55 protein-coding genes (1 of these 55 only partly in view) are annotated in these 57,671 nt (G+C 58.2%); 23 read left to right on the plus strand and 32 right to left on the minus strand.

Annotation, left to right across the window (positions count from 1 at the left end):
* From dnaE to rpsB, 16 genes are all read right to left on the minus strand, one after another.
* Positions 1-1,209 carry the 5' portion of a DNA polymerase III subunit alpha gene (gene dnaE / locus CL546_RS05890; RefSeq protein ID WP_290493615.1) on the minus strand. Its footprint begins 2,292 nt before the window's first position, so 1,209 of the gene's 3,501 nt are visible here — the first part of the coding sequence; it begins with the start codon at positions 1,207-1,209; its stop codon lies off the left edge, out of view.
* The gene (rnhB, locus tag CL546_RS05895) at positions 1,206-1,868 is read right to left on the minus strand and encodes a ribonuclease HII (RefSeq protein ID WP_290493616.1); all 663 of its coding nucleotides are present in this window, start codon (positions 1,866-1,868) and stop codon (positions 1,206-1,208) included. The genes dnaE and rnhB overlap by 4 nt, the downstream gene beginning before the upstream one ends.
* Positions 1,868-3,019 (minus strand): lipid-A-disaccharide synthase, encoded by a 1,152-nt coding sequence (gene lpxB, locus CL546_RS05900; protein ID WP_290493618.1) that lies wholly within the window; start codon positions 3,017-3,019, stop codon positions 1,868-1,870. The genes rnhB and lpxB overlap by 1 nt, the downstream gene beginning before the upstream one ends.
* Position 3,020: 1 nt before the next feature.
* The gene (lpxA, locus tag CL546_RS05905) at positions 3,021-3,788 is read right to left on the minus strand and encodes an acyl-ACP--UDP-N-acetylglucosamine O-acyltransferase (protein ID WP_290493620.1); all 768 of its coding nucleotides are present in this window, start codon (positions 3,786-3,788) and stop codon (positions 3,021-3,023) included.
* Positions 3,789-3,860: 72 nt separating this feature from the next.
* A complete protein-coding gene (gene fabZ, locus CL546_RS05910; RefSeq protein WP_290493621.1) occupies positions 3,861-4,301 on the minus strand; it encodes a 3-hydroxyacyl-ACP dehydratase FabZ in 441 nt (146 codons plus the stop codon).
* A 36-nt stretch (positions 4,302-4,337) separates the two neighbouring features.
* Positions 4,338-5,348 (minus strand): UDP-3-O-(3-hydroxymyristoyl)glucosamine N-acyltransferase, encoded by a 1,011-nt coding sequence (gene lpxD / locus CL546_RS05915; RefSeq protein WP_290493623.1) that lies wholly within the window; start codon positions 5,346-5,348, stop codon positions 4,338-4,340.
* On the minus strand, positions 5,348-5,845 hold the full coding sequence (locus CL546_RS05920; protein WP_290493624.1) for an OmpH/Skp family outer membrane protein: 498 nt from the start codon (positions 5,843-5,845) through the stop codon (positions 5,348-5,350). Before CL546_RS05920 ends, lpxD begins: the two co-directional genes overlap by 1 nt.
* Positions 5,846-5,855: 10 nt before the next feature.
* Positions 5,856-8,219, minus strand: coding sequence for an outer membrane protein assembly factor BamA (bamA, locus tag CL546_RS05925; RefSeq protein WP_290493626.1), 2,364 nt, complete (start codon positions 8,217-8,219; stop codon positions 5,856-5,858).
* On the minus strand, positions 8,216-9,523 hold the full coding sequence (gene rseP / locus CL546_RS05930; protein WP_290493627.1) for an RIP metalloprotease RseP: 1,308 nt from the start codon (positions 9,521-9,523) through the stop codon (positions 8,216-8,218). The genes bamA and rseP overlap by 4 nt, the downstream gene beginning before the upstream one ends.
* Positions 9,517-10,731 carry a 1-deoxy-D-xylulose-5-phosphate reductoisomerase gene (gene ispC, locus CL546_RS05935; RefSeq protein WP_290493629.1) on the minus strand — a complete coding sequence of 405 codons (1,215 nt, stop codon included), beginning with the start codon at positions 10,729-10,731 and terminating at the stop codon, positions 9,517-9,519. Before ispC ends, rseP begins: the two co-directional genes overlap by 7 nt.
* Entirely contained in the window at positions 10,728-11,552 is an 825-nt protein-coding gene (locus tag CL546_RS05940) for a phosphatidate cytidylyltransferase (protein WP_290493631.1), read from the minus strand. Before CL546_RS05940 ends, ispC begins: the two co-directional genes overlap by 4 nt.
* The gene (gene uppS / locus CL546_RS05945; protein WP_290493632.1) at positions 11,552-12,334 is read right to left on the minus strand and encodes a polyprenyl diphosphate synthase; all 783 of its coding nucleotides are present in this window, start codon (positions 12,332-12,334) and stop codon (positions 11,552-11,554) included. The genes CL546_RS05940 and uppS overlap by 1 nt, the downstream gene beginning before the upstream one ends.
* Positions 12,335-12,411: 77 nt before the next feature.
* The gene (frr, locus tag CL546_RS05950) at positions 12,412-12,969 is read right to left on the minus strand and encodes a ribosome recycling factor (RefSeq protein WP_290493633.1); all 558 of its coding nucleotides are present in this window, start codon (positions 12,967-12,969) and stop codon (positions 12,412-12,414) included.
* Between the two features lie 37 nt (positions 12,970-13,006).
* Positions 13,007-13,744, minus strand: a complete 738-nt coding sequence (pyrH, locus tag CL546_RS05955; RefSeq protein ID WP_039925879.1) for a UMP kinase — start codon at positions 13,742-13,744, stop codon at positions 13,007-13,009.
* Between the two features lie 241 nt (positions 13,745-13,985).
* Positions 13,986-14,864, minus strand: a complete 879-nt coding sequence (gene tsf / locus CL546_RS05960; RefSeq protein ID WP_290493634.1) for a translation elongation factor Ts — start codon at positions 14,862-14,864, stop codon at positions 13,986-13,988.
* Positions 14,865-14,930: 66 nt separating this feature from the next.
* Entirely contained in the window at positions 14,931-15,689 is a 759-nt protein-coding gene (gene rpsB, locus CL546_RS05965) for a 30S ribosomal protein S2 (RefSeq protein WP_039925878.1), read from the minus strand.
* 298 nt (positions 15,690-15,987) lie between these two features.
* Between rpsB and map the strand changes: the two genes are divergently transcribed.
* The 11 genes from map to ccoM all read left to right on the plus strand — a co-directional run bounded on the left by map (position 15,988) and on the right by ccoM (position 28,894).
* Positions 15,988-16,782, plus strand: a complete 795-nt coding sequence (map, locus tag CL546_RS05970; RefSeq protein WP_290493637.1) for a type I methionyl aminopeptidase — start codon at positions 15,988-15,990, stop codon at positions 16,780-16,782.
* Entirely contained in the window at positions 16,783-19,455 is a 2,673-nt protein-coding gene (locus CL546_RS05975) for a [protein-PII] uridylyltransferase (RefSeq protein ID WP_290493639.1), read from the plus strand.
* Positions 19,456-19,459: 4 nt separating this feature from the next.
* Positions 19,460-20,641 (plus strand): succinyldiaminopimelate transaminase, encoded by a 1,182-nt coding sequence (dapC, locus tag CL546_RS05980; RefSeq protein ID WP_290493641.1) that lies wholly within the window; start codon positions 19,460-19,462, stop codon positions 20,639-20,641.
* Between the two features lie 162 nt (positions 20,642-20,803).
* The gene (locus tag CL546_RS05985) at positions 20,804-21,151 is read left to right on the plus strand and encodes an ArsC family reductase (RefSeq protein WP_290493642.1); all 348 of its coding nucleotides are present in this window, start codon (positions 20,804-20,806) and stop codon (positions 21,149-21,151) included.
* Positions 21,152-21,241: 90 nt separating this feature from the next.
* Positions 21,242-22,276, plus strand: coding sequence for a 2,3,4,5-tetrahydropyridine-2,6-dicarboxylate N-succinyltransferase (gene dapD / locus CL546_RS05990; protein WP_290493643.1), 1,035 nt, complete (start codon positions 21,242-21,244; stop codon positions 22,274-22,276).
* Positions 22,277-22,430: 154 nt separating this feature from the next.
* On the plus strand, positions 22,431-23,564 hold the full coding sequence (gene dapE, locus CL546_RS05995; RefSeq protein WP_290493644.1) for a succinyl-diaminopimelate desuccinylase: 1,134 nt from the start codon (positions 22,431-22,433) through the stop codon (positions 23,562-23,564).
* Between the two features lie 143 nt (positions 23,565-23,707).
* Positions 23,708-23,908 carry a DUF1656 domain-containing protein gene (locus tag CL546_RS06000; protein ID WP_290493646.1) on the plus strand — a complete coding sequence of 67 codons (201 nt, stop codon included), beginning with the start codon at positions 23,708-23,710 and terminating at the stop codon, positions 23,906-23,908.
* Positions 23,909-23,935: 27 nt separating this feature from the next.
* A complete protein-coding gene (locus tag CL546_RS06005; protein WP_290493648.1) occupies positions 23,936-24,814 on the plus strand; it encodes an efflux RND transporter periplasmic adaptor subunit in 879 nt (292 codons plus the stop codon).
* Positions 24,815-24,824: 10 nt separating this feature from the next.
* Positions 24,825-26,921, plus strand: a complete 2,097-nt coding sequence (locus CL546_RS06010) for an FUSC family protein (protein ID WP_290493650.1) — start codon at positions 24,825-24,827, stop codon at positions 26,919-26,921.
* 133 nt (positions 26,922-27,054) lie between these two features.
* A complete protein-coding gene (locus CL546_RS06015) occupies positions 27,055-28,656 on the plus strand; it encodes an aldehyde dehydrogenase family protein (RefSeq protein ID WP_290493651.1) in 1,602 nt (533 codons plus the stop codon).
* Between the two features lie 103 nt (positions 28,657-28,759).
* Positions 28,760-28,894, plus strand: coding sequence for a cytochrome c oxidase subunit CcoM (ccoM, locus tag CL546_RS06020; protein ID WP_290493653.1), 135 nt, complete (start codon positions 28,760-28,762; stop codon positions 28,892-28,894).
* Between the two features lie 56 nt (positions 28,895-28,950).
* Here the strand turns inward: ccoM and CL546_RS06025 are convergent, their stop codons facing one another.
* Positions 28,951-29,817 (minus strand): Dyp-type peroxidase, encoded by an 867-nt coding sequence (locus CL546_RS06025; protein WP_290493654.1) that lies wholly within the window; start codon positions 29,815-29,817, stop codon positions 28,951-28,953.
* A gap of 193 nt (positions 29,818-30,010) precedes the next feature.
* Between CL546_RS06025 and plsB the strand changes: the two genes are divergently transcribed.
* Complete coding sequence (gene plsB, locus CL546_RS06030; RefSeq protein WP_290493656.1) at positions 30,011-32,512, plus strand: glycerol-3-phosphate 1-O-acyltransferase PlsB; 2,502 nt, start codon at positions 30,011-30,013, stop codon at positions 32,510-32,512.
* Between the two features lie 110 nt (positions 32,513-32,622).
* On the opposite strand, the gene CL546_RS06035 is transcribed toward plsB, so the two are convergent.
* The 5 genes from CL546_RS06035 to CL546_RS06055 form a co-directional block, all read right to left on the minus strand.
* Positions 32,623-33,366 (minus strand): class I SAM-dependent methyltransferase, encoded by a 744-nt coding sequence (locus tag CL546_RS06035; protein WP_290493658.1) that lies wholly within the window; start codon positions 33,364-33,366, stop codon positions 32,623-32,625.
* Positions 33,363-34,160, minus strand: coding sequence for an undecaprenyl-diphosphate phosphatase (locus CL546_RS06040; protein WP_290493659.1), 798 nt, complete (start codon positions 34,158-34,160; stop codon positions 33,363-33,365). Before CL546_RS06040 ends, CL546_RS06035 begins: the two co-directional genes overlap by 4 nt.
* Positions 34,161-34,270: 110 nt before the next feature.
* Positions 34,271-34,705 carry an acyl-CoA thioesterase gene (locus CL546_RS06045; protein WP_290493661.1) on the minus strand — a complete coding sequence of 145 codons (435 nt, stop codon included), beginning with the start codon at positions 34,703-34,705 and terminating at the stop codon, positions 34,271-34,273.
* A complete protein-coding gene (gene tsaB / locus CL546_RS06050; RefSeq protein WP_290493662.1) occupies positions 34,702-35,376 on the minus strand; it encodes a tRNA (adenosine(37)-N6)-threonylcarbamoyltransferase complex dimerization subunit type 1 TsaB in 675 nt (224 codons plus the stop codon). Before tsaB ends, CL546_RS06045 begins: the two co-directional genes overlap by 4 nt.
* Positions 35,373-37,322: an ATP-dependent DNA helicase gene (locus CL546_RS06055; RefSeq protein ID WP_290493663.1), complete on the minus strand. Its 1,950-nt coding sequence runs from the start codon at positions 37,320-37,322 to the stop codon at positions 35,373-35,375. Before CL546_RS06055 ends, tsaB begins: the two co-directional genes overlap by 4 nt.
* A 128-nt stretch (positions 37,323-37,450) precedes the next feature.
* Here CL546_RS06055 and mobA point away from each other — a divergent pair, with 128 nt between their 5' ends.
* Complete coding sequence (gene mobA / locus CL546_RS06060) at positions 37,451-37,996, plus strand: molybdenum cofactor guanylyltransferase MobA (RefSeq protein WP_290493665.1); 546 nt, start codon at positions 37,451-37,453, stop codon at positions 37,994-37,996.
* A gap of 111 nt (positions 37,997-38,107) precedes the next feature.
* Here mobA and CL546_RS06065 read toward each other — a convergent pair whose 3' ends face one another.
* The 3 genes from CL546_RS06065 to CL546_RS06075 all read right to left on the minus strand — a co-directional run bounded on the left by CL546_RS06065 (position 38,108) and on the right by CL546_RS06075 (position 40,357).
* Positions 38,108-38,494 (minus strand): SCP2 sterol-binding domain-containing protein, encoded by a 387-nt coding sequence (locus CL546_RS06065; RefSeq protein ID WP_007150082.1) that lies wholly within the window; start codon positions 38,492-38,494, stop codon positions 38,108-38,110.
* A 225-nt stretch (positions 38,495-38,719) separates the two neighbouring features.
* Positions 38,720-40,006, minus strand: coding sequence for an ammonium transporter (locus CL546_RS06070; protein WP_290493668.1), 1,287 nt, complete (start codon positions 40,004-40,006; stop codon positions 38,720-38,722).
* Between the two features lie 12 nt (positions 40,007-40,018).
* Positions 40,019-40,357 (minus strand): P-II family nitrogen regulator, encoded by a 339-nt coding sequence (locus CL546_RS06075; RefSeq protein ID WP_063518540.1) that lies wholly within the window; start codon positions 40,355-40,357, stop codon positions 40,019-40,021.
* A 114-nt stretch (positions 40,358-40,471) separates the two neighbouring features.
* On the opposite strand from CL546_RS06075, the gene CL546_RS06080 reads away from it, so the two are divergent.
* On the plus strand, positions 40,472-40,663 hold the full coding sequence (locus tag CL546_RS06080; RefSeq protein ID WP_290493671.1) for a hypothetical protein: 192 nt from the start codon (positions 40,472-40,474) through the stop codon (positions 40,661-40,663).
* A gap of 52 nt (positions 40,664-40,715) precedes the next feature.
* Here the strand turns inward: CL546_RS06080 and CL546_RS06085 are convergent, their stop codons facing one another.
* The gene (locus CL546_RS06085; RefSeq protein WP_290493673.1) at positions 40,716-41,585 is read right to left on the minus strand and encodes a tetratricopeptide repeat protein; all 870 of its coding nucleotides are present in this window, start codon (positions 41,583-41,585) and stop codon (positions 40,716-40,718) included.
* Positions 41,586-41,794: 209 nt separating this feature from the next.
* On the opposite strand from CL546_RS06085, the gene CL546_RS06090 reads away from it, so the two are divergent.
* The 4 genes from CL546_RS06090 (at position 41,795) to minE (ending at position 46,449) form a co-directional block, all read left to right on the plus strand.
* Entirely contained in the window at positions 41,795-44,251 is a 2,457-nt protein-coding gene (locus CL546_RS06090) for an acyl-CoA dehydrogenase (protein WP_290493674.1), read from the plus strand.
* Between the two features lie 362 nt (positions 44,252-44,613).
* Positions 44,614-45,345 (plus strand): septum site-determining protein MinC, encoded by a 732-nt coding sequence (gene minC, locus CL546_RS06095; protein ID WP_290493675.1) that lies wholly within the window; start codon positions 44,614-44,616, stop codon positions 45,343-45,345.
* A gap of 33 nt (positions 45,346-45,378) precedes the next feature.
* Positions 45,379-46,194: a septum site-determining protein MinD gene (minD, locus tag CL546_RS06100; protein WP_290493677.1), complete on the plus strand. Its 816-nt coding sequence runs from the start codon at positions 45,379-45,381 to the stop codon at positions 46,192-46,194.
* A gap of 3 nt (positions 46,195-46,197) precedes the next feature.
* Entirely contained in the window at positions 46,198-46,449 is a 252-nt protein-coding gene (gene minE, locus CL546_RS06105; RefSeq protein WP_007150134.1) for a cell division topological specificity factor MinE, read from the plus strand.
* Positions 46,450-46,552: 103 nt separating this feature from the next.
* Here the strand turns inward: minE and CL546_RS06110 are convergent, their stop codons facing one another.
* Together CL546_RS06110 and CL546_RS06115 are read right to left on the minus strand one after the other, a co-directional pair.
* A complete protein-coding gene (locus tag CL546_RS06110) occupies positions 46,553-46,861 on the minus strand; it encodes an antibiotic biosynthesis monooxygenase family protein (RefSeq protein ID WP_290493679.1) in 309 nt (102 codons plus the stop codon).
* Positions 46,861-47,622: a M90 family metallopeptidase gene (locus tag CL546_RS06115; RefSeq protein WP_290493680.1), complete on the minus strand. Its 762-nt coding sequence runs from the start codon at positions 47,620-47,622 to the stop codon at positions 46,861-46,863. Before CL546_RS06115 ends, CL546_RS06110 begins: the two co-directional genes overlap by 1 nt.
* 140 nt (positions 47,623-47,762) lie before the next feature.
* On the opposite strand from CL546_RS06115, the gene CL546_RS06120 reads away from it, so the two are divergent.
* From CL546_RS06120 to CL546_RS06130, 3 genes are all read left to right on the plus strand, one after another.
* On the plus strand, positions 47,763-48,728 hold the full coding sequence (locus tag CL546_RS06120) for a DMT family transporter (RefSeq protein WP_290493682.1): 966 nt from the start codon (positions 47,763-47,765) through the stop codon (positions 48,726-48,728).
* An 11-nt stretch (positions 48,729-48,739) separates the two neighbouring features.
* On the plus strand, positions 48,740-49,354 hold the full coding sequence (locus CL546_RS06125; protein ID WP_290493684.1) for a hypothetical protein: 615 nt from the start codon (positions 48,740-48,742) through the stop codon (positions 49,352-49,354).
* A 171-nt stretch (positions 49,355-49,525) separates the two neighbouring features.
* Positions 49,526-50,704, plus strand: a complete 1,179-nt coding sequence (locus tag CL546_RS06130; protein WP_290493686.1) for a tetratricopeptide repeat protein — start codon at positions 49,526-49,528, stop codon at positions 50,702-50,704.
* 64 nt (positions 50,705-50,768) lie between these two features.
* On the opposite strand, the gene CL546_RS06135 is transcribed toward CL546_RS06130, so the two are convergent.
* Complete coding sequence (locus CL546_RS06135) at positions 50,769-51,035, minus strand: acyl-CoA-binding protein (protein WP_290493687.1); 267 nt, start codon at positions 51,033-51,035, stop codon at positions 50,769-50,771.
* Positions 51,036-51,172: 137 nt separating this feature from the next.
* On the opposite strand from CL546_RS06135, the gene CL546_RS06140 reads away from it, so the two are divergent.
* A complete protein-coding gene (locus CL546_RS06140) occupies positions 51,173-52,399 on the plus strand; it encodes a GAF domain-containing protein (protein ID WP_290493689.1) in 1,227 nt (408 codons plus the stop codon).
* A 16-nt stretch (positions 52,400-52,415) separates the two neighbouring features.
* Here the strand turns inward: CL546_RS06140 and CL546_RS06145 are convergent, their stop codons facing one another.
* Positions 52,416-53,060, minus strand: a complete 645-nt coding sequence (locus CL546_RS06145) for a 1-acyl-sn-glycerol-3-phosphate acyltransferase (protein ID WP_290493691.1) — start codon at positions 53,058-53,060, stop codon at positions 52,416-52,418.
* Positions 53,057-53,842 carry an acyl-CoA thioesterase gene (locus CL546_RS06150; RefSeq protein ID WP_290493692.1) on the minus strand — a complete coding sequence of 262 codons (786 nt, stop codon included), beginning with the start codon at positions 53,840-53,842 and terminating at the stop codon, positions 53,057-53,059. Before CL546_RS06150 ends, CL546_RS06145 begins: the two co-directional genes overlap by 4 nt.
* Positions 53,843-54,336: 494 nt before the next feature.
* Between CL546_RS06150 and CL546_RS06155 the strand changes: the two genes are divergently transcribed.
* Positions 54,337-56,385, plus strand: coding sequence for an LTA synthase family protein (locus CL546_RS06155; protein ID WP_290493693.1), 2,049 nt, complete (start codon positions 54,337-54,339; stop codon positions 56,383-56,385).
* A 401-nt stretch (positions 56,386-56,786) separates the two neighbouring features.
* On the opposite strand, the gene CL546_RS06160 is transcribed toward CL546_RS06155, so the two are convergent.
* On the minus strand, positions 56,787-57,569 hold the full coding sequence (locus tag CL546_RS06160) for an SDR family NAD(P)-dependent oxidoreductase (RefSeq protein ID WP_290493695.1): 783 nt from the start codon (positions 57,567-57,569) through the stop codon (positions 56,787-56,789).
* Positions 57,570-57,671: the final 102 nt, after the last annotated feature.

Here is a 57,671-nt window from a genome sequence, read left to right on the forward strand (position 1 = left end):
AAAGTCAGGCATGGAGACCCGTTCCGGGTTCAGGAAACGTTCGAACAGCAAGTCGTAACCGATGGGGTCCAGGTCAGTAATCTTCATGGCATAGGCCACCAAGGAGCCCGCACCAGACCCCCGGCCCGGGCCCACCGGCACTTCGTTGTCCTTGCCCCACTGAATAAAGTCGGCAACGATCAGAAAGTAACCGGGGAACCCCATCTGGTTGATGATATCCAGCTCGAACCGCAGCCGGTCATCGTAGTCTTTACGTTTTATCGCGTATTCAGGATCATTTTCATCCAGCAAAACCTTGAGACGCTCTTCCAGCCCGTCACGGGAGACTTTTTCAAAATACTGCTCGATGGTCATGCCGTCCGGAATCGGGAAATCCGGCAGGAAGTTTTCCCCCAGACGAATGTCCAACGTGCAGCGGCGGGCGATCTCCACCGTGTTTTCAAGCGCTTCGGGCAGGTCAGCAAACAGCTCCGCCATTTCGTCGGCGGATTTCAGATACTGCTCTTCGGAGTATTTTTTCGGACGGCGCGGGTCATCCAGGGTGTTGCCATCGTGGATACACACCCGCGACTCATGGGCCTCAAAGTCTTCCCGGCGCAGAAAACGCACATCGTTGGTTGCCACAACCGGCAGCCCCAACTGCACCGCCAAGGCAACGCTGGCATGCAGGCAATCTTCATCGCCCGGGCGTGAAGTACGCTGTACCTCGAGATAAAAACGGTCGCCATACACCGAGGCAAGCCAGCTCGCATATTGCTGGGCCAGCTCGTGCTTGTCGGCCAGCAACAGTTGCCCCACTTCGCCCTGGGAAGCCGCAGAAAGCACAATCAGGCCTTCGTTCAGCTCAGCGACCCATTCCGGTTTCACCAGCGCCCGGCCCCGATCCTGGTTGGTCTGCCAGGCGCGGCTAATCAGCAACGTCAGGTTCTGATATCCGGCTTCGTTGAGCACCAGAAACGACAGACAGGCAGGTTCGTCAATGTGTGTGCCCTGCACCCAGAGGTCGGCGCCCATCAGCGGCTTGATCCCCGCATTCATGGCGTTCTGGTAAAACTTGATCAGCGCAAACAGGTTTGAATCGTCGGTAACGGCCACCGCCGGAATTTTCTGGTTTACACAGGTCTTGGTCAGTTCCTTGACCCGTACCACGCCATCGACCAGCGAATAGTCGGTATGCAAGCGCAGGTGGACAAATTTGGGGTCACTCAAAACAGGTTCCCTTGGGCAATTGCTGCGGCGACCGGACCAAAGGAGCGTCGATGCTCGGCCAGGGCGCCATGTTGTTCCAGAGCCGCCATATGCACCGCTGTCGGGTAGCCTTTATGGCGGTCGAAGCCGTACTGGGGGTAGCGCGCATGAAGGTCATGCATTTCCCGATCCCGGGCCACTTTGGCAAGGATCGATGCAGCAGAGATGGCGGGAACCCGACCATCCCCTTTTACCACCGCCTGTGACGGGCACGGCAAGTCCGGCACCCGGTTGCCATCGATCAGCACGGCCTGAGCTGCCATCGGTAAGCCGGCCACGGCCCGCTGCATCGCCAGCATTGTCGCATGCAGGATATTCAGCTCGTCAATCTCCGCGGGCTCGGCGCGCCCCAAGGCCCAGCCCAGAGCATGAGACTTGATCTCAGCTTCCAGCGCCAACCTTTTCTTTTCACTGATTTTCTTGGAATCAGCCAAGCCGACAATGGGGTGTTGAGGGTCGAGAACAACAGCGGCTGTCACCACCGCGCCCACCAACGGCCCGCGGCCCACTTCATCCACGCCCGCCACCAGCATGCCGGGCTGCCAGGTAAACGCGGAAGGGATAAAAGGGTCCGCCAGAGCATATTCCGAAAACGGATCGCACGATTGCGATGGTGCCATCAGGCCTCCAGCAGTTGGGCTACGGCGGCGGCCGCTTTCTCGCTGGCGCCACCACGAAGCTGTTGATGGACATCCTGAAACCGGGCTTTCAGGGCCAGGGCTTGTTCCGGCTGATCGAACCAGCGGCGCACGGCGTTAACAATAGCGTCCGTGGTCAATGCCTCCTGAATCAGTTCAGGCACCATTTCCTGCCGGCACAGCAGATTCGGCAGTGATACAAATTCGCTCTTTATTAAACGGCTGACGATGGCGTAAGTCACGGCTCCGACCCGGTAGCCAACCACCATGGGTTTGGTCAGTAGCAAACCTTCCAGCGTGGCCGTACCCGATGCCATAAGCACCACATCGGCCGCCGCCATCACGGTCCGGCTCTGGCCATCGACCAGAGACACAGGCAACCCCGGTTGCGTATCCAGTAATGTCTGTATTTGCTCACGGCGTGCAGCGTTGGCGGCGGGAATCACAAACTGCAACGCAGGGTCTTGCTGGTTCAACACCACCATTGCGTCCAGAAAGGCCGGCATCAATTGACCCACTTCCCCACCACGACTTCCCGGCAGGACGGCCAGAATGCGGGCATCTTGATTCAACGATAAGTCCGCGCGCGCGCCTGCCACATCCGTATCCAGGGGGATACGGTCGGCGAGTGGGTGTCCTACAAAAGCCACCGGCACCTGATGCTGCTCGTAGAAGCGGGCTTCGAACGGCAACAGTGTCAGCATCAGATCGATACTTTTCTTGATGCCCTTGATTCGCCCCTGACGCCAGGCCCATACCGACGGGCTCACGTAATGAACGGTTTTCAGACCACGATCGTGGAGCCGGCGCGCAATGGGCAAGGTGAAATCAGGGGAATCAATACCAATGACCACATCCGGTTTCTGTTCCAGCAGAAACCGGACCAGCGATTTACGCAGACGCAGTAATTCGGGCAGATGGGAAAGCACTTCGGTGATTCCCATCACCGACAGTTTTTCCATGGGGAACAAGCTGCTGAGCCCCGCCTGGGCCATCTCCTCGCCACCGACACCGATAAAGCGCGCACCGGGATAACGGGCAGCAAGGGCCTGCATCAGGCCCGCCCCGAGGATATCCCCGGACGCCTCACCGGCGATCAACGCGACAAGCGGAGCATCCTTGCGCTTTGTCATATCAGCGGGTGATACCGCGCTCGGACGCTTTCAGAGAATCGATAAAAATTTGCAGCGCATCTGACGGCGCCATGGCTTCCAGTTCGGCCAGTGCCTGTTCCAGCGTGAGCCCTTGGCGATAGACCACCTTATAGGCCTGACGCAGGCTGCTGACCACATCCTTGGACCAGCCACGACGGAGCATGCCTTCAAAGTTCATGCTGCGCGCGCTGGCCGGATTACCGGAGACCATCACATAAGCCGGAATATCTTTCAGTACCAGCGAACAACCGGAAGTCATGGCATAGGAGCCGATCTTGCAGAACTGGTGCACACCGGTCATGCCGCCGAGAATCACGCCATTGCCCACATGCGCATGGCCCGCCACCGAGGCATTGTTGGCAAAAATACAGTCATCGCCAATCATGCAATCGTGCGCCACATGCACATAGGCCATTAGCAAGTTACGACTACCGATTTTAGTCAGGGAATTATCCTGAATGGTACCGCGATGAATGGTGACCGATTCACGGATAACATTGTCGTCGCCAATTTCCAGACGAGTCGGTTCCCCGTTGTACTTCTTGTCCTGGCAATCCTCGCCGACGGACGCGAACTGGAAAATGTGGTTATTGCGACCAATGGTTGTCGGCCCCTTGATGACCACATGGGAAGCCACCACGGTACCTGCACCGATTTTCACGTCGGGGCCAATAATGGAATACGGGCCCACCTGCACATCCTCTGCAAGCTCCGCAGCCGGATCAATAAGGGCGGTCGGATGAATCATGGACTAGTCACTTTTATTTTGATGGTGAAGGCAGGGAGTATACGCCAGCTGGTCACTGGCGTACGGGCGGGATCAGACTTTTTGCTCAGCTACGAGCATTTCTGCGCTCGCAACGGTTTTCCCGTCTACCTGCGCCTCACAGGTGAATTTCAGAATATTGCGCTTTACCACCACATACTCTGCAAACAGATGCAGAGTATCCCCCGGGATCACCCGACGTTTGAAACGCGCCTTGTCAGTCCCCACCAGCAGGTAAATATAGCCGTCAGAGGGCTTCTTTTTTTCCGTTACAAATCCCAGAATACCCGCCGCCTGCGCCATCGCTTCGATGATCAACACGCCGGGCATGATGGGTTCTTCAGGAAAATGGCCGTTGAAGAACGGCTCATTGATCGTCACGTTTTTCAACGCTTCAATCCGTTTTCCGGGTTCCAGATTCAACACCCGGTCAATCAACAAAAAAGGGTAACGATGGGGCAGGTATTCCCTGACCTCTTGGATATCCATCATCATGTGTTCCACACAGGCAAGTACCGCAAAACGCGGAAATTAGTCGCTTAAACGCTCAAGCTTGCGCACACGGCGGGCCAGATCATCCAGATTCCGAAAACGCGCCACGTTCCGACGATAGCGGGATTGGCTGTCCACAGGCAACGCAGAGCCATAGGTCCCCGGTTCCTTGATTGAGCTGGAGACCAGTGACATGGCCAGGATTTGCACCTTGTCACACACCTCGATGTGACCAGCAATACCGGCGGCTCCACCGATCAGGCAGAACGAACCGATTTTTGCTGAACCCGCGATGCCAGCTTTCCCGGCGATAGCAGTATGATCACCAATGACAACGTTGTGAGCGACCTGGATCTGATTATCCAGAATCACGCCATTGCCAATAATGGTATCGTCGATTGCACCACGGTCCACTGTGGTGCCAGCGCCGATTTCTACATCGGCACCGATGGTGACACCGCCGACCTGGTGAAGCTTGGTCCAGCCCGCGCCATTAAAGGCGAATCCGAAACCATCACCACCGATCACGCAATTGGCGTGTATGATAGTGCGCGGACCCAGTGTGACACCATGGTAAATTGTAACATTTGGCCAAATTCGGCACTGGTCACCGATATGGGAGCCTGCGCCAACTACGCTATTGGCCATGATGACAGCCCCCTCTCCCACCGTCACATTCGCTTCCACCACCGCATTTGGACCAATGGAAGCTGAATCGGCAATCCGGGCTGTCGCATCAATCACCGCAGCAGGATGCACACCCACTTGCGGTTGCGGCGCCACCTCAAAAAAGGCACTGGCCTTGGCAAAGGCAAGGTACGGGTCTTTAACGATCAGGGCCGCCACCGGGCAATATGCCCGCTGGGACTCAGGAATCAGCACCGCCCCCGCACCGGTCTGTTCCAGAAACGACCGATAGCGAGGATTGGCGAGAAAGGTAAGCTGGCTGGATGAGGCGGACTGGATCGTACCCAGACCGTCCACCACGTGGCTGGCCTCTCCGACCAGCTCCGCACCCAGCTTTTCTGCAAGCGCTCCGAGAGTCAGCATTATTTCATGCTGTTCAGTTGTTTGCCCACAGCCTCGGTAATGTCCAGGTCAGGCTTGGTGTACATCACTGCTTGGGCATTGAGCACCACATCCAGCTTTTCACGCTTGGCCACAGCTTCCATGGCAGTTTTCAGCTTCGGCTGCATTTCTTCCAGAATTTCACGCTGCGCTTCGTTGGCGCGCTTTTGCAGCTTGCGCTGCAAGCTCTGGATTTCGATCATTTTCTGCTGACCTTGGGTTTTCAGCGTGTCCTGCTGATCGGCAGACATGGTCATGGCTTCTTTCTGCAGTTTTTGCTGCAGCTTCTGCACATCATTTTGCAAGGCGTTGAGCTTTTGCTCGTCGGCAGACAGCTCATTTTCCAGTGATGACATTTTTGCCTTCACGTTATCCGACGATTGCAGTGCCGCAATCGGATCGAGAACCCCAATGTTGCCATCGGCCATCGCCAGAGCCGGAAGAAGAAGTGTCAGTGCTACCAGTGTTTTTTTCATCATTATTAAACTCCTAAAAAGTCTGTCCCAGAGAAAATTGGAATACTTCCGTGTCATCGCCAGGCTGGTCGTTCAGCGCCTTGGCGAGGTTGAAGCTAAGCGGCCCGATAGCCGTCAGCCAGGTCAGCCCGATACCGGCAGAGGTACGAATATCCTGCGGCTCGAAGTCCGCAAAAATGTCATCTCGCTCGGTTTCAAACACGTTCCCCGCATCCACGAACAGGAAGGTTCTCACGCTTCGTGACTCCGGCGCAAAGGGCGTCGGGAAAATCAGTTCCATGCTCGCTTCTGTCAGGAAGTTACCACCGATGGGATCCGGGCTTGGATCCGTGGTGCCATTGAGGAAATAGCTCAGGCCTTCAGAGCGTGGCCCCAGAGAACGGGACTCGTAGCCACGTACAGAGCCGATACCGCCTGAATAATAGTTTTCGAAAAACGGCAGCACCGTGTCGTCACCATAGCCATCACCGTAGGCCACATCAGCACGGGTGCGCAGCGTCCAGCGTTGGGTAATGGGGAAGTACTTCTGCCCGGTCCAGTTCAATTTGTAGAAACCGTAATCGGACCCCGGCACTGCCACTTCAAATCCAAGGGTGCTCGACCAGCCGCGATCAGGCAGGATGCCCCGGTTCAGGGTGCTGGTTTGCAGCGAAGCATTGGCCTTGTATTCATTGAACTTGGTGCCCTCTTCAATCAGGAAGTTGGCAATATCCACGGCCACGAAATCACCAGTGGTAATGTCGGTTTTTTCGTAGGTGGCACCGAAGCTCAGGCGGGAATATTCCGAGATGGGATAACCAAAGGTCACCGAGCCACCCAAGCGATCCGCCGCATAGGAGGCCACCGTGGTTTCATCGAAATCAATTTCAGAATAAAACAGGCTGAAGCCCCGGCTTACGCCGTCCAGGGTGTAATACGGGTTGTAATGGGAGAAGCTGTAAGAGTCACGAATGTCGGAACGGCTCAGCGCAAAGGAAACCCGGTTACCACTACCGCGCCAGTTATTCTGGGTCACGTTGGCACCGAAGATGAAACCAGAGGCATCGGAGAAACCCACATTGGCACCGATGGAGCCGGAAGGCTGTTCTTCCACCTTGTAGTTCACATCTACCAGATCATCCGCATTGGGCACGCGCGGCGTGTCCGCTTCTACCACACTGAAGTAACCCAGGCGCTGCAAGCGCTGGCGGGACAAGTCTACCAGCGAGGTATTGGCCGGCGCCTGCTCGAACTGACGCAATTCACGGCGTAGTACTTCGTCGTCGGTCTTGGCATTACCGCTGAAGTTAATCCGGCGGACATAGACCTTGCGGCCCGGGTCCACGTAGAAAGTCACATCGACGGTGTTGTCTTCATCATTGGCATTATGCTCACGGCCATTCACTTCCGCGAAAGTGTAACCTTCATTGCCGAGACGACGTTTGATCAGATCGTTCGTATAGGTCACCAGTTGCTGGCTGAACACCTGGCCTTTTTTCACGATGAGCAATGGCCGCAATTGATCTTCTTCCACAACCAAATCGCCAGCCAGATTCACCTCATTCACGGTGTACTGCTCGCCTTCGGCCACGTTCACGGTAATAAACACGCTTCGGCGATCCGGCGTCACTGACACCTGGGTCGATTCGATGGAGAAGTTGATATAACCGCGGTCCAGATAATAGGAGCGCAACCGTTCCAGGTCACCGCCCAGTTTTTCCCGGGAGTATTTGTCATCACCCTTGATGAACGACCAGAAACCGGAAGAATGCAGCTCGAAATCTTCCAGCAAGGCTTCATCGTCAAACAACTGGTTGCCAACAATGTTGATATTACGAATTCTGGCGGCTTTGCCTTCATAGATTTCGATTTTCAGGGCCACCCGGTTACGCGGCAGCGCCACCGATTCGGTCTTGATGTCTGCCCCGTATCGGCCCTGGCTGACGTACTGACGCTCCAGCTCGCCAGCAATCGCCTGCAAGGTGGAGCGCTGGAAGACTTCGCCTTCAGCCAACCCTGCTTCGGTCAGACCTTTGCGCAGATTTTCTTCATCGATGGATTTGTTGCCGGACAAGTCGATGCGCGCGATGCTTGGTCGCTCGGCAACGATCACCACCAGGTCATCACCATCACGGCCCAGCTGAACATCCTCGAAATTGCCGGTGGCAAACAGGCGCTGCACCGCATCGACCACTTGATCACGGTTAACCGTGTCACCAGCCTGAATCGGCAGGGAGGCATAGACCCGTTCCACTGGCAGACGCTGAAGCCCTTCCACGCGAATATCGTGGACCTTGAACGGTAGCTGTGTGTCCGCATTTAGCAGCGGCGCTGCCAACAGGCAAAAAACCGCTAGCAGGCCCTTCAGGGGGCTGCTCAGAATGTCCCCAAATCTCATGAAAACTGCTTCACCAAGTCGTTGTAAATGGCCAATAACATGAAGCTGACCACGAGCGTCAGCCCAACACCTTGTGCGGCCATCAAGAACCGCTCAGGTAAACTGCGACCGCGAATCATTTCAATGATTCCAAAGAAAATCCAGCCGCCGTCAAGCATTGGTACGGGAAGAAGGTTAATCACCCCCAGCGTGATGCTGAGGTAAGCAAGCAATGCCAGGAAGCTGGCAATGCCAATGGACGCACTTTCACCGGCCACCTGGGCAATGGTGATAGGGCCGCCCAGGTTATCGAGAGAGAGCTTGCCGGTCACCAGTTTCACCAGGCTCGCGCCCACCACGTTCACCTGCTCGGCAAAGCGGCTGCCCGCCGCACCGACAGCGCCCAGCACACCAAATTCCTGCTGGTAAACGCCTCCCAGTCCCACGCCGATACGGCCAAAGGACTCACCGTTTTCTGTCACTGTGGCAGGCTCCACCTGGAGCGTCTCGATGCGCGTTCCGCGGAGTACGCCGACAGTCAGGGCCTCACCCGGTGCTGCCATGATACTTTCCTGCCACTGGGACCAACTGAATACCGGCTCAGCGTTCAGGGTAAGCACCTGATCACCGCCGGACAGGCCCGCCTGCTCTGCCGGGCTGTCCACCTGGACCTCACCGATAACCACGGCCTGATTGAGCCCCAGAGCTTCCAGGGGCGGCTTGTCCAGATCTGCGGACCAGGGCGAGGTATCCAGCTCACGAACCGTAGTGCCGCCACCTGCCTGCTCTACGGTGATCGCCAGGGTATCCGGCTCGCCTAGATGCAGGATCAATTCGTTATAGAAGGCGCGCCAGCCTTTGAGCTCGGTGTTGCCCACCGCAACGATGCGGTCCCCAGGCACAAAACCTGCCTGCTCGGCGACCGAATCCGGCGTCACCGGGCCCACCACTGCCTCCAGGCCGCGTTGGCCATAGCCAAACATCAATACCCAGTAAATCAACATGGCGAGGATAAAGTTGAATACCGGGCCCGCCGCATAGGTAATCACACGCTGCCAGGCCGGTTTGGCGGAAAATTCGCCCGGCGCCCCTTCCGCCGTCTCATCTTCACGTACATCCAGCGGTTTCACGTAGCCACCCAGAGGAATCGCGCTGATCACCCACTCAGTGCCTTTCTTGTCAGTAAAACGCAAGATTTTCGGGCCAAAGCCCACAGAAAAGGTCAGAACACGGACGCCAAAGGCGCGCATGGCAAGAAAGTGGCCCCACTCGTGGAAGGCCACAATAATCACGATGGTGACAACGAATGCCAGCAGCGTCAGCATCCACGCTCCTTAATCCAGCGGCAGGCCACCTGCCGCGCCTGGCGATCAATTTCCATGACCGCATCCACATCCCGACAAGCTGGCGCATCCTGCTGTTCCAGGGTCCGCGCCACCACATCCGCAATGCCCATAAAATCGAGCTGACCGGCCAGGAAAGCCGCCACAGCCTCTTCATTGGCGGCATTGAGCACCGCCGTTGCGGTTCCCCCAGCGGCCATGGCATCACGGGCCAGGCCAAGACAGGGAAACCGTTTCAGATCAGGCAATTCAAAATCCAGCCCGGCCAGCGCCGCAAAGTCCAACCGCTTGGCCCCGGATTCCACGCGCTCGGGCCATGACAGGCCACAAGCAATGGGCGTGCGCATATCCGGCGTCCCCATCTGCGCCAGTACCGAACCATCCCGATAAGCGACCATGGAGTGAATCACACTCTGGGGGTGCACCACCACATCTACCATGGCGGGCGGCACATCGAACAACCAGCAAGCCTCGATAAACTCCAACCCTTTGTTCATCAGGGTGGCGGAGTCCACAGAAATCTTCGGCCCCATATCCCAGTTGGGATGTTTAATGGCCTGTTCCGGGGTGACCGCTTGTAACTGTTTTGCGCTGAACTCCCGGAAAGGGCCACCCGATGCGGTCAGCAACAGACGCTCTACCCCTGCATTCACCCCTTCTGCAGGCAAACACTGAAAAATGGCGTTGTGCTCGGAATCCAGCGGCAGCAGCGTGGCCCCGTGACGCTTTACCGCATCCATAAACAAGGAACCGGTTACCACCAGTGCTTCCTTGTTGGCCAGCAGAACGCGCTTGCCCGCCTCCACCGCTGCCAGAGTCGGCCGCACGCCGGCAGCGCCGACAATGCCCGCCACTACCGTATCGGCATCCGGGTGGGCAGCCAGTTCACAAAGGGATTCAGGGCCAGCCAGAACCTCTACCTGTGACCCGACCTTACCAAGATGGTTCCGGAGCGCCGTGGCGGCGGCAGGGTCCGCCATGGCGGCATAACGCGGATGTACCGTTTCGCAGAGTCGAGCCATGGCCTGCCACTGGGTACCAGCGGTAACCGCAAACACCTCGTAGCGCTCCGGATGACGCACCACCACATCCAGGGTTTGCTGACCGATGCTGCCCGTGGCACCCAGCAGCGTCAGGCGCTGCCTGCCAGTACGAGCAGCACGCAGAGAATCACTTGCAGAGGGTGTCACAAACTGCCTCCCGGCAGGGCAAACCAGTTGAACCCGGCCAGAGCGATGGGCATGGCAGCAGTCACACTGTCGATGCGGTCGAGCATGCCGCCGTGACCAGGCAGGATGGTGCCACTGTCCTTGAAGCCGCGCTCACGCTTCACCATGCTTTCAAACAGGTCGCCCAGGGCGGACGCCAGCACAGTGAACAAGGCCACCAGCATCAGCGGCCACAACTGGGCGTCCAGCAGGCCGGCAGCGTACACGCCTGCCACCACCGCCAACGCCAGAGCCACACCGCCCAACAGCCCTTCGATAGTCTTGCCCGGGCTCACCAGCGGTGCCAGCTTGTGCTTTCCAAAAGTACGGCCGGCAAAATACGCACCGGTATCCGCCGCCCACACCCACAAAAGAATGAACATCAACGCCCAGGGGCCTGCCAGGCCCAAGGCACCATTGCTTTGTAACTGCACAATGGCCGCCCAGGACGGTACCAGCAGCAGCAGGCCCACCAACGCCATCAATGCCGGGCGGTACCAGATGCGGGCATTGCCCGGGTATCCCACCACCAACACCAGCGCCAGCAACCACCACACGGGAATCGCATTAAGCAACCAGGCGGGATGAAAATACTCCGCTGCGGCCATCGCCACAGCTAACGCCGCCACCCAGGCCAGGCGCACAGTCAGGCTCACCTTTCCCATCATCGCCGCCCATTCCCAGCCCGCCAGGATAAAGAACACCCCGGCCACAAGAGCAAACGGCAGGCGATCCAGCCCGAAAACGGCGCCCAGCACGATTGGCAGCAGCACCAGCGCGGTAATCACGCGCAGCTTTAACATTATTGTTCTCCACTCAAGCTGGCGACCTCATCACCGGAACGACCAAAGCGTCGCTGGCGGCCAGCAAAATCCTGTAACGCTGCATCAAAGGCATCAGCGTCAAAATCTGGCCACAACAACGGTGAGAAATACAGTTCACTGTAAGCCAGCTGCCACAATAAAAAATTGCTTATTCTTTGATCGCCACCGGTACGGATCAACAAATCCGGCGGCGGCAAATCCGCCATGGACAGATGCGGCGCCATGGACTCAGCATTGACCTGCTCCGGCTGCATGTCACCGGCGGCCACTTTTTCCGCCATTATTTGGGCGGCGTGGGCAATATCCCACTGCCCGCCATAATTCACCGCGATCACCACAGTCATGCGGTTATTGACGCCGGTTAACGACTCCGCCTCGGCCATACCGTCCTGCAAGTCCGCAGCGAACGCTGAGCGGTCACCAATAAAACGGATGCGTACACCGTGACCGTGCAGTTCTTCAACCCGGCCACCCAGTGCCTTCAGGAACAAGGCCATCAGGTGGTCCACCTCCGCCTGGGGACGACGCCAGTTTTCCGAACTAAACGCAAACAGCGTCAGGGCCTCCAGGCCCCGGTGAGCGGCCTGGCGAATGATCGCCTGCACCGTCGCTTCACCAGCGCGATGCCCTTCCTCACCAGGCAGACCCTGTTTACGAGCCCAACGATTGTTGCCGTCCATGATAATCGCCACATGACGAGGCACGGAGCCCTGATGGGAGTCGAGATCGGGAGCGCTGGAATGCGGTTGATTGTCGGCCATACTGCATCCGCCAATAATAAAAACGGGCTGACGCGCAGCCCGAAATGTCAGTCAGATCACCGTTTCGCAAGCAGCGATTAAACGGTCATCAATTCCTCTTCTTTCTCTTTCAGAACACTCTCCACTTCCGCCACCATCTTGTCGGTAAGCTGCTGGATCTGTTCTTCGCCGCGGCGCTGCTCGTCTTCGGAAATTTCTTTTTCCTTCAGCAGTTCTTTCAAGTCACCATTGGCATCACGACGCACATTGCGTACAGACACGCGGGCTTTTTCCGCCTCTGCCCTCACGACCTTGACCAGATCCCGACGGGTTTCCTCGGTCAATGGAGGCAGCGGCAAACGAATCAGGGTGCCGGATGTGGACGGGTTAAGGCCCAGATCAGACATCATGATTGCGCGTTCAATCTGCGGAATCAGCGATTTGTCGAACGGCGAAATCGTCAGCGTTCTGCCCTCTTCCACCGAGATATTGCCCATCTGGTTGAGCGGCGTTTCTGCGCCGTAATACTCGATAGTAATATTGTCCAGCAGGCTCGGATGCGCCCGACCGGTACGCACCCGTTTCATTGCTGTATCCAGCGCCTCAAGACTCTTTTTCATGCGGCTTTGCGCATCATTGCGAATATCGTCAATCACCGTTATTCCTCGCTCTATCAGCGGCTATCGCCAACGCTTACTGCGCGGCTTCCACCAGGGTACCTTCACTACCGCCCAACATCAGGTTGAGCAGGGCACCCTTCTTGTTCATATCAAAAACACGCAACGGCATGGCATGATCACGGCACAGACAAATGGCCGTCAGATCCATGACACCCAGTTTTTTATCCAGCACTTCATCATAGGTCAAGGTGTCATACTTGACCGCATCAGGATTTTTCACCGGATCGTCATTATAGACCCCATCCACCTTGGTTGCCTTCAATACCACATCGGCACTGATTTCAATGCCACGCAAGCAGGCGGCAGAGTCGGTGGTAAAGAAGGGATTGCCGGTACCGGCACAGAAGATTACCACTTCACCGTTTTTCAGGTGACGGTTGGCATTGCGGTGGTCATAGTGCTCCACCACCCCGCTCATGGGAATTGCCGACATCAAACGGGTGCGGATATTAGAGCGCTCAAGAGCATCACGCAGGGCCAGGCCATTCATCACGGTGGCCAGCATACCCATATGATCCCCGGCAACCCGGTCCAGGCCCGCGCTCTGCAACGCCGCACCACGGAACAGATTTCCACCGCCAACAACCAGGCCGACCTGAACACCGATGCCAACCAGTTGGCCGATTTCCAGGGAAATGGCATCCAGTACCTTCGGGTCGATACCGAACCCCTCTTCACCCGCCAGCGCCTCACCACTCAGCTTGAGCAGAATACGGTTATAGCGCGGTGAGCGCTCCTTGTTCGTCGGCATGTCTTTCTCTCCACCACTCATACGAAACCGCCACCCATGAATAACCCGCCATCGTCATCATTTTTACCGGCTCAGGCCGGCCTTTCACTGCATTCAAACGCACGAGCCTGTGCTGCATAGCACAGTACCGCCCCGCACGATGGTTGCAAGCGCTTTTCACTTTCTGCCGTTCAACAGGCGAAAAAAACGCCCTGCTAGTCAAGCCAGCAAGGCGCCCTTTTACACATCGAACTCGCGAGCCTTAGCCTTTGGCCGCAGCTTCCACTTCGGCAGCGAAGTCGACTTCTTCTTTCTCGATACCTTCGCCGACAACCAGACGCTCGAAAGCGACGATTTCAGCACCGGCCGCTTTAACCAGCGCGCCGACAGTGGTATTCGGATCTTTCACGAACGGCTGATCCAGCAAGCTCACTTCTTTCAGGAACTTGTTGATACGGCCGCCGAGCATTTTCTCAACGATCTCAGCCGGCTTGCCTTCCATATCAGGCTGGGCACGGATGATCTCTTTCTCTTTTTCCAGCACTTCGGCAGGAACCTGCTCACCGCTGATAACCATCGGGTTAACGGCAGCTACGTGCATGGCAACATCTTTACCCAGCTCGGCATCGCCACCTTTCAGGGCAACGAGAACACCGATACGGCCGCCGTGAACGTAAGCACCAATGGCACCTTCCGCTTCCAGCTTGGCAGCACGACGGATCTGGATGTTTTCACCGATTTTCTGAACCAGCGCCTGACGGGCCTGTTCAACGGTCGCACCGTCGCCCAGGGTCAGTTCGCCAATCTTGGCGGCGTCGGTTTCACCTGCGGCCAGAGCAGCGCCAGCCACTTTGTCGCAGAAGCCCAGGAAGTTTTCATCGCGGGCAACGAAATCGGTTTCGGAGTTGATTTCTACCATCACGCTAACGGTGTTTGCGTCGTTGGTAGCAATCACCACACCGCCTTCAGCAGCGGTACGGCCGGCTTTCTTGGCCGCTTTGGCCTGGCCGGATTTACGCATATCGTCGATGGCTTTTTCGATATCACCATCTGCTTCAACCAGCGCCTTCTTGCACTCCATCATGCCAAGACCGGTACGCTCACGAAGCTCTTTAACCATTGCAGCAGTAACAGCAGCCATGATTATCCTCTTAACTTTGGTATGTTTCGGTAAAGCGGGCGAGCCAGCAGCTCGCCCACCGATAGATTAACCTTCGGCTTTTTCGCCCTGGGCTTCATCTGCTACCTCGACGAACTCGCTCTCGCCGCCGGTCTGGTTCTGGGCGTACTGCTTGCCTTCCAGAATCACGTCAGCTGCGGCTTTCACATACAGCTGAATGGCGCGAATTGCGTCGTCGTTGCCGGGAATAACGTAATCAACGCCATCCGGGTTGGAGTTGGTATCAACCACTGCAACAACCGGGATCCCCAGCTTGCGAGCTTCCTGCAGCGCGATGTCTTCGTGATCTACGTCGATCACGAACAATGCGTCAGGCAGGCCGCCCATGTCCTTGATACCACCGATGGAACGCTCGAGCTTGTCCATCTCGCGCTTGCGCATCAGGGCTTCTTTCTTGGTCAGCTTGTCAAAAGTGCCATCCTGGAACTGGGCTTCCAGCTCACGATAACGCTTGATGGACTGACGAATGGTTTTCCAGTTGGTGAGCATGCCGCCCAACCAACGGTGATCCACATAGGGCATACCGCAACGCTGAGCTTCTTCACTCACCGCTTTCTGCGCCGCACGCTTGGTACCAACAAACAGGATCTTGTTGTTGCTGGCCGCCAGCTTGTTCAGGAACGCCATGGCGTCATTGAACAGGGGCAGGGTCTGCTCCAGGTTAATGATGTGAATCTTGTTGCGGGCGCCGAAGATGTAAGCATTCATCTTCGGGTTCCAGTAACGGGTTTGGTGACCGAAGTGCACGCCCGCTTTCAGCATATCGCGCATAGTTACGCTAGACATTGTTAGTACTCCACTTTGGGTTAGGCCTCCACGCCCCCGCATAAACCCAACCAAATCGGTCTGACTTAAAGACCAGAAGGCACCCAGGGCTATGTGACGGGGCATGTGTGATTTCCTTCCCCACTCATCGGCGGTTACAATGCGACACCGTCGTCTGTTGACCGACGCAGAGCGGGAAAGCGCGCGCTTTATACCACAGCCGCCCCTCGCAGGCAACGCAAAGGTGGTTACCCGGCCCGAATTGCTTTGCCCAAGCCCCGCCCAACTCACTGAAAAAGCAGGAGTTTCCCCAAGTCTTATGAATGTCGTCATTAAAACCCCCGAACAAATCAGCCAAATGCGTGAAGCGGGCAAGCTGGCCGCCGAAGTCCTGGAAATGATCGGCGAATACGTCAAGCCGGGGATCACCACCGAGGAACTGGACCGTATCTGCCACGACCATATCGTCAACAAACAGCAGGCGATTCCTGCGCCTCTGGGCTATGGCGGCGCCCCCGGTCGCATGCCTTTTCCCAAATCGGTATGCACCTCGGTGAACCATGTGGTCTGCCACGGCATTCCCAGCGACCGCAAAGCCCTGAAAACAGGCGATATCGTCAATATCGATGTCACTGTCATCAAGAACGGCTGGCATGGCGACACGTCGAAGATGTTTTACGTGGGCGAGCCCTCTGTGCTGGCCCGCCGACTGGTGGAAACTACCCGCGAATGCATGCTGGCCGGTATTCGCATGGTCCGGCCCGGCATACAGCTCGGCGACATTGGTCATCGGATTCAAAAAATGGCCGAGGGCGAACGCTTCTCTGTGGTGCGCGAATACTGCGGTCACGGCATCGGCGAGGGCTTCCATGAAGAACCCCAGGTGGTGCATTACGGCAAGCCTGGCACGGGTCTTGAATTGCAGGAAGGCATGGTGTTCACCATCGAACCCATGATCAACGCCGGCAAAGCCGCCAATAAACTGCTGCCCGACGCCTGGACCGTGGTCACCAAGGACCGCAAATTGTCCGCGCAATGGGAGCACACCATCGCGGTCACCGCCGATGGCTATGAAGTGCTCACCGCGCGCAGCGAAGAAACGGACCTCTATTAAGTGTCACTGCTACCCGCAATATCCCAGGACTCCCTGCTCGACGCCTTGCAGGAAAGCGCCCAACCCGGCCAATACGCACGCCAGTATCTGGCACAGGGACAGGAGCGCCTGAACCAGGCGTTTGAAGCCACCGACATTACCGAGCTGGTCCAGGCCCGGGCGACCATGGTGGATCAGGTAATGATCGCCGCCTGGTCCCTGTTTGGCCTGGCCGAACGGGACGATGTAGCACTGGTCGCCGTGGGCGGCTATGGCCGCGGGGAGCTGCACCCCTGCTCCGATGTGGATTTGCTGGTGTTGCTCGCTGACACCCCGGAACAGGCACTGTGCGACAGCCTTGAGCGGTTCGTCGCGTTTCTGTGGGATATGGGCCTGGAAATCGGCCATGCAGTGCGCACGCTGAACGAATGCGTGGATTTGGCACGGGAAGACATCACCGTGGCCACCAACATCATGGAAGCGCGCACCCTGGCTGGAAACGACATCCTGCGCGGGCAGCTGGAAGACCGCACTGGCCCGGAGCATATGTGGGACTCCGCCGCCTTCTTCGCCGCCAAGTGGGAAGAACAGACCGCCCGCCACAAGCGCTTCAACGACACCGAATACAATCTCGAACCCGACCTGAAAAACGCCCCGGGCGGCCTGCGCGACGTGCAGATGATCGCCTGGGTCGCCAAGCGCCACTTCAATGCCGACAGCCTGGAAGCCCTGGTCAGCGACGGTTTCCTCACCCCGGAAGAGTATGGGGTGCTGCGCAAATGCCTGGATTATCTTTGGGAAGTGCGCTGGCAGCTGCATGTGCAGACCGAGCGCAACGAAAACCGCCTGCTGTTCGATCATCAGCGGCAACTGGCTAGCCGACTGGGCCACGAGGACACCAACGCCAATCTGGGCGTGGAACATTTCATGAAGGGCTTCTACCGGGTCGCCCTTGCCCTGTCCGTACTCAACGAAATGCTGCTGCAGCTCTTTGATGAAGTCATTCTGCGCAGCGACACCCAGGAACAGGTACGCCCGCTCAATCGCCGTTTCCAGGTGCGCAACGATTACCTGGAAATCAGTAACCCGGAAGTGTTCGAAAAACACCCCAGCGCCCTGCTGGAAGCCTTTGTGCTGATGGCCCAGAACCCGGACCTGAAAGGCATTCGCGCCTCCACGGTACGCGCACTGATCTACAATCGCCGCCTGATTGACGACGCCTTCCGCAGCGATCCGGTCAACACCGATCTGTTCATGCAGTTACTGCGCAGTCCCCATGCCCTGTTCTCCCAACTGCGCCGCATGAAACGCTACGGCATTCTGGGCAAGTACCTGCCGGAATTTGGCGGCATCATTGGCATGATGCAGTACGATCTATTCCATATTTATACCGTGGATGCCCATACCCTGCTGGTGATCAAGAACATGCGCCGGCTGCGCTACGAGGATCTGCGCGAAGAGTTTCCGCTGGCCAGCGAAGTGTTCTACCGCCTGCCCAAGCCGGAATTGCTGTACGCCTCCGGCCTCTATCACGATATTGCCAAAGGCCGAGGTGGTGACCACTCTGAGCTCGGCGCAGACGATGCCATCGCGTTCTGCCAGCGCCATGGCCTCACCGCCTGGGACGGCAAACTGGTGGCCTGGTTGGTACGCAACCACCTGACCATGAGCGTGACCGCCCAGCGCAAGGATATCTCCGACCCGGACGTGGTCTACGATTTTGCCCGCAAAGTGGGCGACCTGGTGCACCTGGATTATCTCTATGTGCTCACTGTGGCGGACATCAACGCCACCAACCCCACCCTGTGGAATTCCTGGCGGGCGTCACTGTTACGCCAGCTCTATACCGAAACCAAACGCGCCCTGCGCCGTGGTCTGAACAACCCGGTAGAAAAGCAGGATTGGATCGACGAAACCCGTGATGCCGCTCTGCGCCTTCTCACGGACCGGGACCACGACGGCGGCAAAATCGAAGCCCTGTGGAGCAACATCGGGGATGAATACTTCCTGCGCGAAACGCCCCGGGATATTTCCTGGCACACCGAAGCCCTGCTCGACCGGGAAGATCCGGACGATCCGCTGGTACTGATTCGCGAATCCAGCCAGAGCGTGCTGGCCGGAGGCTCGCAGATCTTCATCTACACCCCGGACACCCGCAACCTGTTCAGCGCCACCGTGAACGCCCTGGACAGTCTTGGGCTCACCATTATGGACGCGCGCATTATTACCAGCGTGGACGGCTTCAGCCTGGATACCTACATCGTGCTGGACGAACACGGTACCCCCATCGGCGAGGACTGGGCGCGCATCGAACAAATCCGCAAGACGCTAACCGAAACCCTGAAGTACCCGGATCGTTACGCCACCACGGTGAGTCGCCGCATGCCACGGCGCAACAAGCACTTTGACGTGCCCACCCAGGTGGTGATCAGCAACGACATCGTTAACGATCGCACCGCTGTGGATATCCAGACCCTGGACCGCCCCGGCCTACTGGCCCACATCGGGCGCATCTTCATGCGCTTTGAAATCCTGGTTCAGAACGCCCGTATTGCCACCCTGGGCGAACGCGCCGAAGACGTTTTCTTCATTACCGACCTTGAGGGCGAACCGGTTTCCGACCCCACCTTGTGTCAGGAACTGCAGCAAACCCTCAAGCAAGAACTCGACGACAAGAACAACGGAAACACCTGACCCTATGAACCCAGATCTGGAACGGTTGCACCCCTACCCGTTTGAAAAATTGAAGACCCTGTTCAGCGGCTTGCCCCAATCGGACAAGTCGCCCATTGCCCTGTCCATCGGCGAGCCCAAACACCCGTCGCCGGATTTCGTGCAGCAGGTATTAAAGGACTCCACCGCGCGGCTATCCAACTACCCCACCACCGCCGGGATCCCGGAATTGAGTGAGGCCATCGGCCAGTGGCTCAAGCGCCGCTTTCACCTGCAAAGCATTGACCCGGCCAGCCAGGTTTTGCCGGTGAACGGCACCCGCGAAGCGCTGTTTTCCTTTACCCAGGCCGTGGTGGATCGCCAGCGCCAGCCTCTGGTGCTGATGCCCAATCCCTTCTACCAGATTTACGAAGGGGCTGCGTTGCTGGCCGGTGGCGAGCCCATGTACCTTCCTTGCACCGATGCCACCGGCTTGCAGCCAGACTTCGATGCGGTCAGCGAAGATACCTGGACCCGCACCCAGCTGCTGTTTATCTGCACCCCGGGCAACCCCACCGGCGCCACACTCAGCAAGGCCCAACTCAAGGCCCTGATCCAGCTGGCAGACAAGTACGATTTTGTCATCGCTTCAGACGAGTGCTACTCGGAAATCTATCGCGACGCGCCTCCTGCCGGGCTGCTGGAAGCCTGCGCCGAGATGGGCCGTCACGACTACCGCCGCTGCGTGGTCTTCCACTCCCTGTCCAAGCGCTCCAATCTGCCCGGCCTGCGCTCGGGTTTTGCCGCCGGTGACAGCGAAGTACTGCAACGGTTTCTGCGTTACCGCACCTATCATGGCTGCGCCATGCCCATTCATCACCAGCTGGCCAGTATCGCTGCCTGGAACGACGAAACCCACGTGCAAACCAACCGGGCACTGTATCGGGAAAAATTCGATGCGGTGCTGGACATTCTCGGCGGCCCCCTTAAGGTATCCGCCCCGGCAGCAGGCTTCTATTTGTGGCCTAAAACGCCCATTAGTGACGAAGAATTCGCCCAACGGTTACAGGCCGAACACAACGTCACTGTGCTCCCAGGCCGCTACCTGTCACGCACCATCAATGGCAAGAACCCGGGGGAAAACCGGGTACGCATGGCGCTGGTGGCCCCGCTGGAGGAATGTATTGAAGGTGCACAGCGGATCAAGGTACTGCTGGATACGCTATAGCATCACCGCAGGACCACGTTGGTCTTCAAGAAAGGGTTATCAAGTTACGAGAAGCGAGTTTCGAAAATCAAACCTCGATGTTCCAGGTTTTTCGCAACTCGAAACTCGTTACTCGCAACTGAAGCAAACGCGCCTGCGCAAAAGGTTTAAAAAGGACTAAACATGGAACTGACCGTCTTCGGTATCAAGAACTGCGATACCATGAAGAAAGCCATGAAATGGCTGGATGATAATGGCGTGGCCTACCACTTTCACGATTACAAGAAAGAAGGTGTACCCGAGCAACGCTTACGCCAGTGGCTGGAAGCCCTGGGTTGGGAAACCGTGATCAACAAACGCGGCACCACTTGGCGTAAACTGGACGATGCAGTCAAGGAATCCATGAACACAGAAAAGTCCATCACTCTGGCCATGGAAAACCCCTCTGTCGTCAAACGACCGATTTTGCAAAGCGACGATTTCATTCTCGCCGGCTTCAAGGCCGACGAGTGGGAAGACACATTGAAATAACACCGGACGCCCAACGCCGGATGCCCGACGCGCCCCAAACCCGCGTCCGGCCTCCTGCATCAGGGCCCCAGCTCGACGTCAGGAGACATCATGAGTAATTTTTTCGCCATCGCACTGGGTTGCGGCACCAAGAACCGTAACGACAACTGGCTTGAAGTGTTCTACCCCGATCCAGCCATTAACCCGGACGACAAGCTGATCGAGGTGATTCGCGACGAGCTGGATTACCAGGGTGGCAACGCGGCGATGCAACTCACCCACCGCCAGGTTCAGCACATTGCCCGCGAATGGCGCGAAGCCGGTTTTGAGCACGAAGCCAGCTATGCCGTAGCGTTTCAGGAATCCGACCGTCCGGTGGTACTGACCGTTCTGGAAACGGACGCCGAGCCCGCTACCACTCCGGAAGCCTATCTCAAGCTGCATCTGATCTCGCACCGCCTGGTGAAGCCCCATGGCGTTAACCTGTCCGGCATGTTCCCGTTGCTGCCCAACGTGGCCTGGTCCAACGAAGGTGCCGTGGACCTGGAAGAACTGCCCGAGCGTCAACTGCTGGCCCGCCTGAACGGCAAGGTGCTGGAAGTGAACAGCGTGGACAAGTTCCCCAAGATGACCGACTACGTGGTCCCTGCCGGTGTCCGCATCGCCGATACCTCCCGGGTTCGTCTGGGCGCCTATGTGGGCGAAGGCACCACTATCATGCACGAAGGCTTTATCAACTTTAACGCAGGCACTGAAGGCCCGGGCATGATCGAAGGGCGAATTTCCGCCGGCGTTTTCGTGGGTAAAGGCTCCGATATCGGCGGTGGCGCCTCTACCATGGGCACCCTGTCCGGCGGCGGGAATATCATCATCTCCCTGGGCGAAGGCTGCCTGCTGGGCGCCAATGCCGGCACCGGCATCCCGCTAGGGGACCGCTGCACCATCGAAGCGGGCCTGTACATCACTTCCGGCTCCAAGGTGCAACTGCTGGACGACAAGGGCGAGATTGTTAACACGGTCAAGGCCCGCGATCTGGCTGGCCAGTCCGACCTGCTGTTCCGTCGTGACACCCTCAGCGGTGCCGTGCAGTGCCTCACCAACAAGAGCGCCATTGCCCTGAACGAAGAGCTGCATAAGCATAACTAACGCAACACGCGGCACGCTTCACGCCGGCGTGTCCGCATAATCTCTGTAGGAGCACCTCTCGAGGTGCGAACCAGCCACCGGGGTTCTCCCAAACCGGTTCGCTCCTCGAGAGGTGCTCCTACAGCGGCTTCGAATCACCGATACTGGAATACCCATGTCCCGCACTCTCGACTACACCAAGGAACTCATCCGCCGCGCTTCCGTCACTCCGGAAGATGAAGGCTGTCAGGACTGGATGATCGAAAAACTCGAAGCCATGGGGTTCGAGTGCGAAACATTGTGGTTCGAGGAAGTCCGTAACCTGTGGGCACGCCGCGGCACGCAAGGGCCGCTGTTCGCCTTTGCCGGCCATACGGATGTGGTGCCCACCGGCGACGTCGCCGCTTGGAAATACGATCCGTTCACCCCCACCGAGGAAGGCGACCTGCTGTACGGACGCGGGACTGCCGACATGAAAGGTTCCATCGCCGCCATGATGGTGGCCATGGAAGACTTTATCGCCGCCCACCCGGACCATAACGGTAGCCTGGCCTTTCTGATTACCGCCGATGAAGAAGGCCCCTCCGTTAACGGCACCGTCAAGGTAGTAGAGCACCTGCAAGCCCGTCAGGAACACATGGATTACTGCCTGGTGGGCGAACCGTCCTCCACGAACACCGTGGGTGACGTGATCAAAAACGGCCGCCGTGGCTCATTGGGTGCCCGACTCACAGTAAAGGGGATTCAGGGGCATGTGGCCTACCCGCATCTGGCCCGTAACCCGGTTCATGATGTGGCACCCGCACTGGCGGAACTGGCATCGACCGAGTGGGACCAAGGGAACGACTTCTTCCCCGCCACCAGTTTCCAGATTTCCAACATTAACGGCGGCACCGGCGCCACCAATGTGATCCCCGGCACCTGCGAAATCATTTTTAATTTCCGCTTTTCTACTGAGCTCACCGACGCCATTCTGCGTGAGCGGGCCGAGGCTATTCTCGACAAGCACGGCCTGGAGTATGACCTGCAATGGACCCTCTCCGGCCAACCGTTCCTGACAGATCGCGGCGCGCTGGTAGACGCCGCCGTCAACGCGATTCGTGATGTCACCAAGCAGGATACCGAACTGTCCACCGCCGGCGGCACCAGCGATGGCCGTTTTATCGCCCCTACCGGCACCCAGGTAGTCGAACTGGGCCCCACCAATGCCACTATCCACAAGGTGGACGAGCACACCAGCATCAGTGAACTGGATACCCTGACACAAATATACCAACGGCTACTCCAGCACCTGATGACCACCACGTAACACCTGCCTGCCATGACACTACGCGCCTGCCTGGTATCGCCGCCGAAAATCAACGCGGCCATAGCAAGCAGGCGCAGCGCCCGGCTATAAATTCAGGCAAACTGCCCCTACTATAAAAGTGTTATCACGGATCGGGAGGCACCATGTGGCTGCATGAAATCCCCGTGGGCGGCATGCTGTTCAGCCCCATGGTATTACTGGTATTGCTGGCACTGACGCTTACCCTGATGACTTACCTGTTGCTTCGACAGCTGGGCTGGCATCGCCAGGTATGGAAAGGCGCCTGGTTCTACCTTTCCCTGTTCGTCTGTTTCGTCGCCCTCTCTCTGCGACTGTTGAGCTAACCCTACTCAGTGACACAAGGACGCGCCATGCGACAATCGTTTCGAATACTGGTCACCGTCGTTCTGGTTATTCTCGCCCTGATCGCCGGCAACTGGGTGTGGAATTACTACCTCTATGCCCCCTGGACCCGGGACGGTAAAGTGCGGGCAGAAATCATCACTCTGTCGCCGGACGTGTCTGGCTGGGTTCACGAACTCAACATTGAAGACAACCAGAGCGTCAGCCAGGGCGACCCGCTGTTTCGCATCGATGACACCCGCTACCAGGCCGCGCTTGCCAAAGCCGAAGCCCAGCTGCTCTACCAGCAGGAAGCCCTGCGTCTGGCCCAACATCAGTACCAGCGCCGCCAGGATCTGCACCGCAGCAGCAACAACAGCATCAGCAAAGAAGCCCTGGACAGTGCCGGCATTCAGGCCCAACTGGCAAAAGCCAATGTTGCCCTGGCCAAGGCCGAACTGGACAGTGCCAACATCAATCTTGAACGCACCCGCATTCATGCACCGGCAGACGGCACCATCGTCAACCTGACCCTGCAACAGGGCAACTTTGTGAATCAGGGCAGCCCGGTGGTTTCCATGGTCAAAGCCGGCAGTTTCTATGTCACCGGTTATTTCGAGGAAACCAAATTACCGCTGGTGCACGTGGGCCAGGACGCCTCCGTGATTCTGATGAATGGTTCGCGCACCCTGCAGGGAAAAGTGACCAGCGTTGGGCAAGCTATCGCCAATGCCAACACCCAGACCGACCGCCAGCTGCTCCCGCAAGTGCAGCAGACCTTTAACTGGGTGCGGCTGGCTCAACGCATTCCCGTGCACATCGAACTGGAATCGATCCCGGACGACATCTTGCTGGCCGCTGGCATGACCGCCACCGTACGTCTGCACGACGCGCCTGCCACGCCATGATTGGCCTGCCATGACTTTACCGCCCCGCCTGACCGTCATCCTCACCCCGGAACGCCACTCCGTGCTCTTTGCGCTCAAGGGCATTATTGCCATGGGCCTGGCACTCTACCTGTCCATGCTCATGCAACTTGAACGCCCCTATTGGGCGCTTATTTCTGCCGTGTTCTTACAGGTCCGGCCGGAAACCGGCCTGGTGATTGAAAAAGGCCTGTGCCAGATTGGCGGCACCCTGGTGGGCGGCGCCATGGGGTTGCTGATCCTCGCCACCTTGCTGCCCTATCCCTTCATGGCCCTACTGGCACTGACGCTCTGGATCGGACTCAATGCAGCCGCCTCTGCCTGGGTGCGGCAAGCCAATTTCATTTATGGTTTTGCCATGGCCGGCATTACCGCCACCCTGATTGTGGTGATTTCCATCGCCAATCCGACCACCACCTCCAGCGTGGGCATTTTTCATGTGGCCAACGCTCGCGTCAGTGAAATTATTGTCGGCGCGGTTTGTGCAACACTGGTCAGCAACCTGCTGTGGCCTGCCCGTGTCAGCCATCTGCTGCAAAAACACGCCCGTGGCGCCCTCAACCAAACCCTTGCCTACCTGGAGCTGGAGCTCAACCCCGCAGGCACCCACGCCCAGCGCCACATCCAGGTGGACACCCTGCTGCAAAGCATCTTCCCGCTCAGCGATGACAGTAGCGCCGTCTTGTACGAAGGCGCCCAGGGCCCAGGCCGGGCCCGCGCTGCTACCGTCATCTGCCACAAGACCTTGTCCTTGATCGCCCGTATCCGGGTCATCGGCCGTTTGATGCGCAACCACGGCGAATTGCTGACCCCAGCACTGGAAGACATGCTCGAATCGCTGCGCCAGTCTTTCAAACGCATGCGCGAAACCCAGTCCGCCGAAGACGCCATGGAAGAAGTGCAGTCCCTTCGCCAACAATTACGCACTGCCAGCGGCGAACAAGACGACGACGCCTCCCCGCTGCAACGGCGCTTTTTCCAGGTGGCCCTGAACCTGACCGCCGACATCATTCTCGCACTGGAAGCCAACCGGGCCCTGCACTTCAGCAGGGAAATGCAGCTGCGACCACAGGGCCTCAAACCCTACCGGGATCTGCAAATTGCCGCCGCGGTAGGGATCCGCAGCGCTCTGGTATTCATGATCGCCGCCGGGTTATGGATTGGCACAGCCAGCCCCATGGCCATTATGTTGATGATCATGCCGGTGATCTTCACCATCCTTTTTGCCCGCCTGCCCGAACCGGATGTAGTGCTGCGCCGAGCCACCATCACCTCGGTACTCGCGGCACCCGTCGCGCTGTTTTTCACCCTGCCCCTGCTGGCACTGAGCAACGGTGACTTTCCGTTACTGATCCTGATTCTCGGCGCGCCCCTGTTCGTGGCACTGCTGGCCATCAGTAATCCGACCACCCTGGCTTACGGGCTCGGTTTCTGCACCCCGTACATCATCCTTGTACAGCCTGGCAACGCCATGGATTTCGATGTGGCCCGGGTGGCCAGCAACGGCCTGGCCATTACCGGGGGCATCTTCATCGCCTTCATGATGTTCCGCCTGATTACGCCTCCCAATGGCCCCGGCCTGCGCAGGCGCCTGATTCGCGATACCGCCGACGACCTGGCGATGATTGGCCATCACCGCCACCGCATTAACGAAGAAGGCTTCAACGCCCGCATGGCGGATCGCCTTCGCTGGCTCACTATCTGTGACAAGGCCCTGCCCGAAGAACGGCGTCACTTCACCGACCTGGGGTTGACCGGCCTTAACCTGGGCCAGGTTTCCTTATGGGTACAAGGGCGTATCAATACCCATACGTCCCCCGCACTGCAGGACAGCGCAGCACAATGGCAGCAGTCCCTGGCGGATGCCTACCAGGCCTGTGCCCGGGGCCATTCCGATGACCGTTTTCGCGCCGACTCCGAACGCCTGAAAACCGCCATGGCCGAGGCTGGCAACATGGAACAACGCAACCAGGAGCTGATTACCGGCGCCGTGGAACGCATCGCCCTGACCTTTGAACGCATGGCCTCTCGCCTGGCCGGGACCGCCCAGCTTGATGGCACTGGCGAGAATGGATCCAAAACCGGCTAGCCCAAGCGCCCCAAATTCCTGTCGACAGGCCATAGCCAGCGTGTTTACTCTATGTTTTTCTAGTTCCCCTTTTCCATACCCGAATAGCCCGCTGGCCGCCCACTGCGGCCCGCCGTGATGGAGCCCCCTTCACATGTCCGCACAAGAGAAACTGACCGCCAACGTGGTGGTAGACACAAACCCCGCCACCGGCACCGCCGTGGCCGAACTGAGCGAAACCAACCTGGAAGCCTTGCCACAAATGCTGGCAAAAGCTCGCGAAGCGCAAGCCATCTGGGCGGCCAAGTCCTTCAAGGAACGGGCTCGCCACATTCAGATGATGCGCAGCTACATCGTCGATCGTGCCGACGACCTGGCGCGCACCGTCAGCGAAAGCAACGGCAAAACCCTCACCGACGCCCTGGCCACCGAAGTGCTGCCCTGTGCACTGGCCTGTAAATGGTATGCAAAAAACGCCGAGCATTATCTCAAAGAGCGTAACCGCCCAGCTGGCAGCATCCTGTTCTTCAACAAGCGCACACACATGTTGCGAGTACCGCTGGGTGTTGTGGGCATCATCAGCCCCTGGAACTACCCTCTCTCGATTCCTTTTGGGGAAATTGTCATGGCCTTGATGGCCGGCAATGGCGTGATGCTAAAAGTGGCCGCAGCTACCCCCGCGGTAGGCCGAGCCATCGAGCAAATCATCGCCGCCGGTGAATTACCGGAAGGCCTGTTCCAGCACATCGTTGGCTCTGGCTCAAAGGTCGCCACCGGCTTTTTCGATAACGGTATCGACAAGCTGTTTTTCACCGGCTCCGTGCCGGCAGGCAAAACGTTGATGGCCCAAGCCGCGCAAACCCTGACACCGGTTTCCCTGGAGCTGGGCGGTAACGACCCCATGCTGGTTCTGGAAGACGCAGATCTTGAGCGTGCCACCAACGGCGCCGCCTGGGGCGGCTATCAGAATGCCGGGCAAAGTTGTGGCGGCGTGGAACGCATCTATGTGGTGGATGCGGTGTACGACCAGTTCGTGGACCTGCTGGCCAAGAAAACCCGTCAGCTGCGTCACGGCATCGGCTGCAACGGTTTCGATGTGGATATCGGCAGCCTGACCACCGCCGGTCAGCTGCGCACCGTGCAACAGCACGTAGAAGATGCGCTGGCCAAGGGTGCCCGCATCGAAGCCCAGTCCCGCCCGGTGGGCAATGTGGAAAACGGCTTCTTCTTCCCCGCCACCCTGCTCACCCAGGTCACCGACGACATGCTCACCATGTGCGACGAAACCTTCGGGCCCTTGATCGCCGTGCAGCGTGTAGCCAACGAAGAGGAAGCGATTCGTAAAGCCAACGATTCCAACCTGGCACTGACCTCCTCGGTGTGGACCAAAGACAACAAACGTGGCCGCGCCATCGCCGCACAGCTACAGACAGGTGTTACCACCATCAATGATCACCTCTACAGCCACGGTCTGTCCGAAACTCCGTGGGGCGGCTGGAAAGAATCCGGAATTGGCCGTACCCACGGCCCTGAGGGGCTGGAAGAGATGACCCAGCCGAAAGTGGTCAACTGGGATATTCTGCCGTCCAAGCGCAATATCTTTTGGTACCCGTTTGACGAAGCCACCTACAACGGCATCAAAAACGCCCTGCTATTCGTCTTCCCGTCCAGCATTGGCCAGTGGCTCGGCGCCTCATTGAAACTCACGCCCTTCCTGGTGAAGAAAATGTTCACCGGCTGGAAAACCGGCGACTGAACCCCTGGTGCCGCCTGGTGCCAGCGGCAAAACCTTGACCTGCATCAGCGTCATCCTCCCTGTACCTGTCATGCTGGAACGACAGGCAAAGGGAGGATTTTTTATGTATATGGATTCCGTGGTATTGGCAGGCATTGCCGTTATTGCCGGCATTTTGCTGTTCGCGGGCTGCTTTGCCCTGTTTATCTGGCTCGACTCAGGTAATGAAGAGGGCTCGTCACAACATGAAAAAGACTGACAGGAAAAAGCGTTCGGCGGAAATGGGCGCGCCCATTTCCGCCCCGGCAATAACAGTCAGAGCGCATCCAGCCAGTCCTGGGAGGGGGCATACCACCAGGACCCCATCACCGGGCGAGTGAAGTCCAACAAACGGTCCTTGACCGAATCATCAGCGATGCCATACATGCGCCGCAGCAGAAAATCATAACGGTCCAGTTCGCAACAAAACGCCAGGAAGTACAAACCATGCTGGCCGCTGTCACCGTAAGGAACCGACCGACGCCACATTTTCTGCGCTACCCCATCGCGATCCACATCCACCCGTCCCACGTGGGCATCCGTGGGCATGCGGTCTTCATCGAACTCCACCGCATCTTCCTTGGTCCGGCCAATCACGTTTTCTTGATCACTGACCGGTAGCTGGTTGAATTTACCCAGATCGTGAATCCATTTCTGGGTCAGCACCCAGCTACCGCCCGCGCCGGGGTGCGGCTCAGCAATAAAGGCCGCCTGTTCCGCCTTTTCTCCGGTGGGGTTGCCGATGCCATCCACAAACCCAGTCAAATCACGCATGTCGTGATACACAAAGGCGGTTAGCTCAAGCTGGGTCGCGAGCAGGTCACCCACTGCCTGGCGTACCTGCATGGTGGTATCGAACAGGTCTCCCGCCTCCCGGGCTTGCACCCACACCCACAAATCTCCCTGGGTGGCCGGAATGTGCCCCTCCAAAGAAAAGGGGGGGAAACTGAAGCGGGAATCAAAGCACGCCCAGAGATCCGGCCCGAAACCCAGCAAAACCGGGGTCTTCTCACTCTTCAGCGCAACCAGATCACGCAGAGCCTGGCGCAGTGACTCGGTCTTGTGGCCACTGCCAAGACTGAACTCGAAAAACACATGATGGGCATAACTGCGGTCAAAAATACCGGATTGCGGTGTCGACACCGGAGGCTCCTTCACTCTGTCCATGGCGGGGAATAATTCCCACAATTATAGCAGGTCGAATCAGCGCCGGCCCCTGCCATACGCTCGTTGCCGTCCAGTCGCAGCAATTTTGAAACAAATTGAAATATCCGCTGGTGTTCCGGACTCAGGGCTTTCGATACACTTGGCTCACATTCGTTAACTGTATCCGACTATGACACCTTGGCTTGGCCTGGATCGACTAGGTTTCTTTCTCATACGCGTATTTTTACGCCTGTGCACCCGCGCCAATGCGCTCCCTTCTGATCCCAAGGAACTGCAGCTTGCTGCCAACACCCCGGTGGTCTATGTACTCAGCGACCGCTCTGCTGCCGATGCGGCCGTGGCCGACCAGACCGCCCGCCAGCTGGGGCTCTCTTCAGCCCTGCGCGGCCTGACGCTGGGAAAGACACACCTCAATCACAGTTATTTTCAGCTTTACCGCCGCCAACTGGGTAACCGCCGTCAGCGCCGGGCGGTATCTCCTCCCCGGCTGGAGAAGCTGGTTGCGGCCCTGCGTGCCAACCCGGAAGCCGATGTACAGCTTGTGCCCGTGTCCGTGTTCTGGGGCCGCCGCCCGGAGAAAGAAAACTCCATGTGGCGCATCCTGTTTTCAGATAACTGGTCCCCGGCCGGCTTTATCAAGAAGTTCTTCATCATCATTACCCAGGGCCGCCAGCTGTACGTTCAATTCAGCCGTCCCATGTCCTTGCGCACCCTGGTTGACCAGTGCCCCAAAGACGACCAGGCCGTGCGCAAAGCATCGCGTATCCTGCGGGTACACTTCCGCCGTCAGCAGGAAGCGGCCATCGGGCCTGATCTGTCGCACCGCCGCACCCTCACCAACACCGTGGTGGATTCCATTCCCGTGCGTGATGTCATCCGCGCGGAAGCCAAACGCCAGGATATCAGTGAAGAAAAGCTGGAAGCGAAAGCCCGCAGCTACGTGATGGAAATCGCGGCGGATTACTCGCATACGGTGATTCGTTTTCTGGAGTTGCTACTGAACTGGGTATGGAACCGTTTATACGGCGGGATTCGTCTGTACAACATGGACAACCTGACCAAGGTCGCCGGTGATCATGAAATTATCTACGTGCCCTGCCACCGCAGTCACATCGATTACCTGTTACTGTCTTTCGTGATGTTCCGCAATGGTCTGGTGCCGCCGCACATTGCCGCCGGCATCAATTTGAACCTGCCCATTGTCGGTACCATTCTGCGACGCGGGGGCGCCTTCTTCATGCGTCGCAGCTTCCGTGACAATCCTTTGTATGCCGCCGTGTTCAGCGAATATCTGCACACCATTACAGCGCGCGGTTTTTCCATCGAATATTTCGTGGAAGGCGGCCGCAGCCGCAGTGGTCGCATGCTCAAGCCTCGTACCGGCATGCTGGCCATGACCGTACGCAGTTTCCTGCGTGATTCACGTAAACCCATTGCCTTTGTGCCCGTCTATGTGGGCTACGAAAAAGTCATCGAAGCCGGTTCCTATATCGGCGAACTGCATGGCAAGAAAAAACAGAAAGAATCCGTGGGCGGGCTGATGAAGTCCCTGGCTGTCCTGCGCAGCCACTTTGGCCAGGTGCACCTGAATTTCGGTGAACCCATCAAACTGGTGGATTACCTGGATCAACACAATCCGAAGTGGCGCAACGAAACCGTGGCGGCTGGGGACAATCCCCCCTGGTTTAAACATGCGGTGGAAGAGCTGGGTCAGGAAGTGGTGGAATCCATCAATGCCGCCGCCGTGGCCAACCCGATTAACCTGCTCAGCCTGGCATTACTGGCATCACCGAAACACACCATGGATATTGCCCAGCTTCGTCAGCAGCTGGATCTGTATATTTCCCTGCTCAAACAGGCGCCCTACAGCGACAGCGCCGCCCTCGCCACCGACGATGCCAATGCCATTATCGAGTACGGCCTGGAACACGACTTCCTCGACCGGATCGAACACAAGCTGGGCGACGTGGTGACCACCGATGAGAAGACCGCTCTGCAGATGGCCTACGTGCGCAACAACAGCCTGCACCTGTTCATTCTCCCCGGGCTGATCTGCTCGTTGGTGATGAATGCACGCTCCATCAGCATGGATGTGCTGCAAAGCATGGTGCGTCTGCTCTACCCCTTCCTGCGTAACGAATACTTCCTCCATTGGCAGGACGATGAAGAGCTGGCGGCTGCCGTCAACAACATCGTCACCGTACTGCAGCAAGAGCAACTGATCGGCCGTGAAAATGACTGCCTGCATGGCGCCGCAATTCACACCCATGAATCAGACATGCTCGATCATCTCGGTCAAACAGTGATGCCTTCCCTTGAGCGTTACTACCTGACCATCCGGCTGCTGGTGCAATACGGTTCCGGCATGCTCACTGCCGAACAGCTGAGTGAGCTGGCTCATCAAACTGCACAGCGGCTTTCATTGCTGTATGAATTCAACTCCCCCGAGTTCTTCGACAAGGTGGTACTGAAGAACTTTATCGCCCAGCTTTATTCCACTGGCCTGGTGACACCTGATGACAGCGGCGCACTGGCGTTTGGCGAAAAACTGGAAGCGCTGGATGACGAAGCCAATCGCATCCTCAGCCCGGATATCAGTGACGCGATTCAGCGCGTCACTCGAGTCACCAACCTGGGCAATCTGGTCACCGCATCACCGGACGCATCGTAACCCCGGCGCCGGCCATCCTGGCCGGCGCTATGTACGTCCCGGGCGCTCGAAGTGGCTTATCACTCGGAAAAACGAAAAGAGAAAACGCTAGGGAGCCTCTGAAAAACTCCCTAGGGGCAGGTATAAATATCGAAACGCACAGCCTTGCCCTTTTGACTGAATGACGGGGTAACCCCGGCCAGATAACCCGCCTTAACTGGCCGCTTCACCACCACACGGGCAGGTTCAAGCTCACGAGCCCACGCCAACAATAACTGCTCTTCATCCGCATCAGGATAAGCACAGAGACGTTGTAACCACTGTAGATCTTTCTTTACTGCTGCACTTTTTTCCCGGGCAGGAAACATGGGGTCCAGGTACACCGCGTGTAAATCACTCCCCTGCCGGGTTCGACTGTCCTCACAGGCGAGCAGCTCCATGTTGGCAACCAAAGCAGCAGGCGCCCGTTGCAGGCCGTCAGCAAGCATCGCATGCAGAATGGGCGAACGCTCAGCCAACAGCACCTGAAACCCCGCTTGCGCCATCAGCGCGGCATCGCGACCCAGACCCGCCGTGGCATCCAGCACTCGAATACGGTCCTCTTTAGGCTTGCCCAACGCCTTGATCAAACGCTCATGACGTACCCGCTCCGGCGTCAGCCGGTAACCCTGTTTGCCATCGCAAAAACTGACCGTAAGCGGCGTTTCCTTGCCCTGTGGTCGCCACAGGCTCAGACATTCATGGCGCCAGCCAAGCACCAGTTCCAGCTGGTCGGCACAGGCCCGAGCTTCGTCTTCCACGGTCCTGCCGGGCAGCCCTTCAGGGCAACCGGGCAACAGCCCCAGCACGGTATCCAGAGACGCGTTCAGTGTCATGCCAGCCAGAACAACAGGGCCACACCCAATACCAACCGGTAGACCACAAACGGCAGCATGCCAATGCGCTCCAGCAGGCGGATGAAGAACACAATGGTCAGGTAGGCCGTCACCGCGCTGACCAATACGCCCAGCGCCATCATTCCCCAGTCCACGACTATCTGCTGTTCGATCAGGTCTTTGGTTTTCAACAACCCGGCGCCCAGGATTACCGGAATGGAGAGCAAAAAGGAAAAGCGGGCCGCATCTTCACGGCGATACCCCAGAGCCAACGCGGCGGTAATGGTGATGCCGCTGCGCGAGGTGCCGGGGATGAGTGCCAGCGCCTGGGCCAGACCAATAAAAATCGCGCCGGCAATACCCAAACGAGCCAGTGAAAACTCACGCTTTCCGAACGCATCCGAAGCCCATAACAGCGCCCCGAATACCAACGTAGTGATGGCAATCACCAGGGCCGAGCGTAACTCATGCTCAATGAAATCATCACCGAGAAATCCGAACACCACTGCCGGGATGGTCGCCAATACCACCAGCAGGCCCAGTTTAAGATCATCATTCATGCGGCGCTGCTGTACCGCCACACCGGCACCGCCCACCATGGCCACCAGGTCGCGACGGTAATACAGCATCACTGCCAGCAAGGTGCCCAGATGCACCGCCACATCAAAAGCCAGCCCCTGATCGGGCCAGCCCAGAATCTGTGATGGAAGAATCAAATGGGCGGAACTGGAGATAGGGAGAAACTCGGTGAGCCCTTGTATCAGAGCAAGAACCAGAGCCTGAAACCAATCCATGGAATGTCCTTGTTGAATGAAACGTCAGTGACGAGTCACGAGGTTCGAGGAGCGAAAATAAAAACCGGGTTGGTTTTTCGAAACTCGCTTCTCATCACTCGTAACGTTTTCTATTCGTCAGCGGTTACCTTGTAGCCTTGCAAGAATTCCGCAGGCATACGGCGAGGCTTTCCAGAATCCAGCGCCACACACACCCAGCGAGTACGTCCGCGAAGCAAGGTGCGACCGTCAGATTCGCGCACAATCTGATAGCGACGGGTAATGCTGATCCGCTCATCATTATCAACAATCCAGGTGCCGATTCTCAGGTTTTCACCCTCAAAAGCCGGCGCCAGGTAATCCACTTCCGTGTGGCGCGCCACCATGCCCCGGTTGAGCTTCTGGTACAGATCCCAGCCCAATCCCAGTTCGGTGGTGTGATGCCAGGCAATCTGTTCCATGAAGCGCAGGTACTCGGTGTTGTTCACATGCCCCATCACATCAATGGCTTCGGCGGGTACGGTCACCGTCAGCTCATGCACATCGGGAAGGTCCCAGTTGATCATCGTACAGCTCCCTGAATCACTTGGTCTCGCAAATAGACTGGCTGCGCCTGTTCCGCACTGACACCCTCTCCGCGTTCGAATGCTGATAATGCCAGCTGGGCCACCGCTTTCGCATGGGGGTGGGCGTCAATAATGCAGCGGCTTGCGCCATAGGCCGCCACCAGCGCGTCCTGATAGACCAGCCCGGAACCGATAATCATCCAGTCCGCCGACGGCAGATCCGGCAAGGCATCGGGGTTAAACAAGCCATCGTTGAGAATGGCACTGGCCGCGCCGTCCTCACACTCATAGGCGCCGAGATACAGCTCGCCCATACGTGCGTCGAAACAGGCAATCACATGGGAATGCGCCTGTCTCGCCTGCGCACTGAGTGCGCAGGCCGCCAGGGTGGAAATCCCCACCACCGGCAGGTCCGCCGAAAATGCCAGGCCCTGAGTCACCGCCGCCGCCACGCGCACGCCCGTGAACGCGCCCGGGCCATGACCGAAGGCAATGCCATCAAGATCCTTCAACCGGACCCCGGCATCAGCCAGCAGCCCTTCGACCATTGGCAACACCAGCTCCGTCTGTCGCCGTGGCGCGTGTTCAAAACGTTCGATCACATTGCCATCGTCCAGCAACGCCACCGAGCAGGTTTCGCCTGCGGTTTCCAGTGCGAGTATGCGCGTCATGATTCCATCTTTTCCGCTTCCAGGCCCTGCCGGGCCAGATAATCAAAAAACCGTTGCACCACATCCAGCTTACGGGTGCGGGTCATGTTGGGCAGACTGTTGACGAACAACTTGCCATAACTGCGCGTTAACAGCCGCGGATCCGCCACCACCAGCAAACCGGTGTCTTTCGGATCACGAATCAGCCGCCCAGCCCCCTGACGCAAGGCCAGCACTGCCTGGGGAAGCTGATAATCACGAAACGCATTACCGCCGTTACGGTTAATGTGCTCAATGCGCGCGGCGGCCACAGGGTCACCGGGAGAGCCAAAAGGCAGCTTATCAATGATCACACAACTAAGAGCCTCACCACGGACATCAATGCCTTCCCAGAAACTGCTGGTGCCCAACAACACGGCATTGCCCTTCTCCCGGAACGCGTCCAGTAATTCACGCCGCCCGGACTCGCCCTGCACCAGCAAAGGGTAATCGATCTTCTGGCGCAGAATAGCGGCAGCTTCGCGTAGTGCTCTGTGACTCGTGAACAGGAAAAAAGTGCGACCTTTAGCCGCATTAATCACCGGCACCATGGCATTGGTAAGCTGCGCGGTGTACTCGCGATCATTCGGTGCCGGCAGGCCTTCCGGTGCATAGAATACCGCCTGACGCTTGAAATCGAAGGGGCTTTCCAGACGCAGCGTGCGAGCAGAATCCAATCCCAAGCGGTGCTGGATATGTTCAAACCGCCCCCCCACCGACAGGGTGGCCGAGGTAAGAATCCAGCTACAGGGATGACGTTCACGCTGGGCGCGCAACTGAGCGGCCACAGACAACGGCGTGCTGTGCAGCACTACGGAACGCTTGAACGTCTCAAACCAGTACACCCGGTTGGGCTGGCCGCCTTTCAGGTAGGCCGCCAGGCAATCCACCTGTTCGCTGGCCCGCCGGGAACAGGCGTCCATACCTCTGCTCGCCTTGGCCAACGGTCCGAGGAAGGCGTCCAGCTCCTGCAAGGCCTGCAGCAAGGCTTCCCCGGCTTCAACCACCGCCTTGTTTTCGGCCACTTCCGTCCAGGGCTCACGGCGCTCGCCGTCACCCAGACTCAAACGCAAGTCCATGCCCCCTTTATCCACGGCGGCAACCAGGCGATTCAGCTCCGCCAGATCAGCAGCGGTATGCCCGGCTTCCGACAGGCTGTCGCGGCCCAGTTCCTGAATCTGCCGTGTGCTCAGGGTGTCAGCAAAAAACGCCGCGGCGATTTCAGGCAGTTGATGCGCCTCATCGAAAATCACCGTGTTGGCCGTGGGCAATAATTCAGACGCCGCGCCATTGCCACGCAACGCGGCATCGGCAAAGAACAGATGATGATTCACCACCACCAGGTCGGCCTCCTGGGCCTCCTTGCGCGCCTTCATCAGCGGGCATTCGTTATAACGGGGACACTCAGTGCCCAGGCAATTGTCCGCGGTACTGGTCACCCAGGGCCATACTGGCGCATCTTCCGGGATCTGTTGCAGCTCGGCGATATCACCGGTGCGGGTGCGCCCTGCCCAGTGCGCCACAATCTGCATCTGCCCCACGGTTTCTCGGGTGAGAAAACGGGCGTCTTCCTGGTGCAATTCCAACCGGTATGGGCAGAGATAGTTGGCACGCCCTTTTAACAGCGCCACTTTTCGCGGCAGATTCAGGGCTTTCTTAACCAGGGGCAGGTCTTTGAAGAACAGTTGGTCCTGCAAGCTCTTGGTGCCGGTGGACACCAACGTCGGGCCTTCAGACAGCAGTGCAGGCACCAGATAAGCCAGCGTCTTGCCGGTGCCGGTTTCCGCTTCAACCAGCAAGGTGGCACCACTGCCAATCACGTCTTCCACCGCATCAGCCATTTCCAGCTGCGGTTCACGCGGCTGGTAGCCTGGCAGGAGCGGCGCAAAGCGCGCTAAATCGGTAAGATGATTACGGGCGGTAGTCACATAATGTCCCTGAAACGTGTCTGCACTCGGGGCTGGCAAAAACAGGCTGTCAGCATCGCCCAACGCGCGCGCAGAGCATAGCCGATTCGCCCCCGGAACCCAACGCGAGAGCAAGACGAGAAGGCAATATGGTCGACTATACCTTAATCATTCTGGCCGGCGGGCAGGGGCAACGCATGGGCGGTGCCGACAAGGGACTGGTGGAGGTAAATGGCAAGCCGCTGGTTGCTCACCTGCTCGATAATCTACTCCCCCGCCCCACCCGCATTGTGATCAGTGCCAATCGCAATGCTGACCGCTATCAAGCCTGGGCCGATCAGGTGGTCGCGGATCGGCGCGACGGTTTTTCCGGGCCACTGGCCGGGTTGGAAGCCGCTCTGGGGGAAGCCCATGGCCTGTGCCTGTGTCTGCCCTGTGACCTGCTGACCCTGCCCACGACCATGGTTCAGGATTTGTTGGCGGCGGCGTCAATGGAGCATATTTGCGTTGCCCACGATCCGCTACGCCGCCAACCGCTATGCATGGCCTTCTATACTGAATCCTGGCGAGACTCACTCAGTGAGTATCTGGATGCGGGCAAGCGCAGTGCGCACGGCTGGCTGGATCAGGTATGCGTTCACCCGGTGGCCGTAGCCACGCCATTGCAGAATCTGAATCACACACACGACGCGTAACACTCTCTACCCTCCACCTTCCACGCTACAGGCAGGCATGCTGCGTGTGACGTCTTCCAAAACAACAATGCCCGCACAAGGCGGGCATTGTCATGGAACGAAAACGCGGAATTACGCGGTCACGTCCTGGATCTGCTTCATCAGGGCAACCTGATCAGCAGAAGGCTGTGCGGTTTGCAGAGCCATCAGCTTGCTCATGTCGCCTTCAATGCGGATCTGGCCGCTCATGAAGCCCTGCATGCCTGCAGACTGGTCACCTTCGATGAAGATGCGCTTGGCCAGGTCGGCCGGCAGGATCATGGTAGTCGGAGCGTCAGCGTGATGACCTTCTTCGATCATGCCGCCGACCAGAGCCAGCTCTTTGTCGCCACCGTCAGCATTAACAGTGATGTTGATTACCAGGTCAGCCAGTGCCGCCGGCGCTTCAACATTACCCGCGCCATCGCGGATTTCTTTTACTTTTGCAAACCACTCGTCAGACAGAAATTCCAGGCTCATTCTTGTTTCTCCTTAAACCTATCGATGTGACTTCGACGCCCCCTTTCACAGGGCTGGCACAGGCTTTATTGCTGCTAGCCAATTCAAACGAGCGTTCGAAACTTACCCGTACCTTATAGAAAGGCTCAAGGGGTGGCAATAGCCGCAGATGAGTCCTTACGGGACAAAAAAGCCCGGCAAAATGCCGGGCTTTTCGAGCGCCTTAAATCAGACTCAAACAGACGATCAGAGGTCGTAGCCACGCTCTTCATGCAGGGCAATATCCAGGCCCTGTGTCTCTTCGTCGCCATCTACACGCAACGGCGCAAACAGGCTTACCAGCTTAAGCAGCACCCAGGTCACCACCGCGGTGTAAACAAAGGTGGCCACCACACCCAGCGCCTGGACGCCCAGCTGGTCCAGCATGGTGTACTCCGGCTTGGCAAAGCCATAACCGGAGAACAGCCCCAACTCGGTGGAGGCAAAAATACCGGCAAACAGGGTACCGAGAATACCGCCCACCCCGTGAACCGGGAACACATCCAGGGAATCATCGATTTTCAGCTTGTGCTTGATGAAGATCACCGCATAGAAGCAGATCACACCCGCAGACAAGCCAATCACCAACGCTGCGGCCGGCCCAACGAACCCTGACGCCGGGGTAATCGTGCCAAGACCGGCCACCATACCCGTAGCAATGCCCAGCGCGGATGGCTTGCCGAATTTTTTCCATTCCATGGCCATCCAGGCCAGCGAACCGGCGGCCGCAGAAATGTGCGTCACCAGCATGGCCATGGCTGCATCGCCATTGGCCGCCAGGGCCGAACCACCATTGAAACCGAACCAGCCCACCCACAGCATGCCGGCACCGGTCACGGTCATGGTCATGTTGTGCGGCATCATGCCCTGGGTCGGGAACCCTTTACGGTTGCCCAGCACCACGGCGGCCACCAGCGCAGCCACACCGGCAGTGATATGCACCACAGTGCCACCGGCAAAGTCATACAGCCCCAGGTCAGCCAGCCAGCCGCCGCCCCAGACCCAGTGACACACAGGGATATATACCCCCAGTAGCCAGAGCACGGAAAACGCCAGCATCGGCCCGAAGCGCATGCGCTCCGCAAAGGCACCGACGATCAGGGCCGGCGTAATGATGGCAAACGTCATCTGGAACAGCCCGTGCAGACTTTTCGGCAAGGTGCCTTCCAGCGTCTCCCGGGTAATCCCGGAAAAGAACACATGATCCAGGCCACCGATCCAGGCATTCATGCTGCCGCCATCGGAAAACGCCAGGGAATAACCGCAGATCAACCACACCAGCGACACCGCGCAGGTAATAGCGAAACACTGCATCAACACGGACAGAATGTTCTTGGCCCGCACCAGGCCGCCGTAAAACAGGCTCAGGCCCGGCAGCGTCATGAACAGCACCAGCGCGGTGGCGGTGAGAATCCAGGCACTGTCACCGGTATCCAGCCCATCGGCCAACGCCAGCGAAGGCAACATCAACAATACCGCTATCAATTTTTTCATCGTCGGGCCTCCTTAAATGGCTTCGCTGCCGGTTTCACCGGTACGGATGCGGATCACCTGCTCCAGGTCCGTCACGAAAATCTTGCCGTCACCAATCTTGCCGGTGCCGGCCGCTTTCATGATTGCCTCGATCGCCTGATCCAGCTGCTCTTCACGGACCGCCAACTCCAGCTTCACCTTGGGAACAAAATCCACCACGTACTCCGCCCCCCGATACAGTTCGGTGTGCCCTTTCTGGCGCCCAAACCCCTTTACCTCGGTAATCGTCATGCCCTGCACCCCGATCTGGGCCAGTGCATCGCGCACTTCTTCGGCCTTAAACGGCTTGACCACCGCTGTCAGCATTTTCATTCGGTATCTCCTCGTCCTCATGCACCAACACAACACGTGCCGGAAGTTTGCACCGACAAGGGGCATTCAAGAATCAGGCCACAAAATAGTGCACGCCATTTCAATCAGTTAGCGATGAATAAAATTCACGTCGCACCACAAAAGAACACCGCACCTTATTGGCGCACCACGGATGAACACTATTGGCGCCAAAGTGGCGCAGAGATCCGGCCTTACACCGGGAGGGAAAGCGAATCACGCACCAAAAAACAGCGGGCGAGCAGCGGCCTGGCAATCGCCGTCGGCACGGAAAAGCAGGCAGGATAGACGCGGGCAACGGGGATATCCGTTGCCCGCGGGAAGGAAGTTGGAGGCAGGCTCAGTAAAGGTAGTTGAACATCTTGCGGCGATATTCACTGGCTAAAGGATCTCCTTTGGGAAGGCACTCAAACACTTCCAGCAGCGCACTGCGGGCCACACCGTCGCGGAATTCGCGATAATCACGCAGCAGCGTCAGCAGCGACTCAAGCCCCGCTTGAAACTGGCCCGCTGCGGCGGCCTGCAAGCCGTACGCGTAAAGATCTTCCGGGGTGGGCTTGTCGGCAATACGGGCAGACAGTTCCGCCAGACTCTGCCCGGTTCCTTCCAGCTTTTCCAGTAATGCGAAACGTGCCCGGAACGGACGTAACGGTTCCGCATCTTCTGTCACTTCCGCCAGCACCGACTGGGCATCATCCAGACGCCCTTCCCCCAACAGCAACTCCACCAGCAAGGCACGAATGGCATGCTTGTCCGGGCTCTGTTCCAGAGTCTGGCGTAGCGCGCCTTCCGCCTGTTCCGTGTGGCCCGCCTCGATGGCCATGCGCACCTGCTCGATAAAGCCTTCTTCCTGCTGTTGTTGTGCCGCTTCAGGGTCGACCACCGGTGCCAGCCACTGGCGCAGCGCACCTTCCGTCTGGGCGCCTTCCAGTTCACTGACCAATTGCCCCTGATACACCAGTTTCAGGCTGGGCAGGCTGCGCACACCAAACTGACTGGCCAGCATTTGCTGCTCATCTGCATTCACTTTCGCCAGCAGAACCTTGCCCTGGTATTCATTGACCAACCGCTCCAGGATCGGCGCCATTTGCAAACAGGGCTGGCACCAGCTGGCCCAGAAATCCACGATCACCGGGATTTGCTGGGATTGCTCAAGAATTTGCTGAATATTCTGCTCGGTGGCTTCAATGATAGGGCTGTTCGACTGCAACGCTATGCTCCTGAAAACGCATTTAAAGTGGCGCCAAGTGTAAGGCATCATCCAGATTAAATCCGGTTAAATCCTGTGCAACTTATGCCATCTGCGCGTTAGACTGAAGGACAGCTGTGCGGTTTGAAGTTCATGGCGACAGTTTCACGCCCTCTCCATGGCAGCACCCGCATGCTGGAAGGTATTCCACACAGGCAAAGGAGATCACCATGCTTAGCCTATTGGCTATTGTGTTGTTAATTGCCACGCTGATGACCCTCTTCTATCAGCAAATCAGCCGAGGCATTGGCAGTGCCGTTTTCGTCATTGTGTGGCTGCTCTGCGGCTTCCTCGCTTCCTGGCTGTTCCACCCCGTGTCCCTGATTCTGCTCGCCGCCGGCGTGACCGTGCTCAACCACGTGGACCTGCGCCAGAAGTTCATCACCAAACCGGTCTACAACGCGCTGGGCAAGGTCATGCCTGCCATTGGCGATACCGAACGTGAAGCCATCGAGGCGGGCACCACCTGGTTCGAAGCCGATCTGTTCTCCGGCCGTCCTGACTGGGAAAAATTCGCCCATATCCAGTTCACCACGCTCACCGATGACGAGCAGTCGTTCATCGACAACGAAGTGGTGCAATTGTGCGACATGCTTGATGAGTGGCAAATTTTCCACGAGTTGCGCGACCTGCCCGAAGAGGTCTGGGATTTCCTCAAGCACAAGGGCTTTTTCAGCCTGATCATTCCCACTGAGTACGGCGGCAAAGCGTTCTCGCCCTATGCGCAGAGCCGCATCATGAGCAAGATTGCCACCCGCTCTCTCACCGCTGCGGTTACCGCCATGGTGCCCAACTCTCTTGGCCCGGGTGAACTGCTGGCTGAATACGGCACCCAGGAACAGAAAGACCGCTGGTTGCCGGGCCTTGCCAAGGGCGACGAGATTCCCTGCTTTGGCCTTACCGGACCAGAAGCGGGTTCCGACGCCGGCGCCATTCCTGATACCGGGGTGATCTGCAAAGGCAAGATCGACGGCAAGGAAGTACTGGGCATGCGCCTGAACTTCGCCAAACGCTGGATTACCCTGGCGCCAGTGGCCACCGTGGTTGGCTTGGCATTCAAGCTCTATGACCCGGAGAAACTGCTCGGTGACAAAGAAGATCTGGGTATCACCTGCGCACTGATTCCCGCCGATACCAAAGGCGTGGAAATTGGTCGCCGCCATTATCCTGGCTCGCCATTCATGAACGGCCCTATCAACGGCAAGGATGTGTTTGTGCCGTTGGATGCCATCATCGGTGGCCCGGATATGGCAGGCAAAGGCTGGCGCATGCTGATCGAATGCCTCGGTGCCGGCCGCGGCGTCTCCCTGCCCGCACTGGCCACCGCCAGTGGCGAAATGGGCTACCGCATGACCGGTGCCTTCGGTCGCATTCGTCGCCAGTTCAATACGGCCGTCGGGGAATTCGAGGGCGTACAGGAAGCATCCGCCGATGTGGCCGCGCTGGCCTACACCCTGGAAGCCTATCGCCACCTGGTAACCCGTTCGCTGGAAGACGGAGCGCCGTCCGTGGTTACCGCCATGGCCAAATACCACGCCACCGAAATGATGCGTGAGCTGATCAACCACGGCATGGATATCGCCGGTGGTCGCGGCATTCAACTGGGTCCACGCAACTTCCTGGCCTTGCCCTATCAGTCCACCCCCATCGCCATCACCGTGGAAGGCGCCAACATTCTTACCCGCTCGTTGATGATCTTCGGGCAGGGGGCCATGCGCTGTCATCCGTTCCTCTATGACGAACTGCAAGCCATACAGGCAGAAGACAAGAAGCAGGGGCTGCAGGACTTCGATGACCTGTTCTTCTCCCATGCAGGCCATACGCTGGGCAACATCAGCAGTGCCATCGTACAGGCGTTGGCGGGCCCTTACCTGTCTGATGCCCCCGGCAATTCCGATGCGTTCAGCGCTCCCTGGTACCGTCTGGTCAGCCGCTACAGTGCGGTACTGGCCAGCGTCTCGGACATGGCCCTGGCGCTACTGGGCGGCGACCTGAAGCGGCGCGAACTGCTGTCCGCCCGCCTGGGTGATGTGCACAGTCAGCTGCTCATTGCCTGTGCCATTCTCAAGTACCACGCCACCCTGCCCCGCGACGAGGCCAACGATGCCCATGCGCACTATGCGCTGCGACTGGCCTTCAGCCGGGCCCACGATTCCCTGGAAGCGTTCTCGCGCAACTTCGGCTTCTTCGGCATCGGCCACGTGCTCAAGCGCCTGTTCTTCCCGCTGGGTCGTCCCTGCAAGGCGCAGGCTCCCAGCGACGATCAGATACGCACTCTGGGGCAGATGATCATGGAACCCAACTCGGTGCGCGATGCCCTGGCGGAACCGGCCTATATCTCCCAGGATCCGGAAGACTCCATTGGCCGCGTGGAAGCCACCTTCAACAAGCTGCTGGAAGTGGAACCCGGCTTTCTTGCTTATCTGAAAGCGGAAGGCAAAGGCCAGCTGGAAGGCGAGACCGTACTGGAGAAACTGCAGGATGCGGCCCGCAAGGGCATCATCAACGAGAGCCAGGTAGACGCCATCAACGAGTACGACGCCATGCGTTACGACTGCCTGCTCACCGACGCCTTCGACAAGGACCTGAAAGAAGTGAAGGTCCACGCCGAACGGCCAATGATGTAAACCACCGGGGCGGGATGGTGCTCACCATTCCGCCCTTCTTTTCACCCTCTTTACCGCCCTTTCCTGCTTTTCTCTCCAACCTGCAGTCTCCCTGCCCCCCGGCATGCGCCCAATACTTGCGATGCACAAACATTAACCAGTACGCATTTTCACAAAAAGGCAACGCTGCCGTTTTTACCCAAAACGCTGCTTTTTCCAGCAGTTAATCCCTTGTCCGCTCTATCTCACAGAGATTTAACATTCAGATCACCCTTTTGGCGCTTTTACGCATGGTCGCTTTCGTCTAGTCTTGCCCAAATTACGCCCCACTGGGCCCGGAGCGCCTTTTTGCCTCCCTTTGCCCCTCGGACAACAGGTCAGCAATGACAGCAGTCGTCGAAGAAAAAACCGCAATCGAATTCAAGGGCCGCATGTTGATGATGACGGTCCTCCAGTTGAAAAATCTGGATGCCAATGTCCTCCACCAGCAGGTGAGCCAGCGTCTGGAAGACGCCGCCCAGTGGCTACAGGAAGCCCCCGTCGTCATCGATGTAAGCCCGGAGCTGGATAGCGATCCAGTGGCGCTGATGGCCGCTGTGGATACGCTGCGTAGCCTCGGGGTCAACCTGGTGGCCCTGGCCCGCAGCGAGAACATTGATGCGGACACAGCAAGCATGCTGGGTCTGGGCACGTTGAGTCTGGCCGGTGGTCGTGATGTACCCCGCCGCGCCGAACCCGCCCCGGCCACGGACGATATTGCAGCGGAGAGCAAGCCCGCTGCGCAGCAGGTTGAAACCATGGTCATCGACCAGCCGGTCCGCTCCGGTCAACAGGTCTACAGCCGTGGTGACCTGATCGTGCTCGCGCCGGTGAGCACCGGCGCAGAAATCATGGCCGACGGCAACATTCATGTGTACAGCAACCTGCGCGGCCGCGCCCTGGCCGGGGTTCGCGGCGATACCAGCGCACGTATTTTTTGCCAGCAACTGAATGCCGAACTGGTATCCATTGCCGGCCATTATCGGGTGGCCGAAGACCTGCCCGAGTCATACCGTAACCGGCCCGTGCATCTATACATGCAGGGCGAAGCGATGCATTTTACCGCGCTGAACTAGCGTGCATGAAACATGGAAGGTAAGGAGAAGAGCGTGACGAAGATCGTGGTCGTGACATCCGGCAAGGGTGGCGTCGGCAAAACCACCACCAGTGCAGCGCTGGCCACAGGCCTTGCCCTGCGCGGTTTTAAAACCACTGTGATTGATTTTGATGTAGGCCTGCGCAACCTGGACCTGATCATGGGGTGCGAACGTCGTGTGGTCTATGATCTGGTCAACGTGATCAGTGGCGATGCCAACATCAAGCAGGCGCTGATCAAGGACAAGAAGGTGGACAACCTGTTCATCCTCCCGGCCTCCCAGACCCGCGACAAGGACGCCCTCACCATTGAAGGCGTGGAAGGCGTACTCAACGCCCTGCGTGATGACATGCAGATGGACTACATTATCTGCGACAGCCCCGCCGGCATCGAAAAAGGCGCTCTGATGGCAGCCTACTTCGCCGACGAGGCCGTGGTCGTCACCAACCCGGAAGTCTCCAGCGTACGGGACTCTGACCGCATCATCGGCATTCTGGCCAGCAAGACCCGCCATGCCGAACTGGGCGATGGGGACATCCCCTCCCGCCTGCTGCTGACCCGCTACTCCCCGGAACGGGTAGAGAACGGACAGATGCTGTCGGTGGAAGACGTGCAGGAAATTCTCGCCATTGAACTGCTTGGCGTGATCCCGGAATCCCAGGCGGTGCTCAATGCCAGTAACTCCGGCAGCCCGGTGATCCTGGATACGGATTCCGACGCCGGTCAGGCCTACAGCGATGCCGTTGCCCGCTTCCTGGGTGACCAGCTGCCGCACCGCTTTCTTACCACTAACAAGAAAGGTCTATTCGGCCGTCTGTTTGGAGGCTAACGGATGAGCATCTTCAGTTATCTGCTTCCTAAAAGGCAGAACACGGCATCTGTGGCAAAAGAACGCCTGCAGATCATTGTGGCCCGCGAACGCTCCACCCGCGGTGGCCCGGATTACCTGCCGCAGCTTCAGGAAGAACTGCTGCAAGTGGTGCGTAAATATGTCCCTGTGGACCAGGACGCCGTGAACGTCCAGATGGACCGGGAATCCGGCTGTGAAATTCTCGAACTGAATATCACCCTGCCGGAAGCCTGATTCCATGGTGAGCGCCCCTGTTGCTGACAACCTCTGCAGCACAGGGGCGCCCTCTACCGGCTTGCCTCATCTCACTTCGAGCAAACCCACTTGCGCGCCCCTCTCACTGCGGTAACACCTGCCACTCCGGCTCGTCGTACTCGCCGATCACGGTGACATCCACCACTTTCGCATGCTTTTCCAGTATCGCCTTTACCCTGGCGCTGCGGCTGTCGTCCTTGGCATCGCGGTGCGCCTTGCTCTCCCAGTGGGCGATGGCCAGTACCGTGTCCGGGTGGCCGATCTTGCGGTGTAAATAAGTGCCTTTTGCTCCCTCGCTCTGCTGGATAATCTCACTGGCTTCCACCCAGCCCCGGGCATATTCCTCCACGCTAAAACCCGGCTTGACGCGTACCTCAAAAATAAATTTCATCATCGCTCTCCCTGTCGATAGAACTGAGCCAACAGGCGGTACAGGGCTGGCCAGTCTTTATAGAGCTGATCCGGCCCTTCGAAGAACGCCTCGCTACAGACAGCAAAAAACTCACCCGGCCCGGTCAACGCATAAGCATCCACAGGCATGGGCCGGTGGTGCTGATAATCACTCAATAGCTCTTCCCAGCAGGCGGTGAAGGTGTCATGCCATTGCTTCGGGTTCATCCCTCTATGTAACGGCGGCCTGCCGTTGGCCCCGTTGCGGCGCATATCCAGTTTGTGCGACATCTCGTGAATCACCACATTACTGGCCACGTTATCCGGCGCACAGGCATCACAAATCGCATCCCAGGACAGAATCACCGGCCCCTGATGCCAGGCCTCTCCCGCCAACACCGGCCCCTGGGCATGGACCACACCATCTTCACTGAGGTGAGGCCGGTTGGGGATGAAGGCGCCTTCATACAGAATCACGGTGTACCAACCGTCATACCAGTCCAACCCCAGATACAGAATCGGCACACAGGCCATGGTCGCCACTTTCAGGCACATGGCATCGGTGTAAACGAACCCGCCGCCAGAGGCGATGCTTTTTCGAGCCAGAAAACGCAGTGAAAGAGCAAACAGCGCATCCCGCTCTTCACCTTCAAACCGGGCCATTAACGGCCAGTCTGACACAGCCGCTTCCCACTCCTGCCGGGTATATCCCATCTTCCTGACCCGGCGAGCGTCTCGCCAGTTCTTCCAGGCTGCAAACATGCACTGCCCTCACGTGATTGCGTGGTCGTATTGTGATTAACGGTGTCTACTTTGACCATGATAGCGGCGTTTCACCAGTCGTTACCGCCCGGTACGGCTGTGCTACCATCGCCGACCGTCTCTGCTGCGAATAGTGTTCAGTGTCTATCCACCAAGCTCATAAAGCCGACCTGCTGCTTCTGGTGGTCACCCTTCTGGCAGCCATCAGCTGGATGTTCTCCAAAGAAGCCGTGCTGGCCATGCCTCCGCTGCTGTTCATGTCACTGCGTTTCCTGCTGGCAGCAAGCCTGCTGGCCATGGCGGCCCACCGTCAACTGCGTCGCCTGAGCCGCCAGCAACTGCTTCGTTGCGTCCGTGTCGGTACTGTTTTCGGCATCGCCATGAGCTGCTGGGTAATGGGCCTGGCCATGGGTGAACATGTGGGTGAAGGCGCCTTTCTGACCAGCCTGGGAGTGGTGCTGGTGCCAGTGATCGCCCGGCTGATCTTTGCCGAACCCGTGCCCGGCAGTACCTGGCTGGCGCTGCCAGTGGCCGCTGCGGGGCTGGCCCTGCTGTCCCTGGATCAGGGACTGCACCTGGAAGCCGGGCAGTTATTTTTTGTGGCCGCCGCCACCATTTTTGCGCTCTATTTCAATCTCAATACCCGCGCCGCCAACACCCTCTCCACGCAGGGCATGAATGGCGAATTTATTGAACACCCGCGCGTCCCTGCTCTGGCGCTGACCACGGTAGTGCTCGCCGTGGTGGGCGTGCTAACCGGTGTGTTATCCGCCATTTTCGAACCCTGGCAACCTGTCGCGGCCAACGCCACCCCGATACTGGCCCTGTGGGTGGTACTCAGTGCCACGGTAGGCACCGCCCTGCGTTTTCTGGTACAAACCTATGCGCAAAGCCTGTCACTGCACAGCCATGGTGTTGTCATTATGGTGCTGGAACCCATGTGGACCGCACTGATGGCCGCCGCCTGGTTCGGCGAACAGATGACACTGCTGCAACTGGCAGGTTGCGCGCTGATCTTTCTGTCGCTTCTGGTCAATCGCTGGCGAGCTGTACGCAGCCTCCTCAAGGTTTTCCTGAGCCGGTTTTTTGTTTCAACCCCAAAGTAAAAGGAGTTCCAATGGGTGGAGAAATAGCGCAACTCATCACCATGACGCTACCGACCTTTCTGGTCGCCATCGCCGGTTTTGTACTGGCCGGCATTTTCATGCCAAAGGCACGGACCGCCGCCATTCTGGTATTGATCGCCTCGCTGCTCAGTCTGGTCCATATCGCCTATATGTGCCTGCAGCAATTCGTGCTGATCGAAATGCTGTATGACGACAAGATATCTGGCGATCTTTTCGCCCTGATCTCCAGCGGCATCTACAACGGGCTGTACCTGATCATCAGCGCACTGATGCTGGGTGCCGCCTTTACCGGTCGCCATCAGCCTGTGACAAACGCCCCGCAAAACACCGCCATCAACACCAATGCAGCACCACACCGTGGCGGGCTGGTACTCACACTTGGCCTGTTGGGAGTACTGTTATTTGCGCCTGTCGGTATTGTCGCCTGGATTCTGGGCAACAAGGATTTGGCAGCCATGCGCCAGGGCAACATGGATAGCAGCGGTGAAGGCATGACGCTGGCGGGCAAGGTGCTGGGCATTCTGGCCACGGTGATGTTCCTCCTGGGAATCCTGGCGGTCATTGCAGGCATTGTCATCGTCGCAACCAGTTATCGAGGATTCTGATCTCCATCCCCACCGCCCCGCTTCACAACACTCGTGGAGCGGGGAATACTTCCCCTCCGGCCAGCCCCGTCTGACGACTTTGTCTACGCCCGTGTGACCCAGTTCCTTCTCTCATTCTTCAGTTGGCGCACCATTTGGACCCAATAATGCCAATAAGAAAAGACTGACATAATGACGGGACCGTTCTCACGTGCTGCTATCGCCAGCCTGACCCTGACATTGCTGCCCCTTGCCAGCATGGCCGATTCGGCCTGCCTGAGCGCCGCCCCCACAGCAACAACAGCCTCTCTGGCCATCAGCCAGGATGATGAACAGCTTCTGGAGCTGCTGGGCCACCAGGCGACGACAACGCAAGCCCGCACACTGCTTGCCTATAACCAACAGGCCAGCAGCATCAACAAACCCATTCTGGGGAATTACGCCCGCCTGCGGTTGGCCGCCCTGGCCCTGAAAGACGGCGACACCGAGTTTGCCCGGCAACAACTCAGCGAAGTGGAGCAAAACAGCCCCGCCGCTGTCGATGCCGCCTTCCTGCTGGCAGAGAGCTATCGACGCGACGGTGACAAGGAGCGGGCCCGGGCCTGGTTTATCCGTATTGCCGCGCGCTTCCCGGGCAACCCGCGGGCGGTGTCCGGGCTGGTGCTGGCCGGCGATGACTGGCGCAATCAGGGCGCCGATGCGCTAGCCCTGCCGGTGTACAACCTGGCACTGACCAAAGCGGCAGAAAACCTCAACGCCCTGGAACAACTCTCCAACGAGCCGGAGCAGCTGTACCGCACTCTCACCAATACCGTGGCCGGCAACAGCACCACGGTCATGGATCAGCTGGTACTGGCCATGGTCCGAGATGACGATAGCCAGGTTCTTGCCGCCACCCGCCAACTCATGGCGGCCCACCACCAGGACAAATGCCTGGCTCGTCGGCAAACCGACCTGAATAACGCCATTCAGCATGCCACCGCCAGAGACCTGACCAATGGCGCCTTCCGCACCGCCGCGAAGCGGGAAAAAGCGGCCACAGAGCAGGAAATCGCCGATTTGCAGCGCATTCTGCAAAACGCCCCGGATGCCGAGGAGCTAAACGCACGGCTAGCCGACGCCCGGCAGCGGCTGGAGCGGCTGAACACTCGGCTCAATAAACTCGGAGGCACCGCCCTGCCCGCCGCACTGCAGCAACGCAAAGACCAGCTGGCGCTGGAAACACAACAGGTGGAATCGAACCTGACCACGGCGCGGCGCCAGGTACGTGACGCGCTGGAAGCCCAGCTTCCGGAATTGGAAACGTTCTATCGGAATCTGGCGGGGGAAGCGCAACTGGGCAAGGCCCAGCTGCTGCAGAAAAAATCCTGAAGGGAGCGCCTGATGCGGGATGCCTGTGACGATGGCCACAGTCGCAGGCCCCTTACCTTAGCTCTTAGCCCTTGTGGCTTTTCAACAAGGCATCCACCTTGTCGATGTATTTCTGCTTGGCCTCATCTGCCCCCAACCCTTTCAGCTTGGCCCACGCGTCATACTTGGCGCGCCCCACCATATCCAGCATTCCCGGGCGTTTACCAGCCACATCACCGGTGCTTCCCTGCTTGAAGTGCGCATAGAGAAACAGCAGGTCATCATTGGACGGTTTGCTGTCGAGGGTTTTGACATCTTTCTGGGCTTGTTCAAATCGGGCAGTATCGGTCATGATGTTTCCTGTCGGTGTGATCATTGTTGTATAAGGCTCGAGCCTTAATTTCTGCAAGAAATAGTGCGCTGTGATCGCCGATGAATCAACATAAGCGCTACCAACAAAATCAAAACGAAGAATAATCAGGTTACGCCATGAGCGACGCAGGGCAATCCCAGGCCAGCCAGAGTCTTGACCCGCAGCAGGAAGGCATTCTTCGCAATGCTCTCAATACCTTTCTGGTGCAATTCGATCGAGCCCAGGAACGGCGGTACGCAGAGCACGCGCATCAACGCGCGCGAGATCTGATCAATCGCTCCGTTTACCTGCTGATGGGGCTGTACCTGCTGGTCGTTCTGCCGGTGATTATGCTGGTCAAAACGCCGGAAATGGCCGCCTGGCGAAGCTACGGCGTTTATCCCATCGCCGTAGCCCTGATCGGGCTATGGTGCTGTACCCGGCTGAGCTGGCTGCGCCCTCACGCCATTGGCGTCATGTATCTGGCGCTGGGCTTGTCCCTGTCCGGTACCGTTTTAGGGGCGATCCGTTTTAATGGCAGTTTCCCCGGGCAGATTTCTTCTTTCGAAACCATTTATCTGCTTATTATCGGCTTCTCGATTCTGCGCCTTCCTCCCCGGCAGACGCTCATCACCTGCACCATGGCCGCCGTGGTGGCCTTTGCAATCAGCCTGCTCATGCGCCTGGACCTTCCATTGTTGCTCGTGTCTCTGTCGTTCGGCATCCCGCTGATCATCTGCACCCTGAACGGCTACATTCTGGATATCAGTGCACGGCGCAATTTTGCCAACAACCTGTTACTGGCCCATGAATCCGAGCAATTGAAACACTGGAGAGAGCAGGCAGAAAAAGACACGCGCCGGCAGCAACAGCTCAATACTTTTATGGAGCAAATCGCCGGCAACCTGACACCCACACAATTACTGGAACGGGTGCTGGGTTATCTGGTTCAGCAAGTGAATGCGCAGGTGGGCGCGGCCTACACGCTGGAAAAGGACACTCTGGTACGCCAGGCCGGCTGGGCACTGAACGGCGCAGCTCAGACCCGCGACACCCTGCCCGCAGGCGAGGGGCTGCTTGGCGCCGCGCTAAACCAGCGGCTGCTGATGCAGCAACATCAGGTACCACAGGATTATCTGGATCTGGAAACCGGCCAGGGGAAACGGCCGCCTGGCACCGTGTTGCTATGGCCGCTGGTACAAGGTGACCACCCACTGGGGATTATTGAAATTGCCAACACTCAGGGGTTTGACCAAGAACAGCAGACGCTGATCAGCGAGCTACACCGCCCTCTCGCCTTTGCACTGCAGTCCGCACAGCGCCGCCAGCAGTTTCTGGACCAGGCCGCCAGCGCCACCGCATAAACTTCGCCCTGCAGCCTCAATCAATACCACGGGCGGCCTTGGCCGCCTTCAAGGGTGCAGATAGCAGCTCGGGCTTGCGCGGCACGATATCCGCCAACGATGCCACCATCCGGGCCATGTCCGCGTCCATATCTCCGGTAGGCAAGAAACAGTCGACGATACGTACCTGCCGGCGCCGGTAGCAAAACCCCAGCACCACAATCGGCACAGCCATTTGCTCGGCAATACGGTAAAACCCGGTTTTCCAGCGCTTGGCGCCAGTGCGTGTCCCTTCCGGAGCCAGGCCCAGCCAAAATGGCGTCTCACGCATGATTTCTGTGGTCTGTTCCACCACGTCCCGCGCACTTTCGCGGTTCACCGGAATCCCCCCAAGCCAGTACATAAACCGCCCCAGGCGCCCCTCAAACAGGGTGTGTTTGCCCATGAAACGCACCTGCACCCGTAGCGACTGGATGGCACTGATGCCGATCAGGCCATCTATGTTCGAGGTATGCGGCGCCACCGCCAGAACCACACGGGGCGTATTGGGCAAGCGGCCAACAATGCGCCACCCCATGGCCCCCAGTATCAATTTGCCCAACCCCGCCAGCAGCCAGTGGCCGCGACGGGGCACCTGATCCCCCAGTGTCCGCGCTGTCAGCGGTGCCAGTTCCAATTTCATGCAAATACCGTAAAGGTCTGTCGACTCAGTGCCACGGCCTTCCCGTCCGCGTCCCAGATCACCGCCTGGCTTTGTCCATAGCCATCACTGCACTGGTCAGTGTTTACCCGATATTGCCACAAAGTATCTGCCGGTCGAGACTCTGGATCATTCAGCAACTCCATGGTCCAGGTCAGAGAGCTGGCCGGTGCCGGACCTTTGAGTAGAGGCAGCACCGAAGGCGGCCAGGTATCAACCAGGGCAATCAACGCCGCCGTACTCATGGTCTCCGGTGGCACGGCAAAGCCCATGTAACCCCCGAAATCCGGCGCTGCGCTAGCGCTGAACGGCGGCATGCCTTCCGCATAGCGAATATCAAAATGGGACAGGAAATCCGGCGTCAGCCCCTTGATAAACGGTAGCGCGAAGCTTTGATCTGCCCCTTTCAAACCTGGCGCAGACGGCCCTTCCACCACCACGTTGGACTCCCGGCCCACACCGAAGCTGGCCAACATAACTGCGACCACCTGCTCCCCCTGGCGAGCGGACACCATCGCCTGCATCACCGATTTCCCTTCCCGTAACACCGTCGCTTCCAGTGCAACCTCACCGGGCGATGCCGGCGCCACAAAAGACAGAGAGAAACTACGCAAGAATCGCCCAGTCGCCACTGTTTTTTGCAGATGGTCAAACAACACCGCACCGACCAGCCCGCCAAACAGCGCCCGGCCCTGCCCCCAGCCTTCAGGGAATCTGGCGAAGCCTTTGCCATCCACCGTGGCCAAAATTTCATCGAATGTCATGATCTCTCACTTTTTGTATGCCTGAAACAGCGGCCCTTTATTTACCATCCCCATCAGATGGGTAAAAGTCATTATCCCGTCGTTAACAAGACCAGGGAACCTCTGAATAACTCCTTGCATGCTCAGTCTTTCAGGCTGGCTCGCAATCTAGGCGCGATTTTGAAGGTGTATGTCCATCCATCGAAAAAACGCAACGACGAGTGCGGGCCAGCCTGGAAGACCCGGAGGGCGCGGCCTGAAGCGTACATCTGCTGCGCCTTGCCTCTAGGAAAGGGAGCCACCCTGTCCGTCAAGACAAGACTCAACAGCTGCACGCTTCAGGCCACGCTGAGTACGCAAGGAGTTATTCAGAGGTTCCCTAGGCGCCATAACCAACAAGAGTGCGCACAAAACAAGCGGAAAACGCGTTTTCCCCATGCGCTTGGCGCCCCTTGCCGGTAGCATAGGCGCCTCTTTTTCAGTTTCGCCAGTACGGAGATAAACGCATGACCTGATTGAAATCCCGTCGCCTTCAGTACCTGTTGGCCATCACAGCTCTCTTTTTCTCGCTGATGGTTGTACTGCGCGCCGTGTTTTATTTCGGCTTTTCCCCTTTGTCCGGTGACAGTGACATCGCCACCGACACCATTATCACCGCCTGGGGCATAGGCCTTCGCTTTGACTTGCGCCTGGCCCTGCTGCTGATGCTCCCGCTGGCTGCCCTGGCTTACCTGCCCTGGCTGAACCTGTTGCGCAGCAGCATTGCCCGTTTTGTGGGTCATGCCTACCTGCTGCTGGCCCTGTTGCTGGTGGTGCTCACCTATATTCTCGACTTTGGCCACTACGCCTACCTGGGCGACCGGCTCAATGTCACCGCGTTGCGTTTCCTGGAAGACACCGCCATTTCCACCCAGATGGTCTGGGAAAGCTACCCCGTTATCTGGATTACCCTGGGCTGGCTGCTCACCACCGCGCTCATCTTCTGGGCCGCCCTGTGGATTGAGAAAACCTTGCTCGGCCGCCCGCAAACCCGCATTGCCAAAAGCCAGGCCACATTCGGCTTTTTCGTCTGCTTCGCATTGTTCTTCTTTGCGATTCTGGGCCGGGTCAGCGACATCAATATTCTTAACCCGATCCCTCTGCGCTGGAGCGAAGCCTTCGCCACCGGCAACAAGGCGGTAGGATCGCTGGGGCTAAACCCGGTGCTGTACTTCTACGACACCACCCTCATCCCTGCCTCCCCCTACGACAAAGACGCGGTGAAAGAGTATTACCCCGTCATGGCGGATTATCTGAACATTCCGGCAGAGCAGCGCCAGGAGCTCAACTTCGACCGTGTTGTGGATGTGCAGCCCCACAAACTGAACTACGACCAACCGCCGAACGTGGTATTCGTGATGCTGGAGTCCCTAGGCGCCAGCCGTGTCGGCGCCTACGGCACCCCGTTCAACCCCACCCCGCATCTGGACCAAATTGCCGACGACGGCTGGCTCTTCAAACACTTCTACGTACCAGTTACCGGCACCGCCAAAACCATCTGGGCCACCTTCACAGGCATTCCTGATGTGGCGCCTACGGAAAGCGCCAGCCGTAACCCTCTCACCAGCCATCAACGCATGGTGCTGAATGAATTCAAGGGCTACCGCAAATTCTACTTTGTCGGCGGCAACGCCGGCTGGGCAAACATCGACGGGCTGATTAAGCAGAGCATTGACGGGATTGAGCTGTACGAGGAAGGGGACTGGAAAGCGCCCAACGTAGACGTATGGGGCATTTCCGACCTGGAGCTGTTCCGCGAGTCCAACCAGATTCTCGACGACCTGCCCAACGATCAACCTTTCTTTGCCTTTATCCAGACGGCTGGTAATCACCGCCCCTTCACCATCCCCGAAAAGAACGGGGATTTCGAAGTGCGCGACATGCCGGAAGATGAGCTGAGAGAGCACGGGTTCCGCAACTCCGCCCAATACAACGCCGTGCGTCTGCTGGACTACAACGTGGGCGAATACATGAAAATGGCACGCGCCAGCGACTATTTCGACAACACGATTTTTGTGTTCTTCGGCGACCACAACAACCGCATTACCACCATCCCTCACATGCCACCGGCCATGGAGAAACTGGGGCTGGAGAGCAATCACGTGCCACACATGATTTATGCGCCCGCTTACCTGAAACCCCGCGTTATTGAACAATCAATGGGGCTGACCGATGTGATGCCCACCATCGCCGGCATGCTGGGCCTGACCTACCGTAACACCACCCTGGGCCGGGACATTCAGAGCCCGGCGCCAGAAGGCGACCGCGCCAGTTTTGTGGTCATGCAGGAAGGGCCGCGTCCGGTGTATGGCGCCCTGACCAAGGATTACTTCGTGCGCATGAATCACGATGGCAGTAATGCCACCCTCCACGACCTGCACAGCGACGACCCGGAAACCGACCGCGCCGAGCAGCACCCAGACGTGTTTAAAAAACTCTATGACCTGGCCCGCGGGCAATACGAAACCGCGCGCTACATGTTCTACGACAACGTGGACAACAAAGAAGACAAAGCGCAGCAATAGGCATCGAGGCAACGCTTGATGCCTGACGCCACAAGCTCGACAACAACAGGTGACCCTGGCGCCTGTTGTTCTCAGCGTCGGAGGCTGTTTTTTCTAGGGAGCCTCTGAAAACTTCCTCGCGTACTCAGCGTGACCTGAAGCGTGCAGCTGTTGTGTCTTGACTGGACGGACAGGGTGGTTCCCTTTCCTAGAGGCAAGGCGCAGCAGATGGGCGCTTCAGGCCGCGCCCTTCGGGTCTTCCAGGCTGGCCCGCACTCGTTGTTGCACTTTTTGGATGGATGGACATATCTCGATCCCCCTTGAGGGGACACCTTCAAAAGCGCGCCCTCTGTGCCCCGAATTGGGTATAGATTGCGAACCAGCCTGAAAGACTGAGCATGCGAGGAGTTTTCAGAGGCTCCCTAGTCATGCCGCCCCATCACCGCCCCCGCTAGCCGGGTGACCCAAACCCCGGGCAAGAATCGTGTTACCGCGACCATCAGCTTATACAGGGCACCGGGTACCACCACCGCTTTCCCAGCCATTAGCCCCTGCAATCCTGCAGCGGCTACCCGATCCGCCGGCATCATTGCCTTTTCCAGATCCGGGTCCATTTTTTCACGAGCCAGAGACGAGAACTCGGTACGCGTGCCCCCCGGACACAGTGCCGTCACGATCACACCAGACGGTTTCAGCTCTTCATGGAGTGCCCGGCTCAAGTGCAGCACCGCAGCCTTGCTAGCCGCATAGGTCGCCATACCGGGAATAGGAAACCAGGCGGACACCGAGCTGACGTTAAGCACCCAGCCCTGCCCACGCTGAACCATGGGGGCAGTAAAAGATTGTGTCAGCACCAGCAGGCTGCGCACGTTCACATCCACCATCCCGAGCTGCTCACGCATAGGCAACGCCAGTATGGATTTCTGAAAACCAAAGCCGGCATTGTTAATCAATATGTCTACCTGTCTGCCCAAGGCTCTCGTCTGCTCGTACACCGCATCAGCGGCTTGCGGATCAGCCAGATCAGCGGTAATCACGTCCACAGTGACCGTTCTCAACTCCCTGGCCAGAGCATCCAGCCTGTCGGTGCGACGCGCCACCAGAATCAGGTTGCAGCCCATAGCAGCCAGTTGTCTCGCCATCTGATCACCGATGCCACTGGAGGCACCGGTGATCAATGCGGTTTTTCCGTTGAAGGTTTGCATGGTGAGTCTCGGGAAGGATGAGTTGAAAGTTCAAAGTTTAAAGTTGAAAAGCGCGGATAAGCCTATCGATGCTTTATTGCCGTGCCCGCGCTCACAAGTCTC

Origin of the sequence: Alcanivorax sp. (assembly GCF_002726155.1) — a bacterium.
Taxonomy (GTDB): Bacteria; Pseudomonadota; Gammaproteobacteria; order Pseudomonadales; family Alcanivoracaceae; genus Alcanivorax.

Coding starts and splice junctions, on each gene's coding strand:
- rnhB (WP_290493616.1), bottom strand. CDS start 1,868: ATGGCACCATCGCAATCGTGCGATCCGTTTTCGGAATATGCTCTGGCG.
- lpxB (WP_290493618.1), bottom strand. CDS start 3,019: ATGACAAAGCGCAAGGATGCTCCGCTTGTCGCGTTGATCGCCGGTGAG.
- lpxA (WP_290493620.1), bottom strand. CDS start 3,788: ATGATTCATCCGACCGCCCTTATTGATCCGGCTGCGGAGCTTGCAGAG.
- fabZ (WP_290493621.1), bottom strand. CDS start 4,301: ATGATGATGGATATCCAAGAGGTCAGGGAATACCTGCCCCATCGTTAC.
- lpxD (WP_290493623.1), bottom strand. CDS start 5,348: ATGCTGACTCTCGGAGCGCTTGCAGAAAAGCTGGGTGCGGAGCTGGTC.
- CL546_RS05920 (WP_290493624.1), bottom strand. CDS start 5,845: ATGATGAAAAAAACACTGGTAGCACTGACACTTCTTCTTCCGGCTCTG.
- bamA (WP_290493626.1), bottom strand. CDS start 8,219: ATGAGATTTGGGGACATTCTGAGCAGCCCCCTGAAGGGCCTGCTAGCG.
- rseP (WP_290493627.1), bottom strand. CDS start 9,523: ATGCTGACGCTGCTGGCATTCGTTGTCACCATCGTGATTATTGTGGCC.
- CL546_RS05940 (WP_290493631.1), bottom strand. CDS start 11,552: ATGTTAAAGCTGCGCGTGATTACCGCGCTGGTGCTGCTGCCAATCGTG.
- uppS (WP_290493632.1), bottom strand. CDS start 12,334: ATGGCCGACAATCAACCGCATTCCAGCGCTCCCGATCTCGACTCCCAT.
- pyrH (WP_039925879.1), bottom strand. CDS start 13,744: ATGCCGACGAACAAGGAGCGCTCACCGCGCTATAACCGTATTCTGCTC.
- tsf (WP_290493634.1), bottom strand. CDS start 14,864: ATGGCTGCTGTTACTGCTGCAATGGTTAAAGAGCTTCGTGAGCGTACC.
- rpsB (WP_039925878.1), bottom strand. CDS start 15,689: ATGTCTAGCGTAACTATGCGCGATATGCTGAAAGCGGGCGTGCACTTC.
- map (WP_290493637.1), top strand. CDS start 15,988: ATGAATGTCGTCATTAAAACCCCCGAACAAATCAGCCAAATGCGTGAA.
- dapC (WP_290493641.1), top strand. CDS start 19,460: ATGAACCCAGATCTGGAACGGTTGCACCCCTACCCGTTTGAAAAATTG.
- CL546_RS05985 (WP_290493642.1), top strand. CDS start 20,804: ATGGAACTGACCGTCTTCGGTATCAAGAACTGCGATACCATGAAGAAA.
- dapD (WP_290493643.1), top strand. CDS start 21,242: ATGAGTAATTTTTTCGCCATCGCACTGGGTTGCGGCACCAAGAACCGT.
- dapE (WP_290493644.1), top strand. CDS start 22,431: ATGTCCCGCACTCTCGACTACACCAAGGAACTCATCCGCCGCGCTTCC.
- CL546_RS06000 (WP_290493646.1), top strand. CDS start 23,708: ATGTGGCTGCATGAAATCCCCGTGGGCGGCATGCTGTTCAGCCCCATG.
- CL546_RS06005 (WP_290493648.1), top strand. CDS start 23,936: ATGCGACAATCGTTTCGAATACTGGTCACCGTCGTTCTGGTTATTCTC.
- CL546_RS06010 (WP_290493650.1), top strand. CDS start 24,825: ATGACTTTACCGCCCCGCCTGACCGTCATCCTCACCCCGGAACGCCAC.
- CL546_RS06015 (WP_290493651.1), top strand. CDS start 27,055: ATGTCCGCACAAGAGAAACTGACCGCCAACGTGGTGGTAGACACAAAC.
- ccoM (WP_290493653.1), top strand. CDS start 28,760: ATGTATATGGATTCCGTGGTATTGGCAGGCATTGCCGTTATTGCCGGC.
- plsB (WP_290493656.1), top strand. CDS start 30,011: ATGACACCTTGGCTTGGCCTGGATCGACTAGGTTTCTTTCTCATACGC.
- CL546_RS06035 (WP_290493658.1), bottom strand. CDS start 33,366: ATGACACTGAACGCGTCTCTGGATACCGTGCTGGGGCTGTTGCCCGGT.
- CL546_RS06040 (WP_290493659.1), bottom strand. CDS start 34,160: ATGGATTGGTTTCAGGCTCTGGTTCTTGCTCTGATACAAGGGCTCACC.
- CL546_RS06045 (WP_290493661.1), bottom strand. CDS start 34,705: ATGATCAACTGGGACCTTCCCGATGTGCATGAGCTGACGGTGACCGTA.
- tsaB (WP_290493662.1), bottom strand. CDS start 35,376: ATGACGCGCATACTCGCACTGGAAACCGCAGGCGAAACCTGCTCGGTG.
- mobA (WP_290493665.1), top strand. CDS start 37,451: ATGGTCGACTATACCTTAATCATTCTGGCCGGCGGGCAGGGGCAACGC.
- CL546_RS06065 (WP_007150082.1), bottom strand. CDS start 38,494: ATGAGCCTGGAATTTCTGTCTGACGAGTGGTTTGCAAAAGTAAAAGAA.
- CL546_RS06070 (WP_290493668.1), bottom strand. CDS start 40,006: ATGAAAAAATTGATAGCGGTATTGTTGATGTTGCCTTCGCTGGCGTTG.
- CL546_RS06075 (WP_063518540.1), bottom strand. CDS start 40,357: ATGAAAATGCTGACAGCGGTGGTCAAGCCGTTTAAGGCCGAAGAAGTG.
- CL546_RS06080 (WP_290493671.1), top strand. CDS start 40,472: ATGAATAAAATTCACGTCGCACCACAAAAGAACACCGCACCTTATTGG.
- CL546_RS06090 (WP_290493674.1), top strand. CDS start 41,795: ATGCTTAGCCTATTGGCTATTGTGTTGTTAATTGCCACGCTGATGACC.
- minC (WP_290493675.1), top strand. CDS start 44,614: ATGACAGCAGTCGTCGAAGAAAAAACCGCAATCGAATTCAAGGGCCGC.
- minE (WP_007150134.1), top strand. CDS start 46,198: ATGAGCATCTTCAGTTATCTGCTTCCTAAAAGGCAGAACACGGCATCT.
- CL546_RS06110 (WP_290493679.1), bottom strand. CDS start 46,861: ATGAAATTTATTTTTGAGGTACGCGTCAAGCCGGGTTTTAGCGTGGAG.
- CL546_RS06115 (WP_290493680.1), bottom strand. CDS start 47,622: ATGTTTGCAGCCTGGAAGAACTGGCGAGACGCTCGCCGGGTCAGGAAG.
- CL546_RS06125 (WP_290493684.1), top strand. CDS start 48,740: ATGGGTGGAGAAATAGCGCAACTCATCACCATGACGCTACCGACCTTT.
- CL546_RS06130 (WP_290493686.1), top strand. CDS start 49,526: ATGACGGGACCGTTCTCACGTGCTGCTATCGCCAGCCTGACCCTGACA.
- CL546_RS06135 (WP_290493687.1), bottom strand. CDS start 51,035: ATGACCGATACTGCCCGATTTGAACAAGCCCAGAAAGATGTCAAAACC.
- CL546_RS06140 (WP_290493689.1), top strand. CDS start 51,173: ATGAGCGACGCAGGGCAATCCCAGGCCAGCCAGAGTCTTGACCCGCAG.
- CL546_RS06145 (WP_290493691.1), bottom strand. CDS start 53,060: ATGAAATTGGAACTGGCACCGCTGACAGCGCGGACACTGGGGGATCAG.
- CL546_RS06150 (WP_290493692.1), bottom strand. CDS start 53,842: ATGACATTCGATGAAATTTTGGCCACGGTGGATGGCAAAGGCTTCGCC.
- CL546_RS06160 (WP_290493695.1), bottom strand. CDS start 57,569: ATGCAAACCTTCAACGGAAAAACCGCATTGATCACCGGTGCCTCCAGT.